The sequence below is a fragment of the Butyricicoccus sp. AM78-15b2TA genome, from assembly GCF_027665985.1.
Classification (GTDB): Bacteria; Bacillota; Clostridia; order Oscillospirales; family Butyricicoccaceae; genus Agathobaculum; species Agathobaculum butyriciproducens.
Genome location: NZ_JAQEHY010000001.1, coordinates 234,463 through 292,133 on the forward strand (window position 1 = coordinate 234,463; position 57,671 = coordinate 292,133).

The window sequence follows — 57,671 nt, forward strand, 5'->3', positions numbered from 1 at the left end:
AATATTCGCTGCAGTTCATGATGGTGCTCGCCATCACAACGGTCGGCACCTCGTACCAGATGGCATGCGATAACGGCATCATCCGCGGCGGCGGCGACACCAAGTTCAGCGCCAAGATGAATATCATCAGCATGTGGCTTATCGTCGTGCCGTTCTCGGCAATGGCAGCTTTCTGGTGGAAGTTCCCGCCGGTTGTCGTGTTCTTCCTGCTCAAGTGGGATCAGCTGTATAAGATCATTCCCGTGGCTATCCGCCTGCACAGCTGGAAGTGGGTCAAGAAGGTTACGCGTCCGGATACCGCAGAAGGTTAAAATCGAATTTATCCTACCTCTCTCTTTGGAGCTCGCTATAAGGCGGGCTCCTTTTTTCTGCACCGAGTTTCCGGGGGCTACGAACCGCACAGGCGGTTCGCCCTGTCCGGGCGGGGGGATTTTCGCTTGCGAAGCGAACGGAACTGCGCTGACGCCGCGCTGGCGCACAAGAGGGTAGACACCTGCGGTTTCCACCCTCTTGTGAAACTCCCCTTTCCCTATTAGCACGGCGAAAATCGGAGAGCGGCGATCGCTGCGAAATAGGGGAACGGCAGTCGGGTTACCGCAGCGTGTCTTTCGCAACCTATTCGCAGTTCACAGATAGCGTACTGCTACACAGGCGGGCTACTCTGCGCACGGCGCGGCACACCAGTGCCGCGCAATTCGTTAGCGCGTTGTTATAGACAGAACCTGCGAAGATAAATGGTGCCGAACGCATAAATTCGTAGGTGCTGTACGTTGCAACGTGCAAAAGGGTTGCGCGACACGGTTATGTCGCGCCTGCGCAGATGAAATCACATGTGTAGCAGAACGGTATCTGACACTGCGAACAGGTTGCTCAAGAGGACGAACAACGAAGGCAGTCCGTCCGTAGTAGAGGAAAAATCCTCTGCCGTTCCCTATTTTCGGAGCGGTTGCCGGTCTCTGGTCTGCGCCAGACTATCTAACAAGGGAAAGGCAAGAGTTCAAAGAGGAAGGGAAACCGCAGGTGTCCCTTCCTTTTTGCCCCCGCGGCGGGCGCCGCACACTCCGCTGAGCGCAACTTTCCGCGATTTCGGTTGACAACTGCCCGCAAAAGTGGCATAATAGATACGCAATACAGAAAATGCGATGAGGAAACGAGTTTTCCATCCGCCGTTCTTCAGAGAGAGGACATTCGCTGCAAGTCCTTGTCCGGTGCGGAAAACAGCCACTTCCGAGCAGTCTGCAACTGAAACAGACCGTCCGATCCCCGATACCGGATTACTGAGATGAATATGGCATACCCATATTCAAATCAAGGTGGTACCGTGGAAGCATGCTTTCGCCCTTGAAGTCCGGGCGGAGGCTTTTTTCATTTTCTGTTTTATTTCCGTAAATTCTTTTTTGGAGGAATCAATTTATATGCAGTACAGAGGACTCAACGAGCTGCGCGAGATGTACCTCAGTTTCTTTGAAACCAAGGGTCATCTCCGCCTGCCGAGCTTTTCGCTCATCCCGCAGAACGATCCGTCGCTTCTGCTCATCAACTCCGGCATGGCGCCGATGAAGCCGTTCTTCACCGGCGAGCAGGAGCCGCCGCGCCACCGCGTTACCACCTGCCAGAAGTGCATCCGCACCGGTGATATCGAGAACGTTGGCAAGACCGCCCGTCACGGCACCTTCTTCGAGATGCTGGGCAACTTCTCCTTTGGCGACTACTTCAAGCGCGAGGCCATTCACTGGAGCTGGGAATTCCTGACCAGTCCGGAGTGGGTCGGCATTGACCCGGATCGCCTGTATCCGTCCATCTATGTGGATGATGACGAGGCATTCGAGATCTGGAACAAGGAGGTCGGCATTGCACCGGAGCGTATCTTCCGCTTCGGCAAGGAGGACAACTTCTGGGAGCATGGCTCCGGTCCGTGCGGCCCGTGCTCTGAGATCTACTACGACCGCGGCCCCGAGTACGGCTGCGGCAAGCCCGGCTGCACCGTCGGCTGCGACTGTGACCGCTACATGGAGGTATGGAACAACGTATTCTCCCAGTTCGACAACGACGGTCACGGCAACTACTCTGAGCTGAAGCAGAAGAACATCGACACCGGCATGGGTCTGGAGCGTCTGGCGTGCGTGGTACAGGGCGTTGGCTCCCTGTTCGACGTTGACACTGTGCGCAACATCACCAACAAGGTTTCCGAGATCGCCGGCAAGCACTACGGCGACAGCGATAAGACCGATGTTTCCCTGCGCGTTATCACCGACCACATCCGCTCCACCGTTATGATGATCTGCGACGGCGTTATCCCGTCCAACGAGGGCCGCGGCTACGTTCTGCGCCGCCTGCTGCGCCGCGCTGTTCGTCACGGCAAGCTGCTCGGCATTGACAAGCCGTTTATGTCCGACGTTGCTTCCACCGTTATCAACGAGTCCGGCGGCGCATATCCGGAGCTGGTTGAGAAGCAGAAATATATCCACAAGGTTATCGAGAACGAGGAAGCCAGCTTCAACAAGACCATCGACAGCGGTCTGGCTATCCTGAATGATAAGATCGCCGCTTCCGACGGCAAGGAACTGCCCGCTGCGGACGCATTCCAGCTGTATGACACCTACGGCTTCCCGATCGACCTGACCCTTGAGGTACTCGAGGAGCAGGGCATGACCACCAGCCGTGAGGAGTTCGACCGCCTGATGAACGAGCAGCGCGAGCGTGCCCGTGAAGACCGCAAGAAGATGGGTGACCTCGGCTGGCAGAGCGAGGATCTGGGTCTTGACAAGTCCATCAAGACCGCATTTGATGGCTACACCACCCTCGAGGAGTCCGCAAAGATCCTTGCTATCGTAAACGAGGGCGAGGTTTCCGGCGCAGCTGCCAAGGGCGAGAAGATCACTGTTGTGCTCGACCGCACCCCGTTCTACGCAGAGATGGGCGGTCAGATCGGTGACCACGGCGTTATCACCGGCAAGAACGGCACTATGACCGTTTCCGACGTGCAGAAGACCAAGGACGGCAAGTACATGCACATCGGCGTCGTTACCGAGGGCGAGCTGTCCGTTGAGGATGAGGTTACGGCTTCTGTTGATGCGGCTTACCGCCAGGCAATCTGCCGTGCACACACCTCCACCCACCTGCTGCAGAAGGCGCTCCGCGCCGTACTGGGCGACCACGTTGAGCAGGCAGGCTCCTACACCGCAAACGATCATATCCGCTTCGACTTCACCCACTTTGCAGCGCTGACCGCCGAGGAGCTGGCCAAGGTCGAGGATATGGTAAACGATGCGATTCTGGCTGGCAGCCCGGTTATCACCGAGGAAATGAGCATTGACGATGCCAAGAAGAAGGGCGCTATGGCGCTGTTCGGCGAGAAGTACGGCCAGACCGTCCGCGTGGTACAGGCCGGTGACTCCATCGAGCTGTGCGGCGGTACGCATCTGGACAACACCGCGAAGGCCGGTTCGCTCAAGATCATCGGCGAGGCCTCTGTTGCAGCAGGCGTGCGCCGTATCGAGGCCGTTACCGGCAAGGCTGTTCTCAAGCTGATGAACGACCGTCAGGCGGTTCTGAACGAGGCTGCTGCCGTACTCAAGACCAACCCGAACGAGCTGTCTGCCAAGATTGAGCAGCAGGTAAACGATATGCGTGCCCTCAACAAGAAGCTCGAGAAGATGGGCGCAAAGGTCGCTGCAATGCAGATGGTTGACCTGTTCAACGTATCCCGCAACATCAAGGGCGTAGACGTGGTTGCCACCAAGCTGGATGACGCATCTGCCGACATGCTCCGCACCATGGGCGATGACATCAAGAGCAAGAAGGAGAACATGGTTGCTGTTCTCTCCGCAGTCAACGGCGACAAGGTAAGCCTGCTTTGTGTCTGCGGCGCTGAAGCTGTTAAGAAGGGCGCACACGCCGGCAAGATCATCAAGGAAGTTGCCAAGATCGTTGGCGGCGGCGGCGGCGGCCGTCCGGACAGCGCAACCGCAGGCGGCAAGAATCCGGCAAAGCTGGAGGAAGCACTCGAGGCTGTCAACAACATCGTTGAAGCAATGCTGTAATAAACTTTAGGGGCAAGCCGCGGGAACGCTCTCGCGGCACTCCCCTTTCAGAAAGGAGCGATCATTCCATGGAAGATTGTCTGTTCTGTAAAATCATCGCGGGCGATATCCCGTCGAGCAAGGTGTACGAGGATGACCTCTGCTACGCCTTCAACGACATTGACCCGCAGGCTCCCACGCATTTTCTCGTGATCCCGAAGCAGCACATCAAGTCTGTGGCCGCCGTTGATGCGTCCAACAGCGCGGTTGTGGCGCACTGCTTTGAGGTTATCGCGAAGATTGCCAAGGAGCGCGGCATGGACAGCTTCCGCGTGGTCTCCAACATCGGAGAGCAGGCGGGTCAGAGCGTGTTCCATCTACATTTCCACGTCCTTTCCGGACGGGATATGACCTGGCCGCCGGGCTAAACCTTCTTCTAAGGGGGACGCTGTCCCCCTTAGATACCCACAAAGTTCCGTAGAAACTTTGTGGGATATCCCCCTCTCGTCTGCACGGCAGACGAGACCGTGCAACGGGGCACGGGCAGTGGAGAAACAGTCCGGCAAAGCTGGACTGTTTCAGGGAATTGAATCGGCGTACTGCGGTACGCCGCTGCCTGCGCTTGCGCGAACGGCAGAAAAAAGGCACACCGTTTGGTGTGCCTTTTTGTATACGTTGGTTTATGCTTTGCTTTTTCCTTAAATAATGATGCCGTTGCAATGGTCGATCTCATGCTGGATAATCTGTGCGGTCCAGCCGGTGAAGGTTTTCAGTCTTGTCTGGAACTTTTCGTTCTGGTACTGCACCTTGATGGATTGCCAGCGGCGCGTTTTGCGCGTGCCGGTCAGCGACAAACAGCCCTCCTCGGCCTCATAGCCGCCGGACTGCTTGACGATTTGCGGGTTGAACATCACCATGTACGTTCCCTCGTTATCGAACGCGATGATGCGCTTGTTCACGCCGATCATGTTCGCCGCCATGCCGACACAGCCGTCCTTATGCGCTTCGAGCGTTTCCAGCAGGTCGGTTGCGGTTTGGATATCGTCCGGCGTGGCCTGCTCGGCCTTCTGCGCTAAAAATTTCTCGTCTTTGCAGATTTCCTGAATCATATTGTGCTCCTTATTTATGTTTGCGTTCCCAGTCGGCCATAACGGCCAGCTGCTCCGGTGTGTGGAACCAGTGCTCGCCTTGCGGCACGATGATCAGCTCCGCACCGGATTGTGCCGTGTAAGTGCGGATAGTCGCCAAGTCAGTCATGCTGTCATTTTCGCCGTAGAGAATGTACTGCGGGCAGTACCAGTCCTTTGCCGGATGCGCACGCACCCAGCAAAGGTAGTCCCACGAGATCATATCCCCTTCCCTTGCGGGATACATGCCGCGCTCGCGCAGGATTTGCTCGGTAATGCCTGCCGCGCATATTCTGTCGCAGATCAAGCGCTCCATATCCACGATGGGCGACACGAACAGCGCTTTTTCCGGTGCGGCAAACGCCAGCCGCGCAAAATACGCCCCGATGCTGGTCGCGCGCACGTTTGTCGCGCGCCAGTGTGCTCTTGCGTAAGCCATCACGCGGGTGAGTTCGGGTGCGGCTGTCCATGGTGCAAATTCCTCATCCCGGTTTTGGCGTGTGCCGTGATTCGGCAGGTCGATGGACAAAACCTGTGCGTCCGGAGCCACGATTTCGGCAAACGGCAGGGCTTCTTCCTTGCAGCCGAATTGTCCGTGAACGAACAGCCACAGCGTGTCCGACGGCTCGCCGTACAGCACCGCCGGTGTGTTTTCGATGAAGAATTGTTCGGTTTTCATGCGTTACCCTCGTCTGCCAGCCAGTTCAGCGCGCACCATGTGTGCAGTGCTGCGCCGCGCGGCAGGATATCCTCGTTGAACACGACCCTTTCGTTGTGCATCGGCTCACCGAACGCAGGATTTTCCTGCTTGGTGCCTGCACCGATGAGCAGGTATGCGCACGGTAAATCGTAGGTGTAGGACGCAAAATCCTCCGAGCCCATGCCGCCCTCGTCCATCCGATAGACCAGCTTTTCACCGAACAGCGCCCCGGCAAGGTCTGCCATACGATTGGTCAGCGCAACGTCATTCCTGAGCGGCGGCGCGGACACAATCTCTTCCGTGACGGCTGTGCCGCGGAACGCTTGTGCGGTACACTGTGCGATTTCCCCGATACGGGTGAAGATCTGCGCAGACAGGTCGCGGTCAAAGCTGCGGATGGTACCCTCGAGCACCGCAGTCTGCGGGATAATGTTGGGCGCCTCACCGCCGGTCATGCGGCCGATGGTCACGACAGCAGGCGTTTTTGCGCCGATCTCGCGGCTGATGATCTCCTGCAGCGACAGGTAAATGTGGCTTGCGATATTGAGCGGGTCCACGCCCTTTTCCGGCATTGCGCCGTGGCATCCAACGCCGTTTACCGTGATGCGGAACAGCGTGCAGCCCGCCATAAACGTGCCGCGTCCGCACAGAACCAGTCCGGACGGCGTGCCCGAATTGACGTGCAGCGCAAAGCCTGCCTGCGGTGCCGGGTCTTTCAGCACGCCCGCCGAGAGCATGGCCTTCGCGCCGGTAAAGCCCTCCTCGTCCGGCTGAAACACCAGCTTGACCGTGCCGTTCAGCTCACCTTGGTACTCGCGCAGCAGCTTTGCCGCACCGAGCAGCATCGCCGCGTGCATGTCGTGGCCGCAGACGTGCATGCAGCCGTTCGCGGATGCGAAATCCAGTCCGGTCTGCTCGGTCACGCACAACGCGTCCATGTCGGCGCGCAGGAGCAGACAGCGGCCAGTCTCGGTGCCGGTTATCTCTGCGACGACACCGCCTGCCAGCTCGCGCGGCCGATAGCCCATCTCAAGCAGGCGTTTTTTGACGCAGGCTACAGTGTTCGGCAGGTCGGTGCCGACCTCGGGTGCAGCGTGCAGCGTCCGCCGGTCGCGGACAATATCCTCGCGGATGCGCTCTGCCGATGCAAGCACCTGCTCCGCCGTTATGGTTAAGGTTTGTGACATGATTTTTCCTCCCTTGTCGGTGTTTCTATGGCAATACCGCATAATTGGACAGAAGCGATTGTGGTATGCCTTAAGTATACCATAAATTGCAGAAAAAAACCGCTCTGTTTTTATTTGGCGCAGCCATTTCCCGTATTTGCCTTGACGAAACGCGCTGTAAATTGTATCATATAGGTATATCATTGTGTCCACATGGCAACTTGGCGGCAGCGTGACAGGCTGAGGAGAAATCCGCCGATGTCATCCAGATGCAACGCAAACAAAGGGAGTATGTAGGTATGAAAAAAATTCTAAACAGCCTGCCGTTCAAGCTGCTGCTTGGCGTTGCGGTGGGCATCGTGCTCGGTCTGGTGGCGAACGAGGCCGTGATGAACGTGGTCGTGACGATCAAGCAGGTGCTCGGTCAGATCATCACGTTCTGTGTGCCGCTGATCGTTATCGGCTTTATTGCGCCGTCCATCACCAAGCTGGGCCACAACGCATCCAGAATGCTGGGCATTGCGCTCATTATCGCATATGTGTCGTCGGTCGGCGCGGCGCTGATGAGCACGGCAGCCGGTTACGCACTCATTCCACACCTGTCGATCGTATCGCAGGTTGACGGCCTGCGCGAACTGCCCGAGGTACTGTTCCAGCTGGAGATTCCGGCGGTCATGAACGTGATGAGCGCACTGGCGCTGTCGCTGATGGTCGGTCTGGCTATCACCTGGACCAAATCCAAGATGATGGAGTCCCTGCTTGACGAGGTGCAGAATATTGTCCTCGCCATCGTCACCAAGATCATCATCCCGATTCTGCCGTTCTTTATCGCGTCCACCTTCTGCGGTCTGGCGTATGAGGGCACGATCACCAAGCAGTTTCCGGTGTTCATCAAGGTCATCATCATCGTTATGATCGGTCATTATATCTGGATGGCGCTGCTCTATGGAGTTGCGGGCGCATACTCGGGCAAGAACCCGATCGAAGTGGTGAAGCACTACGGTCCGGCGTACATCACTGCGGTCGGCACGATGTCCTCTGCAGCGACTTTGGCAGTTGCTCTGCGCTGCGCAAAGAAATCCACGGTGCTGCGCAAGGACATGGTTAATTTCGGTATTCCGCTGTTCGCCAACATCCATCTGTGCGGCTCGGTGCTGACTGAGGTTTTCTTCGTCATGACAATCTCGCAGATTCTGTACGGCAAGATTCCGTCTGTCGGAACCATGATCCTGTTCTGCGTGCTGCTCGGCATTTTCGCCATCGGCGCACCCGGCGTGCCGGGCGGTACGGTTATGGCTTCGCTCGGTCTGATCACCGGCATCCTGCTGTTTGACGGCACCGGCACCGCGCTTATGCTGACCATCTTTGCCCTGCAGGACAGCTTCGGCACCGCCTGCAATGTCACCGGTGACGGCGCGCTGACGCTTATTCTGACCGGCTACGCGAATAAGCATCATATCGCGGAGGAAAAGCGTGAGGTTGAGGCAGCAGAAGTTCAGTAATCAAATATGAGAAAAGGAGCCTGCTTTTGCGGGCTTCTTTTTTGTATCGGGAGAAAGCAGGTGCTATGATGGGAAAAGTGCGGTGTATCGCGTACGGTGCAGCGTATGCGATGGCTGTTTCGACTGCACCGAAAGCAAGCGCTGCAAAGCAAATTTTCTGCAAGAATTTTCACAAAACGCTTGACTTTTCCCTCCGGATTTGGTATCCTATTTAGGCAAGGTTTGATAGACCGTTGCAAATCCGGGTGTAGCGCAGCTGGTAGCGTGCTTGACTGGGGGTCAAGAGGCCGCAGGTTCAAGTCCTGTCACTCGGACCATGTAAAACCGCTTATTCGTAATGAATAGGCGGTTTTTTGTTGCTTTTGTGGCGTTTATGAATCTCGCAGACTGCATTAAAATCCAAGCCGAAACAAAACGGATGCCTCTCCAAGCACAGAGAAGCATCCGTTTTTTGCAATTTCAATTATTTAACAGAAAACTATAACCGCAGCACACAGCAAATCACGAAGCGACGATCACACGGATTTTTCCGCCGTTTTCCGCTGTTTTATTGGCGTATACGCGGAAGCTCGTGTAGTTGGATTTCGCCGTCTGCAGCGAAACAAACCGGTTCTGCTCCGAGACGTAAACGCCGATGTTCTCTGCCAGCTCGTAATAGCCGTCCTTGGTGCGGACACCGGAGGAACCGTCAAATGCCGACGACTTTACCGTGTCAATCAATGTCAGCTTGAGCGTATCCAGCGAGGTATTGACGATGCTTTCATCGGTTGAATACCCTCTGGGGACTGCAATCGGTACACCGCCCAGACCGCGCGGCAACGTGAGTACACGGAATGTGCTTTCCTCCTGCTTTGCACCGTCCCAATATTTCATAGAAACAAAACATGTATCAATAAATCTATTAGGATTATCTTTCTTATACCGTTCTTTTTGGTCAGAAGAACATTTAGACCACTCAATCCATTCTCCATCAATTTCCACCAATTCGTCGCTCTTAGGTGCACTATTTTTCCGCTTGCCATAGCCAATACCATAAATCCAGCTTTCTCCGGTCACATCGCCGAGGACGATATTGGTCACCGTTCCTGCATTATCCTGCACGGTATACTTAATCTGCGAAGCCGGAACCGAGGTCAGGTCAATATCGCTGACGTTGATTGCATTCAGCGGTGCGCCGGAGAGCACCTCCTCATACACGCGCACCTTGGAGGAAACGGCGTTACCGCCCAGCTTGCCCTCCGCAACAGACCAGTTTCCGGCGGTCTTTCCGGAAAGCGTGCGGCGAATCAGGTCTGCCCCCTCACCGGACTGGCTGACCGTAACAAGGCGACCCATCACATCGGTTTTTACGTCCTTGGCGATTGGAATATCCCGCAGGGTCAGACCGTTTGTCAGCGTGACCGTGGCCTTTTTCCCGTCAATTTTGGTGACAATGCCCTGCATCTCCGCGCTGACGTCCTTTTTCGGGTACGCAGCCGCAACATTGCCGTCCGCGTCAAACAGCAGCGTGATGTAATCGTTCAGCTTCATATCCTTGAACGTTGCCGCCGCCTCGGAGGAAACCGAGAATTTCTGTCCCAGAATATCCACCTGAGAGGGATGGCTGTACGTTGTCGAGTCGGTCTGATATTTGCCGCTCAGCCTGGTATCCGAAACGATCGCCTGACGGTTTGCGGCATCGAGCGTCACAACATCGTACTTTTTCAGCTTGCTCGCGTCGATCTTCGCACCGTTTTTGATGATCGTATACTCTGCCGGAATCCGGCGCGAGGTCGCCAGACCGTAAACAAACGAGTGTGCGGCGCCTGCTGTCGTTTTCGGCAGGACTGCCATCAGCTGCAGCACGCCGTACTCGTTGTAGTACAGGGTCAGCGTGTCGCCGGACTGCAGGTTCGCCCATACATTTTCATACTCGCCCATGGCATAATCGCGGCTGATATACAGCTTGGTTTTACGGTCCGGACGCAGTGTTCCGTTCGTGGTAACGATACGATCCGCTTCCGCATTGACAACCTCATAAGTTTCGGTCTTGTTGCCGTTCGGAATCACACCGACCGCAACCTTGCTGCTGCCCTTGCCGATAACGATCGTGCCGTACACGCCGATCATGCTGCTGTCCAGCGTACCGGCGGTCTTACGGGGAGATTCCGCATCCACAACACCGTCCTCATAGAACAATGCCGCATCTGCAGCAAGGCCGCTGTGTGTTTTTCCGGTCTCAAGCAGAATGCAGTCCTTGACCGTCGAGGACGCGACCTTGTCAAGCAGTGTGCTGCCCTCTTCTCCCTTTTTATCCGTATTCAGAGCGTTCAGCAGAAGCACCGCCGCATCTCCGCGCTTGACTGCGGCACGCGCATCCGCAATCGTGACACCGTCCGTCAGACCGATAGCCTGTGCCTGCGCGATATAGTCCGCAGGCCAGAACGGACCGACGTCCTCCTCTTTATAGCCCAGCATACGCAGCAGCATGGTGCAGACCTCGCCGTAGCTGACAATCTTATCCGGGCCGAAGCTGCCGTCCGCATAGCCGCGGATGATGGACTTTTCCTTCAGCTCCGGATGGCGTACTGCCGCGTTGATATACGGCGCTGCCCAGTGCGAATGCTTAACATCCGGAAAAATCGTGTAGCTGGCATACGGACTTACATCCGTCACACCCATGGCGGTAACCGCCAGCTTGCAGAACTGCGCCCGCGTCAGCGCCTTGCCCGGCGCGAAGCTGCCGCCGCCTACGCCCTGCATGATACCCAGTGCATCCAGAACGGCGGCCGTCTGCGATACCCTGCTGTCTGAAATATCGGTAAACACCGCCGAAGCCGGTGCAACCATAATCAAGCCTGCCAGACACAGGCTGACAAATCTTTTTTTCATTTTCCTACCTGTCCTTTCCTTTTACTGCGTCCGCAGCGCATCTACCGGCTGCAGATTCGAGGCTTTATTGGCGGGATACAGTCCGAAGATGATACCCAGCAGCGCAGAAAACAGAAATGCACCGATGACCAGTCCCGCAGAGGGCAGTACGGTGAACTGCTCCACGGTCGGCATGTAGCTGTTCTGCGTTTTCGCAAGCAGCAGATTGCCCAGCACCGCCGAAAGAAAGCAGCCGAGCACAATGCCGATCACACCGCCGCAGCACGAGACCACCGAGGCTTCTACCAGAAACTGCCCGATAATATCCCGCTTGCGGGCACCGATTGCCATGCGGATACCGATCTCGCGGGTGCGCTCGGTGACAGACACCAGCATGATATTCATGATGCCGATACCGCCGACGAGCAGCGAGATTCCGGCGACACCGCCGCCGAGCAGCGCAAGCATGTTGTTGGAGGACTCGCTCTGCTCCTGCCACTGGCTGTCCGACGAAGCAGAAAAGTATCCGTTTCCCGCCTCGCAGCGTCCCTGCATAAAGCCCGGCAGAAGCTCGTCTGTCAGCTCGGTAATCGCTTCCTTGTCCGCCGCCTTCACGATATACTGGCGGTCTGCCATGCCGTATACACTCATCATCGTGCTCTGCAGCGTGTACGGCATCACAATCATCTGATCGTCTGTATTCAGCTTACCGTCATACTTGCCGGCATACACGCCGATGACCTCAAAGCCCTTGCCGCCGATCTGCAGCTTCTGCCCGATTGGACTCATCGCCCCGAAGAAATACTTGCGCAGTGTTTCTCCGATCACACAGACGCGGGCGCGCGTGCGGCAGTCCGCAGCGGAAATATCCCGTCCGGCGGAGATCGCATGACTTGTCACCTCGCCGTAATGCTCGTTGCCGAAGTACATATAGGTGTAGCCGCTGTTGCTGTCGTTGTTATCCAGCCTTTTGGCCCGGTACTGGATGCCGCTGTTCTGCCAGTCGTAATACTGGCTCTGCGGCGACCATGCAGCGATTTTGTCGGACAGATCATTCGTTATATAGTCCTCAAACTCCTGCCAATCGCGGTTTTTGGCACCGTATCCGTAGATGTTGATGCGGTTGACGCCCATCGCCTCATACTGCAGACGCTGCAGCTTGCTCGTGCCCTGAATCGACGCCACGATAGCGATAACCGATGCCACACCGATGATGATGCCCAGCATGGTCAGAATCGAGCGAACCTTGTTGTTCAGAATGGACTTGAACGCCATGCGAACCGTCTGCATCCAATTCATACGGCCCCTCCTTTCGTGTCCGAAATGATCCTGCCGTCCTGTATCGTCACGATACGTTTTGCCATCTGTGCAAGATGGTTGTCATGCGTGATGAGGATGATGGAGGTTCCCTGCTCATTGAGTGCAGTCAGCTTGCGCATAATATCCAGACCGGAAGCAGAATCCAGATTGCCGGTCGGCTCGTCCGCCATGATGATCGGCGGTTTGGCTGCTACCGCACGCGCGATCGCAACACGCTGCTGCTGTCCGCCGGACATCTCGCCCGGACGGTGATCCATGCGCTTTTCCAGACCGACCGAGACTAACGCCTCCTGCGCCAGACGGCGGCGTTCCTCCCGCGGCATACCGCGGTAGATGAGCGGCAGCTCGACGTTTTCGAGCGCCGTCAGCGCCGGAATCAGATTAAAGCCCTGAAAGATAAACCCGATCTCCCGGTTGCGGATACCGGACAATACGGACGGCTTCATATCGCTGACCAGCTGCCCGTTTAGATGATAAGAGCCGTAGGTCGGAATATCCAGACAGCCGAGAATGTTCATCAGCGTGGACTTGCCCGAGCCGGACTGTCCCAGAATGCACAGGAACTCCCCCCATTGCACCTGCAGCGAGATGTCATCCAGTGCACGCACTTCGTTTTCTCTTCCTTCGTTGTAAATCTTGCTCATGCGCTGAACGTCAATTAACAATTCAGCGCGGCGCTCCGTGTCAGGAGTCTGCGCCTTTCTTTCCCACATAAGCGCGCCCTCCTTAACCGACGGACATACCGGCGGACATGCCGTCACCCGACATTTCGGCATACAGATCGCTCGGACCGGCGAGGAATACCTCGGTGCCCTCTTCCAGACCGCCGAGGATTTCCGTGTTGGTCGAATCGGCAATGCCGGTCTCGACCGGTACAAGCTGATAGTCTTCCGGAATGCCTTCAGTACCCTCGGGAATCGGCAGGGTTTCCTCAAACGGAATCTCGTTTCCGTTCTCGTCCGTCAGCGGCTTGGCGAATACAGCTGTGCCGCTGTCCGTGTTGACGATAGCCGACGACGGTACCATCAGGCAGCCGTAGGACGAGGCCGTCGTGATTTTATATTCGATCGACATACCGCTGTAAATTTTCTGTCCCTCCAGCGGATCCACCGAAATGACCGCCTTGAAGGTCGGCATGCTGCCCTGCCCGTTACTGGAGTTCTGTGTCGGCTCCAGCGCAACCGACTGCACCTCGCCGGTCAGCGAAATCTCGGAGCCGTCCGACGCGTACATCGTCATAGTCGCCTGCTGTCCCTGCTGCACCGAGCCGATATCCATCGAGGAGACCTCGGCGTTGACGACAATATCATTCAAATCAGCAACCACAACGAGCGTCTCCGAGCCGGTCGCCTCCTGTCCTTCAACGGCGTTCAGGCTGACAACAACGCCGTCTATCGGAGAGGTAACGGTCGAGTTCTGAATCTTCTGCTGCAGTTCGGCAATGTGTGCCCGCTTTTCGTCTGCAACCGTCTTTGCGCTGGCAACCGTGCGGTTTGCCGCCGCAATACCATTCTGCGCGGCTGAAATCTCATCCTTAGAAGCGTCACTCGACAGGGACATGATAAGCGCACCGCCGTTGTAGGTGCTGTAGCTTGTGCCGTTCAGCTTAATGATCTCGCCGCTTATCTGTGCGGTGACGGCTTCCTCGCGGCTGTATTCCAGTGTACCTGCGTTCGCCGGATAGATCGCACCGAGGCGTCCGGCATTGATCGTCGCTGTGGCTGTCATGCCCTTTGTCAGCGAACCGGGGTTATTCACCGTAATGCCGACGCGGATAACGCGCACACCTTCACTCGAAATCTGCTGCGCTGTCTCGACCGACGATACCGTACCGCTCACCTCGCTCATCGCAGAAGCGATGGATACCGTGGCCGCCTGTCCGGTGCGAATGCTGCGGGCATATTCTGCGCTAAACGCCAGCGTCAGCTTCATCTGACGGTCATTTACCATGTAGCCGATGACCTGTCCCTCGCTCACCTGCTCACCGACACGGAAGGACACATCCTTGTTGTCCGAATCCTTCGTCGGAATCAGTTTGCCGGTAAACGGCGCCGTGATGTGCAGACGGCTCAGTTTTCTCTGCGCCGCGCTCAAGTCGGACTGTGCCTTGGAGACCTCCAGCTGCGCGTCCGAGACACCGCGTTCCGCCTCGGTCAGCTCCTTCTGTGCATCCGCAAGCTCCTTGCGGGTTTCGGTCGGGTCGATCACCAGCAGTGGATCGCCGGTGTGCACCTCGTCGCCCTCGGCAACCAGCACCTGTGTTACCTTGCCCTTAACCTCCCGGCCAAGCTCCTCACGTTTTTTTGCAGCAGTAACGCCGCTTCCCTCTATGTAGGTCTCCAGATCGCCGCAGCTGACCGCAGCCGTGGTTTGCGTCACATTCTCCGTGCCCGCATCGCGGGATTTCACCACAGCCCAGATACCGCCGCCAAGCAGCAGCGCAACTGCCGCCGCCGTAATGCCGATACGCGCACCCTTGCTCAGTCTGCGCTTTTTGCGATTCATTTTGTCTGCGTATTTGTTGCGCTTGGGCGACGCCTCGGCTGCAGGCTCTGCCGCGATTTCATCCTGTACCGCAGGCACCGCCTGCGTCTGCTCTAAAGGCGATTCTTCCTGTTTTTTGTGTCTGCCGAATACCTTCTTTTCGTTTTGACTCATACTATGATGTCCTTTCTGTTCTCTATCCATTATTGATAAAGCGGCATAGCCGCCTTATTTCCACGTAAATCTGTGCTTGCAAAAGGTTAAGCATCCTAATTTGAGTGAATATGACTTTTTCAGCGACACCTCCACTGTCGCTTCCGATCGCTGTCAGACTTTCTCGGAATTCGTTCCCGTGTCCGCATATTGCACATTTGTGCATCGGACATGTATCACCATCATATTAGCATATTGCACAAATCCTTGCAAGACGTGTTTGCTTACAATTTAGTGAAAAACACATCCGGACGGCTGGGTGACGGGCGGAAACGACAAGTTAGAATAAACTAACCCATCTGCAGTATATACCGTAACTAATAAGGCTGTATATGTCTGTGCTTTCCTTTATTATATGAATAGAGCAGGTTTTATGCACTGTACGAAGGCAAATTTTCAACGCTTGTTTTCCTGCGCTGGCAAAACGCGTTTGCTTATCATATTTTCTGGCTTCCGTCACAGCATTTGCATCTCATATTTCGACCTTTGGTGCGCAACCTACTATCAGCAAAACCCAATACACCAAACCGAATCGAAAAGGAGCGAACAAACATGACTAACACGAAAAATGGTTCTAATCAGGGCATGGTACCGGAAGCACGCGCGGCAATGGATCGCTTCAAAATGGAGGCAGCTGCCGAGGTCGGCGTAAACCTTAAGCAGGGCTATAACGGCGATCTGACCAGCCGTCAGGCCGGCTCCGTAGGCGGTCAGATGGTGAAGAAGATGATCGAATCCTACGAGCAGAATATGGCAAACCAGGGCTAAACGCTTCTCTTTCCTGCGAAAAAAGGGACACAGAATCATTCCGTGTCCCTTTACTTATGCTTTCTCTGCCTGTCTGCGGAACAGCTCATCAAGTGTTCTGCCGCACTTGTCTTTCCATTTCGTCCAGCCGTTTGCGCTTACGCCCAAAACGAAACAGGCCGCCGCACTGGGCGAGGAAAACGACATGGATTTACTCAGATAATGCTTGTTATCCTGATAAACAATATCGTTTTCCGATACAAGTCAATTTCTATCCATCCGAACAGTGCAAAGCCGCCGCTTCACAAGGAAACGGCGGCTTTTTACTCTTGCTCAGGACTCTCTCCCGTCCGTGAAAATACGCTCTGCGTCAGACGCGCTTGCGCACGCGAGCAGCTTGTCAGCCAGTTCCCTGCATTCGTCGTAGGAGTGCTTTGCAAGGTCTGCCTTTGCTGCCAGCATTGCGGATGCCGACATGGACAGATTGGTCACGCCGAGACCGCACAGCACCGGCGCCATGCCGGCCGTGCCTGCCATCTCGCCGCATACGCCGACTTCGATACCGTTCTCGTTCGCTGCTTTGGCCGTCATGGCGATCAGGCGCAGCACGCCCGGATGCAGCGGACGGTACAGGTAGGAAATCTTCTCGTTGATGCGGTCGACCGCGCAGGAATACTGAATCAGGTCATTCGTGCCGATCGAGAAGAAGTCAACCTCCTTCGCCAGCACATCTGCGCAGACAGCCGCCACCGGAATCTCGACCATAATGCCGACCTTGACGTTCGGGTTGAAGGGTACGCCTTCCGCGGTCAGCATGTCCTTCGCCTGCTCGAGCACCTGCTTTGCATCACGCACCTCATCCACCGACGAAATCATCGGGAACATGATACGCAGATCGCCGTACTGCGCGGCACGCAGCAGCGCGCGAAGCTGAATCAGAAACAGCTCCGGCTGATTCAAGCAAATGCGGATCGCGCGGTAGCCGAGGAACGGATTCTGTTCCTGCTCCAGCGCCAGTGCAGGCACTTCCTTGTCGCCGCCGATGTCCAGCGTGCGGATGATAACCGGCTTGCCCTGCATGATCTCACACGCCTTCTTGTAGGCGGCGAACTGTTCTTCCTCGCTCGGCAGGTCAGTACGATCCATGAACAGAAACTCCGAGCGGAACAGGCCAACGCCTTCACCGCCAAGCTCCGCTACGCGGACTGCGTCATCCGGCGTACCGATGTTGCCCTCGATAATGACACGGCGGCCGTCCGAGGTCGCGCCCTCCTTATCCTTGTACTGCGCGAGCATGGCACGATGCGCCGCATCTGCCTTCTGACGCTCGGCAAAGTCGGCAAGCGTCTGCTCATCCGGCTGCGCCACGACTTCGCCTGCCGCGCCGTCGATCAGCAGCAGGTCGCCGTCCGCGATCTCATCCGCCTTCTCGCCGGCACCGACAATCGCCGGAATGCCCATCGAACGCGCCATGATCGCCGAATGGCTCGTGCGGCCGCCGATCTTCGTGATAAAACCGGCAACCGGCTTGCCGCCGATCTTCGCCGTATCGGACGGTGTAAGGTCGTTCGCCACAATAATGCACGGCTCAGTGATCGTGTCAATCGCGTTGTCCGCAATGCCCTTCAGATTCTTAATGACCCGCTGAGAAATATCACCGATGTCTGCTGCACGCGCCTGCATATATTCGTCGTCGAGCGCGCGGAACATCGCCTGAAAGTTCTCGCAGTTGACAAAGCACGCGTACTCCGCGCAAACCTTCTCATCCGTTACAATGTTTGTCATACCCTCGACAAAATCAGGGTCGTCGAGCATCATCAGATGCGCATCAAAAATTTCCGCCTCAGCCGCACCGATATTCTTTTCCGCATCGTCACGCAGCACTTCGATCTGCTGCTTGGCTTTTTCCACTGCGTCGAGAACGCGCTTGCATTCGGCTTCCGCATCGGCAACGGTCTCCTTAACGACCGAAAGATCTTCTTCCTTGATAACGAGAGCCTTTGCCTTCGCCAGACCCTCCGAAACGCCGATAGCCTTGAATTTAACCATGGGTTTTCCTCCGTTTTTACGATTGTATTTTTATACAAATTTCGCAACCAAACCTATATTATATTGTACAACATCCCTATACTTTCGTCAAGCAAATAAAGTTTTTTCTGCAAACCGACATTTATTTTTTAAAAACGAGTGCCGCACTCGGGATTTGTCTGCTATAATAGAGGCATTCCACACTACTTCTACTGGAGGAAGGATAATTATGGCTAATCGCTGCACTCGTATTCCCGAGATCATGTTTCCGCGTGAAGGCGTGGATCTGTCCAAGTGGGCAGTCATCGCCTGCGACCAGTACACCTCTCAGCCGGACTACTGGGCCGAGACTGATAAGACCGTCGGTGACGCACCCTCTACCCTGCGTCTGACCCTGCCGGAGGTTTATCTGGAGGACGCGGACGTTGCTGCCCGCACGGAGAAAATCCATCAGACCATGCAGCAGTATGTGCAGGACGGCACGCTGCGCACCCTGCCCGCCGGCGTCGTTCTGACCGAGCGCTGGTCCGGCGGCTCCTGCCCGCGCCGCGGCATCGTGCTGTCGGTCGATCTGGAAGCGTATGAATACACGCCCGGTTCCGCATCCCTCATCCGCCCGACCGAAAAGACGGTTGTCGAGCGTATTCCGCCCCGTCTCAAGGTTCGTCAGGGCGCATGCCTGGAGCTGCCGCACATCATGATCCTGATCGACGATCCCGACCGTCAGATCATCGAGCCGCTGTTCGAGCAGACCGCCTCTTATGACAAGCTGTACGATACCGACCTGATGCAGAACGGCGGCCATATCACCGGCTGGTTCCTGCCGAACGGTCCGGAGACCGAGGTCATCGAGGCCAAGCTCGAAGTACTCTGCGACCGCGAGACCTTCAACAAGAAGTACGGCTGCACGGATGCACAGGCGCTGCTGCCGTATGCAGTAGGCGACGGCAACCACTCCATGGCCACCGCAAAGGCGTACTGGGAAGAGGTCAAGAAGGACCTGACTGCCGAGGAGCAGGAGAACCATCCGGCACGTTTTGCACTCGTTGAGGTTGTCAACATCCATGACGAGAGCCTGATCATCGAGCCGATCCACCGTGCTCTGTTCGGCGTAGACGCAGATGAGCTGCTCGGCGCACTGACCGACTTCTACAACGGCGAGGGCTGCAAGGCTTACGTTGCCGATGAGGCTCCCAAGAGTGAAAACGTGCACTTCTTCCCGTTCTGCTCGGCGAACAAGTCGGGCGTGTTCGTTGTCGAGAACCCGAAGTGGGCCATTCCGATCGCTACCATCCAGACCGGTCTGGACGCTTATCTTGAGACCCACACCTCCGCGAAGATCGACTACATCCACGGCACGGACGTTGTTGTTTCGCTGGCGGAAAAGCCGGGCAACCTCGGCTTCATCCTGCCGGACATCGCCAAGAACGACCTGTTCCGCGGCGTCGTTTTCGACGGCGTTCTGCCGCGCAAGACCTTCTCCATGGGTGAGGCGCACGAGAAGCGCTACTACATGGAGGCCAAGACCATCGTAAAGTAAAGGCAACACCGCACAATTAAAGCGGCGGCTCCTTGTGCAGGCTCCGGTCGCACTGCCGCGGTGCTTTGCGGAAATTTTGTGTCCTGACTTTGGCTTCGGTTCCTTGCGCGAGTTCCGTCCGCGCTGCCGAAGTTTCACGGTAATACATCAAGTATTACCGCAAAACTGTGCCTCGTCAGTACGCAAAATTTACTCGCAAATCACTCTTGTTCAATTATGCGGTATTACCTAAAGTTACGCCTTTTCAGAGGACGCAGCCGATGCGGCTGCGTCCTTTTTCCATTCCAGAACTGCCGTGTTTCCTTCTGTGCGGCAAAGCACAAAGGCAGGTGCCAGCGCGAACGGCTTTTTCGGATCGAACGGACATTGCAGACGCAGTCCGGTCTCGGTCGGCTGAATCTGCACGTTTTCGCTGGATAAAAGCGCGTCCAGAACCGCATCTCCGGTGACAAGCGGCGGCTCGGGCGGCGCATTGCTCTGCGGCAAAGACTCCGGCGCAGACGCGAGATAGAACCGTTCGGGTTCGCCCTCGCAGCCAGTCTCATGCAGCATTTGCCGCGAGAGATGCCGGCGCAGGCGCAGACGGCCATGCTCCGGTGCAGGCAGACCGACCCGCAGGATGTTTCCGTTCACGACCGTATAGCAGCGCAGCAGTTCGTCTCCGCAGACAGCGCAGTCGAGATTGACCTGCACGCCGCAGGCGTCCGGGGTCCAGTCGATCGTGCCGATTGGGTTGTCGTTACAGAATACGTCTGCGCGCATGGGCGGTTCTCCTTTCTGTGCAAATTTGAATTTTACTACTTGCTAAAGCATATAGAATGGGAGCCAACCTTTGGCTGGGAGGTCCAAAAGGATAGACACCAAGGTTTGCCCGTAGGCCACTAAAACTTGTTCCCGCGCCGTGCGCGGATTAAATGAGTACTATCCTCTTGGGACTCCAGTTTCCTTTGCTTGTTAGTCTGGCGCCAATTTCCTATATGTGACCGCTGCGAAAAGGGGAACGGCAGTCGGGTTACCACAGCGTTTCTTTCGCAAAATATGCGCAGTTCACAGACAGCGTACTGCTACACATATCGGAAAGCCTACGCAGAGGGCGGCACGGCTATGCCGCCCAAAGATTACGCCTGCGATTGCAGTGTGGCACGCGCTGTCTGACGCAGAAGAGACCCTTGTCAGCGTGTAAGGGTAGGCCGACTGCCGTTCCCCTTTTCGAAGCGGTCGCCGGTCTCTGGTCTGCGTCAAGCTAAGAAACAAAGGGAAAAGGGAGTTAAGAGGGTAGTACTCATTTAATCCGCGCACGGCGCGGGAACAAGGTTTAGTGGCCTACGGGCAAACCTTGGTGTCTACCCTCTTGCCCTTGCTGCGGGGCGCGGCACCGTTCCTGCCGTCCGCAGACGGCAAATCCCAGTCTATACGCAAAAAGCGCATACCCCATAAAAGGATATGCGCTTTCTCCCGCCGTTATACGGCTTACCCCTGCACCGAGCCGAGTCCGAAACTGACCGCCAGTGCTTCATCGACGTGCCGCATGGCTTTTTCGTCGAGCGAGCCCATTTTCTCGCGCAGGCGGCGTTTGTCCAGCGTGCGGATCTGCTCGGTCAGGATGATGGAATCCTTGGTCAGTCCGTAGTTCGGCGCACCGACCGTGATATGCGTCGGCATTTTCGCCTTGTTGATCTGCGATGTAATAGCGGCGGCGATCACGGTCGGACTGTACCGATTACCGACGTTGTTCTGCACGATCAGCACCGGTCGGATGCCGCCCTGCTCACTGCCAACCACCGGACTGAGATCGGCATAGTAAATATCTCCGCGTTTGATGTTGCTATCCACTTTGGTTCACACTCCGATGAAATAGATTTACGGTGCTGCCTGATGGTTTTCCCGCAAACCTATTTTCCCCGTGTCACACAAAATTATAACTGTATAATGCAGAAAAGCGGAGAGAGAAAAATCTCCTCCGCTTCATCTTATGCACGCAATGTCAGTAAATTACCGATAGAAACGCGGCACACGCCGGCTGATGGCGCACAGCACCTCGTACGAGATGGTCCCCGCTGCGTCTGCTGCGTCCTCTGCCGTCCAGCCTTCCGGGCCGAACACGGTCACTTCGTCACCGCGATGTACGTCTACGCCCTCCGGAATACGCACCATGCACATATCCATGCAGATGCGGCCGAGCACGGGCGCTTTCACGCCGCCGAGCAGCACCTGCGCCTTGCCCGAGCCGGTACGCAGATAGCCGTCCGCATAACCCATTGAGATAACCGCCATATGGGTCGGCTCTGCCGTCTCGAAGGTGCGTCCATAGCTGATGGTCGTATTCGCCGGAATATCGCGCACCTGCACCACACGCGCCTTGACGGTCATGGCGGGTCTCAGATCGAGCACCGGCGGCACGGAGGCATCCGGGCGATAGCCGTACAGGATAATGCCCGCACGGGTCATCGTGCAGTGCATCTTCTCGTAGGTCTGGATAGCGCCGCTGTTCGCACAATGGCGCAGCGGCAGGTCAAGACCGGCCGCTTGCAGACCCTCGCACACATCCGAGAAGCGCTTGTACTGCAATTCCGTGTACGCCTCGCCGGAGGGCACGTCGGCAACCGCAAAATGCGTGAAAATGCCTTCGCTGATCAAGCCCGGCAGCTTGGAGCACGCAAGGATATCCTGCACGGTCTGCTCACACTCCCACGACGGGAAGCCGAGCCGCGTCATGCCGGTATCCAGCTTGTAGTGTACGGTGACCGGCTTGCCGGTGCGCTCTGCTGCCGCGCTGATGAGTTCTGCGGTCTCGCGGTCGTACACCGGCACGGTGATGCCGTACTGTGCCGCCGTGTCCATGTCCTTCTCGTCCACATAGCCAAGGATGAGGATGGGCGTTTCGATGCCTGCTTCTCGCAGCTCCACACCCTCTGGAATGGTCGCTACCGCAAAATACGGTGCGTCCATCTTCTCCAGCCGCTTAGCCACCTGCACGGCACCGTGACCGTATGCGTCCGCCTTAACGACACACAGGACCGGCGCCTGCGCCTGCTCGCAGATCACGCGATAATTATGCTCGATCGCACCGAGGTCGATCTCCGCCCAAGTGCGGTGTTGATTTACTTCCATTGTTTTCGTCACTCCAACAGAACCGTTTGGCTCCTGATTTACTGACAGGATTCCACCTGTATGGTCAGCACGCGCGCACCGTCCGCATACAGTTCGGCATAGACCGGCTGCAGATCGCTTTGCCGCAGCCACACCTGCTTTTCCACGCTGTCGTCTGCATTTTCATAGCGCAGCACGAGCAGGCTTTCGCCGTTCGTGCGCTCGCTCCACACCTGCGCAGGTACAGCATACCGCAGATCGTTCAGCAGGCAGAACCACGCGTCTGCCGGTGTCAGTCCGGTATGCCGAGGAGCAATATCATCCAGCTGCAAGTCGTTGTACTGCAGCGTGAACGCGCCGTTCTCCTCGCCCGAGATGCGCCCGCCGATACCGGCGACCGACTCCGGTGCGGTCAGCGTGAAGGAATCGCTGTCCTCTCTATTATAGACATAGTCGCTTTCAAATTCCAGTACAGATTCGTCCAAATCCGAGATTATTTTCAAATGCGCCGTACAGCTGTCCAGCGATGCGAAATGCGCACGCACATCCTCGGCACTCATTTCCGCCGAGCGGCCGCAGCCGCAGAGCAGAACAAGCGCCGCCAAACCACACAGCAGCCTGTTCAGATTACCACTCCTTTGACCGGTTTATCACCATGTTTTCGAGTTATATCGTTTCAGCAGAATCGGCAGCTGCGTCAGCATATCGCTCGGCGTCATACCGTATTCGCTCAGAGCGTTCGCCGCCAGATCTCCGGCTCTGCCGTGCAGCCACGCCGCCGTACATGCCGCCCGAACCGCGTCAATGCCCTGTCCGCACAGCGAAACCAGCATGCCTGCCAGAACATCCCCGCTGCCGCCTTTCGCCATACCGGGATTGCCCGAGGTATTGCGATGGCAGCCGCCGTCCGGCGTGAAAATGCGGGTGCGGTGTCCCTTGTAGAGCACAATGCACCGATAGTCCTGCGCGAACTGTGCCGCGTCTGCAGCGGTCGCGTCCGGCTTGCCGCTGAGCCGTGCGAACTCGCCCGCGTGCGGCGTGAGCACGACCGGCTTTGCCGTTCGCCGCAATATATCCTTATGCCCGGTAATTGAATTTATGCCGTCCGCATCGAGTACAATCTGGCAGGCAGCTTTTTCGAGCAGAGTACACACGATTTCGGTCAGCGTATCCGAACGGCCGAGTCCGCACCCGATGAGCAGCGCGTCCGCCTTTTCGGCAAGCGCAAGCAGCTTCGGCAGTGCGTCCATGGAAAACAGCCCGTTTTCATCCTGCGGCATGGGCCGCACGACCGGCTCATTCAGCTTGACCGCCAGCACCGGCCACGCACCCTGCGGAACTGCCAGCGTCACAACGCCGCTTCCCATGCGGACCGCGCCCTGTGCCGAAAAATATGCCGCGCCTGTATATCCTGCCGAGCCGCATACGCACAGAATGCGGCCGTAGTCGTTTTTATTTGTCTCCGGATTGCGCGAATGCAGTACACCGTCCGCGAAGTCCTGGTTTATCTCAATCATATCGTTTCCTTTCAAGTCGAAGCCGCTGCCGCGTTCGCCTGCGCGTGTACCGCGTCGATCGCGAGGACGACCGCCAGCGCAAGTGTTTCGTCTGCGGAATCGGCAATGTCCAGCTGGTAGCAATCACCCCAGGTGAACCACTCCTTGGAGATAGACACGATCTCGCGTCCGTTCTGCGTGATGCGGTACTCATGCGCCCAGAAATCACCCTCGATCGTCCAGTCGAGACCCTCGATTTCGTATTTTTCGTAGAAAAATGTAAGCCGCTTGACGATTTCCGCGCGTTCCACGCCGTCGATGTACACGAAAAACCGCGGCATCATACTGAACACCTTCTGCTGGATGAAGGCAGTCTCGTGTCCGGTCAAGTCGGTGACATACAGCTTCTTGCCCCACGAGAAAAACTCCCCCTCGACATGGTATTTGTCGGCGCCGGTTTCATCAAAAACGGTAAACCGATCCACCCAGGAGAATACCTTTTGTTTGATATATAATTTCATATTGATCCCACCTCTCTTTTCTTACAGAATAACACGGCGTGTGCTGACCGTCAAGCACGGACGTTCTGCCGCGCTGCCGCATAGGCTGACACGAGGAGGTGATACTTTGGCGATCAAGATTTTTATCGATCAGGGACACAATCCATCCGGTCCGAACACCGGCGCGGAAGGCAGCGGACTGCTCGAGCAGGATGTGACCTACGCGGTCGGCGTGTATCTGGCCGATCTTCTGCGGGCAGACCCGCGGTTTGAGGTGCGGCTGAGCCGCACCTCACCCGAGGAAATCCTCGGCACAAGCAATGCCACCAGTCTGGCCGAGCGCGTGCGGCTGGCGAATGAGTGGCCTGCAGATTACTTCATCAGCATCCACTGCAACGCGAACGTAAATCCCGCCGTCAACGGCACTGAGGTGTATGTTTATCAGGAAAATACGCAGGCGTACTGGCTGGCGCAGCATGTGCTCGCCGGCATTGTTGCGCGTGTCGGCACACGCGATAACGGCGTGCGCATCCGTCCGAGCCTGTATGTCCTGCGGCGGACACAGATGCCTTCGATTCTGGTCGAGCTGGCATACCTGACCAATACTTCCGATGCGATGAAGCTGGAGAACGATCCGTTCGGGTTTGCACAGGGCATTTATAACGGTCTGCTCAGTTATTTTGACTTTGAACCGTATTAAACAAAAAACGAGAGGTCTTTTGACCTCTCGTGAGGCTGTCGAAAAACTAACGTTTTCCGAGCAGCCTCTCGATCGGAACCACGCTTCCGATCGAATTTCGAAGAAAAACCGCGCCTTGCAGGCACATTTTTTCTTCCCTTGTATAAATTCCGAGGTACACGCCCCCGGAATTTATGAATTTGCTCCGCAAATTCTATTTTATGCGTGCTGCCGCACAAAGCACAAGAGTTGAAATGCTGCTTTTTCGACAGACTGACGAGAGGTCTTTTGACCTCTCGTTCTATCTTTCTTAACGCACTTTACTAACGTCGCAGCTTTTCGCGCGTTAGCGCGCATTTAATAGAATTTGCAGTGCAAATTCCAAAAAAGCGGGAGCATGTATCTCGCTTTTTTTGACTTCTGGAGGGAGAAAGTTTCCGTATGGGAACTTTCGGACGACTTTGGAACGGCCCACGGTCCGTTCCTCTTGTCGGCCAAACCGTGGTTTGGCGACAGCATCTTAAAATCCTCCGGTGACGCCCAATACTTGTCCTGTTATGAAAGACGACTTATCCGAGCACAGATACAGAATACTGTCCGCGACCTCGGCTGCCGCGCCGACTCTTCCGAGCGGTGTCTGATCGGCAAGCTCCTGCATGGTATCCGCACTGTGCATGGCGTTCATGTCGGTGTCGATCACGCCCGGCGCAATGCAGTTGACCCGGATATTGCTCGGGCCAAGCTCCTGCGCGAGCGACTTGCTCAGGCCGATGATCGCAGCCTTGCTCGCGGAATAATGGCTCTCGCAGGACGCGCCGCACTCTCCCCACATGGACGACACCGTAACGATGCTTCCCTTGTGGTTGTGCAGCATTTCAGGCAGCACGGCGCGAATCGTGCGCACCGTACCCATGAGATTGACATCCAGCATGCGCATCCAGTCCGCGTCGGTGATATTCTGGAACAGCTTCTGTTCGGCGATGCCTGCATTGCAGACCACGGCATCGATCGTGCCGAACCGTGCCTTCCCTTCCGCGACCGCGAGTTCCACGGCCGCGGTATCCTGCTGATCGGCCAAAAGCGCCAGTGCGCCGGTCTCCCCAGCGAGTCTGTCCGCCGCTTCCCTGCTTTTGCTGTAAGTAAACGCGGTATTCCATCCGTTTTTGGCAAACGTGCACACACAGGCGGCACCGATGCCGCGCGAGCCTCCGGTGATGAGAACAGTCTGCGCCATGTCAGATGGCAACCGTCTGCTGTGCCTCAAACAGGCACTGGTTCAGATCCTTGCTCTGTGCCAGACCCTCCTCAATGTCGATATCGGTAACAATGTTGTTATCCGAAACAACAACACGGTTGGTCTTGCCCTCCATCAGAGCGCGAACGGCAGCATAGCCCATGCGGGTCGCCATAACACGATCCATAGCAGACGGAGAGCCGCCGCGCTGGATATGGCCGAGGATGGTAACACGGGTATCGATGCCGGTAGCCTCGTGAATCTGGTCTGCAACGTCCTGTGCAGAGCCGTAGCCCTCTGCTACAATGATGATATGGTGGTTGCGGCCCTTGATACGGCCGATGCGCATTCTCTCTACGATCTCGGTGTCGAAATCCAGCTGACGCTCGGGCAGACAGATCGCGGTCGCGCCGACTGCACAGCCAACCTGCAATGCCAGATGACCTGCACGGCGGCCCATGACCTCTACGACCGAGCAACGCTCGTGGGACTGCATGGTATCGCGCAGCTTATCGATGCACTCGATCGCAGTATTGCAGGCGGTGTCAAAACCGATGGTGTAATCCGAGCAGCCGATATCATTATCAATGGTACCCGGAACGCCGATGCACGGAACTCCCTTGCGGGAAAGCGCCTGTGCACCGCGGAATGTACCGTCACCGCCGCAGCAGATCAGGCCGTCAATACCGAGGTAACGGCAGGTGTCAGCCGCCTTCTGCAGACCTTCCTCGGTCAGCATTTCCTTGCAGCGTGCGGTGTACAGCATGGTGCCGCCCTTGCGGATAATGCCGTCTACACTGCGGGCACCCATCTCGATGATGTCACCGTTGATGAGACCGCTGTAGCCGCGGCGAATGCCGAGAACGGAAATATCGTTTGCGCTTGCGCTGCGGACTACCGAGCGAATAAGTGCGTTCATGCCGGGTGCGTCGCCGCCGCTGGTAAGTACGCCGATTCTGCGAATTTGTTTATCCATGATAAAGCCTCCCTGTTGTCGGTTCTGTTTTCTTGCTTGGCGGCACGGTCGATGCCGCACTGACCTCTGTATTACAGTTCTGTTTCCCTCTGCGGAAACCGTCTCTCTCCCTACGGATAAACACAGTCTCCTATTGTATTATAACATCTTCCTCGCGCAAGAGAAAGCGTAATCTTGTTAAAAATGCAATATCCGGTTTGCACCAGTACCGGCGGGCAGCGAGCGTCTTTTTCTTCGTGTCCATCGGGTAGAGATAGACCGGCGTATCGCCGGGCTGCGTGCGCAAAACCTCTTTAATCTGCGTCCATTCATCGCCCTGCAGACTGGAAATACGCAAAAACAGCTTTTGCGGCGCCAGCTTCGCCGCCTGCGCATCGGTGTAGACCGATTTCTGCGTGCCCTTTTTCGGCTGCTGCAGGCTCTCCACTGCACTCTCGGTGAGCGGCTGCGCCTCGTTCAGCAGCACCTTGGGCGCCTCGTCCTCTCGGGCATCGATCTTACCGGTAAGCAGGACTGCGCTGTCCTCGGTGAGATATGCGCCGCACTGCTGCAGCGAACGCGGGAACACGACAAGCTCAATCGCCGCCGTGTCATCCTCTGCGGTGACATACGCCATCATCGAGCCGTTCCTGGTCGATTTCAGCCGCACCGCCGTGATAACACAGGCAAGCCGTACGGTCATGCCGTCCTTGTAGACCGGCCTGCTGCTCTCGCCCGTCAGATCGTCGATGATCTGCTTGACGGAGGCCGCCTGCGCCTTCTGCGTCAGGCTGCGGTACTCGTCCATCGGGTGACCGGAGAGGTACAGACCGGTGGTCTCCTTCTCCATCGCCAGCAGCTCCCGCTTGGGCACTTCCGGAATGTTCGGCATCGCAATCTGCGTGTCGCGCACCTCGTCGTTGCCCATGCCGAACAGGTCCATCTGACCCTCGATGTTCTTCTTGCGGTTCTGGGCAATGGCATCTACTACGGGATTGACGATTTTCAAAAGCTGACTGCGGTAGTAGTGCATGGAATCGAACGAGCCTGCCTTGATGAGACTTTCAAGGGCTCTGCGATTGAGTTCGCGGTCGTACATGCGCTCGCAGAAATCCTGGAACGAGGTAAACAGGCCGTTCGCCTCTCGCTCCTCGACAAGCTGCTTCATAAACGAGCGTCCCACACCCTTGACGGCTGCCAGACCGAAGCGGATATTCTCGCCCGCAACCGAAAACTCATCGTATGACTCGTTTACGTCCGGCGGAAGCACCGCGATACCCATATCACGCGCCGCCTGAATATACTCGGAGATCTTATCCGAAACATCCAGAACGCTCGTCAGCAGCGCCGCCAGATATTCTCTCGGGTAATGGCACTTGAGGTACGCCGTGCGGAACGACACGACCGCGTAGCAAACCGCGTGCGCCTTGTTGAACGCATAGTTTGCAAAATCCATGATCTCGTCAAACAGACTTGCCGCAACTGCTTCGGGCACGCCGCGCTTGATGGCGCCGTCAATGCCCAGCTCCTCGTTGCCGTAGATGAAGTTGACGCGCTCCTTTTCCAGCTCCTTCATCTTCTTTTTACTCATGGCGCGGCGCACCATATCTGCCTTGCCGAGCGAGTAACCCGCAAGGCTCTGGAACACCTGCATAACCTGTTCCTGATAGATCATACAGCCGTAGGTGACGCTTAAAATCGGCTCGAGCAGCGGATGCTTGTACGTTACCTTTTCCGGATGATGACGGCACTCGATGTAGCGCGGAATGGACTGCATCGGACCGGGGCGATACAGCGCAACGACTGCGGTAATATCCTCGATGGACTGCGGGCGCAGACCGGTAACGACGTTGGTAATGCCCGCCGATTCAAGCTGGAACACGCCCATGGTCGAGCCCTTGCCGAGCATCTCGTAAGTCGCGGGGTCGCTCATATCCACGTTCTCGATGGAAAAATCCGGCGTGTGACGGCGAATCAGCTTTTCCGCGTCCGCGATAACGGTCAGGTTGCGCAGGCCGAGGAAGTCCATCTTGAGCAGACCAAGTTCCTCGATGGTCACCATCGTAAACTGCGTTACCATCTGGTCGCCGTTGCGCGAAAGCGGAACGTAGGTGTCCACGGGGTTTTTGGTGATAACCACGCCTGCGGCATGCGTCGATGCATTGCGCGGCATGCCCTCGAGCGCACGCGCAGTATCGATCAGCTCGCGCACCTGCGGCTGCTCGTCATACATTTTCTTGAGTTCCGCGTTGATGGTCAGCGCCTTGTCGATCGTAATGTGCAGTTCGTTCGGCACCTGCTTGGCAACCGCGTCAACGTCGTTGTACGGGATGTTGAGCGCACGGCCGACGTCGCGGATGGCACCGCGGGCAGCCATCGTGCCGAATGTGACGATCTGCGCTACGCGGTCCTTGCCGTACTTGCGGGTAACGTACTCGATGACCTCCGGACGGCGAACATAGCAGAAGTCCACGTCGATATCCGGCATGGAGACACGCTCCGGATTCAAAAATCGCTCGAAGTACAGCGAATAGTGAATCGGGTCAAGGTCGGTGATAGCGAGGCAGTACGACACGATCGAGCCTGCTGCCGAGCCGCGTCCGGGTCCGACAGGAATGCCCTGACTTTTCGCGTAGCCGATAAAGTCGGACACAATGAGGAAGTAATCGACAAAGCCCATCTTGGCGATCATGTCGATCTCGTACTGCAGACGCTTGCGCACGGTGCCGTCGTCGTTCGGATAGCGTCTTGCGAAGCCTTCATCGCACAGCTTCTGCAGATATTCGAGCGAGGTGTAGCCGTCCGGCACATCGAATTCGGGCAGATGGTACTTTCCAAACTCGAACTCAACCTGACAGCGTTCTGCGATCTTTACCGTGTTGGCGAGTGCCTCCGGGTGCTCCGGAAACAGCGCCGCCATTTCGTCCGCATCCTTGATGTAGAACTCCTGCGTTTCAAACTTCATGCGGGTCGGGTCGTCCACGGTCTTGCCCATCTGAATGGACATCAGCACGTCCTGAATGCGCGCATCCGCCTTGGTGAGATAATGCGCGTCGTTCGTTGCCACCAGACCGATGTTCAGCTCCCTGGAAAGCTGGTACAGACCTTCATTGACTTTCTGCTGCAGCGGAATGCCGTGGTCCTGAATTTCAAGGTAGAAATGCTCCCGGTCAAAAATATCGAGGAACTGCTCGCAGAGGTCATACGCGCCGTCCATATCACCGTCCGCCAGCGCACGCGGAATCGCGCCCGCCAGACACGCAGACAGACAAATCAGACCTTCGCTGTGCGCGCGCAGCAGCTCCATGTCGATACGCGGCTTCATGTAAAAGCCCTCGGAGAAACCGCACGACACCATGTGGATGAGGTTGCGGTAGCCGGTCATGTTCTCGCACAGCAGGATGAGGTGCGTGTGCCACTCGCCGTTGATGTAGCTGCGGTCAAAGCGCGAATGCGGCGCCAGATACACCTCGCAGCCGATGACCGGATGGATCCCCTTCGCCTTGCAGGCGCGGTAAAAGTCGATCACGCCGTACATGACGCCATGGTCGGTCAGCGCGCAAGAGGTCTGCCCCAGCTCTGCCACACGGTCCACCAGCTTTTCGATACGGCAGGCGCCGTCCAGCAGGCTGTATTCGCTGTGGACATGCAGATGTGCAAATGGTACCAATTTAGTCCTCCTTTTCCGCAAGCTCGATGATCTTTTTCAGGCGGTGGCTCAATCCCGGTTTGGAGATGGGCGGGTCGAACCGCTGCGCCAGCTCGGACAGGCTGTCCGTCGGGTATTCCAGACGCAGGCGCACGGTCTCCCACAGGTTGCCCGGAAATGCGTCCTCCCCCCGGCTGTCGATCAGCGCCTGAATCGCCGCGATCTGCCGCGCCGATGCATCGGCGGCCTTCATCATGTTCGCGGTCTCGCAGTTGACCTGCCGGTTGATCGTGTTGCGCAGATTCTTCTCTACCTTCGCCTGCATCAGCTCCATCGCCGCGTGCGGCGCACCGATGCGCGTAAGGAAATCCTCCGCGCTTGCACCGTCCTTAAAGTACAGCAGATACGCGCTGCCGCGCCGTGCCTGCTTGGGCGATAAACCTAAATCAAGCATCAGGCTTGTCTCCTCACCCGACAGACTCTGGTGGGTGGTTTTCAGCTCGAGATGGCTTTTCTTGTCCGGTCCCGCGACCGTGCCGCCCATGAGGAAGGCGCCGCGCAGAAAGGACGCAATGCAGCAGTCCTCCTCGAGCAGATTGCGGTTGATGTGGTAGGTGATGTGGCTCTTGCAGTCGTAGCCGAGCGCGTCAAACACGCGTCCGATCTGCGCCGGTTCGGTGAGTACAAGCTGCTGCTTGCGGCCTGCCTTCTGTGGCTCACACTCAACAAAAAACGCGCGCTGCAGCAGCGCCTGCAAGCGGCGGACAACGGTCATGTTCTCCGCCGACAGCCGTATCTCCTTGTGCGAAAAAACCGAGGCATGGAGCAGTGCGCCGTAAATCTCGGCACGCGTGCAGCAGGTACGCTGCATGGATACCCGACACAGCTCGTTTTTGACCTCGGTTGAAAAAGACATATATTCTCTCCGTTCTGTACAGCACGCTTCGCCTGTCCGGAACGAAGCGGGTTTATCTCTGGTAATCGCGGTGCATGGTTACTACACCGTATTCCTGCCTGCGCAGGTGTTCGCTCAGCGCCTCGGTGATAGCGACCGAGCGGTGCTTGCCGCCGGTGCATCCGATGCTGATAATCAGATTCGCCTTGCCTTCCGCGATATAGCGCGGCAGCAGAAAGTCGATCATGCCCGTCAGGTAGCGCATCAGCACATCCGCCGTACCGCCGCGGAACACATAATCGCGCACCTCCGGATCGGTGCCGTTGCGCTCGCGCAAGCTCATTTCGTAATAGGGATTGGGCAGGAAACGCACATCAAACACAAGGTCGCTCTCGGGCGGAATGCCGTACTTGAAGCCAAACGACTGTACGATGACCTCAAACACCTCTCCGCTCTCGGTGCCGGAAAACATCGTCAGCAGACGTTCGCGCAGACCGGCAGCAGACAGTCCGGTGGTGTCCACCACAAAGTCGGCACGGTCGCGCAGACCGGACAGCATTTCGCGCTCCTTTTCAATGGCGGCTGTCATGGACATGCCCTTTTCCATCAGCGGATGCTTGCGGCGCGTTTCCTTGTAGCGGCGGATGAGCGTCGGCGTGTCCGTGTTGAGGAACAGGATGCGGTAATCGCAGCCCATGCTCTTGATCGAATCCAGCGAATCAAACAGCTGCTGGAAATCGCCGCCTGCACGCACATCGGTGACGAGCGCCACACGTTCATAGCGTTCGGTTGCCGCCAGACAGATCTCCGCGAAGCGCGGTATGAGGGAGATCGGCAGATTATCGACGCAGTAATAGCCTAAGTCCTCAAGCGTGGCGACCGCGCGGCTCTTGCCTGCGCCCGACATACCGGAAATGATCAAAAAATACATGTTACCTTTCCCCCTGCCCTGTGTTTCTGCTGTGATAACGCCGCCGAGCGGCGCTGCTGATTATTTTACGATGCGCACCTCGCACTCCAGCTCCACGCCGAACTGCTCGCGCACCCTGTTCTGCACCAGTTCGATCAGGCGCAGCATGTCATCGCATGTTGCACCGCCGCGGTTGATGAGAAATCCCGCGTGCTTTTCCGAAACCTGTGCCGCGCCGACGCTCGTGCCCTTGAGACCGGCCTGCTCGATAAGCTGGCCCGCAAAGTGTCCCACGGGACGCTTAAATGTCGAGCCTGCCGACGGGAAGTTGAGCGGCTGTTTGTCGCGTCTGCGCTGCGCGAAATCGTTCATCTTATCCAGAATCGCCGCCGAATCGCCGTTCTGCAGCTGCATGGTCGAACGGAGCACCGTCCAGTCCGGATGCTTGCGGAACACGCTCGTGCGGTAGTCAAAGCCGTGCTCATCGCCCTTGAGGGTACAAATGTTGCCTTCGCCGTCCACGAACTCGGTCTCCTGCACAATGCCGGCCATTGTGCCGTCATACGCACCCGCATTCATGTAAACAGCGCCGCCCAGACTGCCCGGAATGCCGCCGGCGAACTCGGCTCCGGTCAGACCGGAACGCTGTGCGCGGCGGGCAATGCGGCTGAGCAGCGCGCCCGCCTCGGCAGAGACGGTGTTATCCTCGTTTACGCGAACTTCATCCAGCTCGGATGTGCAGACAACCGCACCGCGGATGCCCGCATCGGCCACCAGCATGTTGGAGCCGTTGCCGAGCAGCAGGAACGGAATATTGCGCTCGCGCAGTACGGCAAGTGCCGTGGTCAGTTCCCTGCGGGTCTTCGGCTGCACGAACAGGTCCGCCGGTCCGCCGATGGCGAACGTAGTATGGCGGCGCATGAGTTCGTTTTCTGCAATATCTATTTCAGGTGCGGCCTCTCGCAATGCCGCGATGCAATCCTTAATATGCTCCATAAGGCGTTTAATCCTCCAAAAAATCTATATAAAAAGTTTAAGTGGTATACCCTCGGAATTCCTGCCGCGTCATGCGGCGGCGCATCGAAGGTCCGGCACCGGGAGCAGGCTCCAGTTTGTCCTGCCGTGCCGTTTTGGTTTTTGCTTTACTGTTTATTATAACAAATACAAATGGGATAAGCAATCAGTCCAAGCGGGTTTCCGCAGATTTTTTCGGTTAAAAATCGGATTTTTCTCTATTCGGCACCGGCTGACTGGGCCACGCGAACTGCGTCAGCGTGTTCGCCCTATCCGGGGCGGCTCCTTTTCTGCACCGGCTGAGCGGGGCACTCGAACCGCCGCAGGCGGGTTCGCCCCTAACGGGCGGGAGGTTTTTCGCTTGAAATCAAGCGAGGAGTTGCGCTCTGCGGAGCGCGGGGATTCGCCGCGCCCCGCGGCGGGGCAAGAGGGTAGACACCTACGGTTTCTACCCTCTTAACTCCCGTTTCCCTTTATTTCTTAGTCTGGCGCAGATTGCCGACATGTGACCGCTTCGAAATGGGGGGAACGGCAGTCGGGTTACTCTTGCGTTTGTTTCGCAAAATATTCGCAGTTCACAGACAGCGTACTGCTACACATACGGTTTACTCTACGCAGGCGCGACATAACAGTGTCGCGCAAATCCTTGGCACGTTGTAACGCACGGCACCTGCGAGGCTAAATTGCACCGAACACCTAATCCGCAGGTGCTGTCCGCAAACTCCAAACTTACGAGTTGCGCGGCACGGGTATGCCGCGCCTGCGAAGACTTTCCGGTCTGTGTAGCAGTAATGTATCTGACACTGCGAACAGGTTGAGAAAGACACGGAAGAAAAAATCCTCTGCCGTTCTGCATCAGAACGCAAAAAAAGAGGAACACTGCTGCCTCGCAGTGTCCCTCTTTGCACATATTACTGTTTTTTGTTTTCCTGATCTTTCTGCTGTGCCGCACGGCGGCGCTCTTTTGCGCTCACAGGAGGCATTGTCTCCTGCGCTTCAACGAACGCGTGTGTCTCCGGGTCGATGCGCTTATGCCCGCGATAGTCGTTCGTATCCACGGACAGGCCGCGCTTTTTCAGCAGATGATTGATCTTCTCGGTCAACACGCTGTACAGCACGGCAAACAGCGGCACGCCGATCACCATGCCTGCGAAGCCCATCACGCCGCCGAACAGCAGAATGGCGAACATGACCCAGAAGCTCGACAGTCCGGTGGCGTTGCCGAGGATTTTCGGTCCGAGGATATTGCCGTCAAACTGCTGCAGCAGCAGCACAAAAATGACGAAATACAGCGCCTGCACCGGACTGATGACCATGATCAGAATGGTGCTCGGAATCGCACCGATGAACGGCCCGAAAAACGGGATGATATTGGTCACGCCGATGATAACCGCAATCAGGAGCGCGTACGACGTCGGCATGGTCATCCAGCCGAACGAGATCATAAGACGCATGCCAATAAAGCACAGCACGCCGATGATCGACGAGTCCATCAGCTTGCCGGTGATGAAGCCGCCGAACACGCGGTGGATATGCGCCACACGAGCCATGATGGCATTCGCCTTTTCAACCGTGAAAAAGCTGTACGTCATCTTTTTCGCCTGTGCGCAGAAGGTGTCCTTGCTGTTGAGAATGTACAGCGCGATAATGACACCGATCAGCAGGTTCATCAGCACATTTACGGTCGTAACAACGCCGCTCATCATGCTGCCGAGCTGCGGCAGCAGGTCATTTTGCGCCCAGTTCATCATCTGTGCGGAGAACTGATCGTACAGGCGCATGAAGCTGTGCTCAAGTTCCGGGTTGTTGTGCAGCAGCGACGCTACCCAGCCGGATATCTCGTTCATATACAGGTCCATCGAGTCTACCAGCGAGGTGATACTCGTGACCAGCTGCGGCAGCACCATCCACAGCAGCACGCCTACAACCGCCAGACCGAAGGCCAGCGTCAGCGCACTGCACAATCCCTTGGCAAGCCGTGTGCCGTTTTTAAATTTACGCGACATCGGCGGCTGCAGATTGCGGTACAGCATGTTGAACACCGGCATGAGCAGGTACGCCATCACAAAGCCGTAGATGAACGGGCTGAGGATGCTGAAAAATTTCTTGATCATGCCCCAGATTATTGTCATGCGGAACAGCACGAACACGACCAGTACGCAGGCTACAATGACACCTAACGCAGTCAGCCCCCACTCGATATAGTGCGGCTGCAGGTCAAGCCGGGACTTTTTTTCCTGATTGGGATCTTCCAACAATAAACTCCTTCCTGTCAGCTGTCAGCGGATGAAAACGAAGATTGAATACGCTTAGTCCTCATCCTCATCAAAGAACACGCGCCACAGCAGGTACAGCCACGTTGCGGCAAACGCTGCAAAGATGATCGCGCGGAACTTCTTGAAAAATTTAGAGAAGCAGGTGCCCAGCCACAAACCGAACGACAGCAGGCAGGTCTCGTAGATGAAGAACTCGATGAGCGAGAAGCCGCGGATCTTTTCGGTCGTGGTGTTCATAAAGCGTCCTGCCTGATCGCAAGCGTTTCCTGCGGTGTGCAGCATCTGCTCGGCACGGCTGCGCAGTGCATCGCGGTCAATACTATCCAGATAGTTTTTCATAGCTTGTTCTCTCCCTTTCGTTTTACCGTATTACGCGGACGCGCTGTCCGCCTGTGCTCCCTGGGTTTGGGGTCCCCGGCGATGCTGCACGGCGTTTTCCCCATCGGGGAAATACGGCCGAGCCGCATGCCGATTTTTTCTGCCAGTGCGTCGGCGTCCGCGCTGCTCGTCCTGCGCAGAGCCGCCTGCAGGATCAGTCCCGCAGCCCGCGCATCCGATCCAGCCTCGTGGTGGTTCAGGTCGATGTGCAGCGCGGCGGATACCGTATCCAGTTTATGATTTTCCAGCTCAGGCCATACCCGCTTGGACAGCTTTACCGTGCATAAGTACCGGCATTCGGGCATTTTCAGTCCGTAATGCGCCAGACAGCTGCAAAGCACATTCGTATCGAACATAGCGTTGTGGCACACGATGACGCTGCCCTCCGCGATGTCAGCGAGCGGCTCCCACACCTCGGCGAACGACGGTGCGTCCGCGACCATCTTCTCCTTGATGTGGTTGACGCGGACATTGCCCCAGTGGAACTTGCCCACGCATTCCGGCGGACGGATAAGCGAGATTTTCTCATCCACCAGCTGATTATCCTCAAACACGCTTGCGCCGAGTGCGCACGCGCTCAGCGGCGAGGCGTTTCCGGTCTCGAAATCCAGTGCAAGATATCTCATTGCAGCGCCTCCCGTCCGGCCGCGTCTGCGCGTTCCTTCGCCGCGAGCAGCAGTCTGTACAGCGGCGCAAGCTGCCGCATGGTCTTCAGCATGAACGGAACAAACGTGCCGTCCAGCACCGGAGCAAAGTCCTCACTGTTTGTGTAATCCACGCCGATCTCCTTGCGGTTCAGCCAGTCCTGATATTCCGGCTTTGCGTCCGGGAATTTCGGGCGCTTGTACATCTCGCCCGCAAGGTGCACCTGCGGACAGTTGTTCACCGCACGAAAGGCGTCAAGGAACAGCCTGTCTTCTGCGAGGATCATTTCGCGCAGCGCTTCCATTTCGCCTCTGCCCCACGCGCCCCAGCAGCCGAAGGCCCAGTATTCGGGATGCAGTTCAAAGTAGTATGCGGGAACGGATTCGCGTTCCCGTCGTGCTCTGCGGAAGAACAGCCACATGTTCGCCCGGTAGAGCGTTTTATCCTTGGTATATCGGGTATCGCGCCGCACGCGGGATACCATGCGGGACGGCACGGTGACGAACTGCGGGTCGATTTTGACCATCTCCGGCGTCATTTCCGCGATCAGTTCGTGAAAGGGCCGGATGGATAACCGCTTGATCTCGTCCTTGTGTGCATCGTAAAATTCTTTGCTGTTTTGCAGGCGATTCAGTTGCAGAAGATCCACGCCTTCTGCGGAAAAACCGTGAAATGCCATTTGTGTTGTTAGCCACCTTTTTGTTTTTGACGATTGTAAATCGTCCTTGAAGGTATAGAATACCTAAGGCAATACCACATAATTGAACAAAAGCGATTTACGAGTAATTTTTGCGGACTGGCGAGGCGTGGTTTTGCGGTAATACTTTGTGTATTACCGTGAAATCACAACGAAGTCAGGGCACAAAATTTCCGTAAAGCGCCGCGGCAGCGCGACCGGAGCCTGCGCAAGGAGCCGCGGCAGCGCGACCGGAGCCTGCGCAAGGAGCCGCGGCAGCGCGACCGGAGCCTGCGCAAGGAGCCGCAGCTTTAATTGTGTTGTTGCCTTATTATATTTTAGCGCGTTTTTTCATTTTCTGCAACAGGAGTTTGACAGTTTTCCGTTCATAACACGTTAATCTCCCTGTGTATTTGTGCAATTTGTTGACCGTCGCTTGACAGAAAGGGTTGTTCCCTGCCGAAAATTCTGGTATACTGAAGATAAGTATATTGATAGAAAAAGGTGGAACGATCATGCTTACTGCTGCCAAAAAGGAATTTATCGAATTTATGATGAGTGCCGACGTACTGCGCTTCGGCGATTTTACAACCAAATCCGGCCGAAAGACCCCGTATTTCGTCAACACCGGCAACTACAAGACCGGTCTGCAGAACTCCCGTCTGGGTGAGTTTTACGCAGCTCTGGTCAAGGAGACCGTCGGTGATCAGTTCGACGCAATGTTCGGTCCGGCGTACAAGGGCATCCCGCTTGCTACCTCGGTTTCCGGTGCGCTGGCCCGCAATTACGGCATCGACAAGCCGTTCTTCTTCAACCGCAAGGAGGCAAAGGACCATGGCGAAGGCGGCAATATCGTCGGCTACAAGCCGCAGGACGGTGACCGCGTTATCATCATCGAGGACGTAATCACCGCAGGCACCGCTATCCGTGAGACCATGCCGGTGCTCAAGGGCTGCGCAGATGTGAAGGTTACCGATATGTTCATTTCGGTAAACCGCTGTGAGGTCGGCCAGAACCCGGGCAAGACCGCCGTTATGGAGGTCGGCGAGGAGTTCGGCATCAAGGTGCACGCGCTCGTTACCGTGCAGGATATCCGCGAGTATCTTGCGGATAAGGAGGAGTACGCACATCTCCTGCCGCTGATGGATGCTTATATGAAGCAGTATTGCGTATTTTAACTATCGCGGCACAATCGCATAAGAAAAAAAGAACGCTCGATGGAGCGTTCTTTTTGTTTGCCTTTTTTCCACTAAGCACCGCCCATTTCGGGCGGTGCTTTCATTTTATCTCACTTTTCCGCCTGCAAAGTCTGCAAAAACTTACGCATCCTGCGGCAAGCCTCGCGCAGATGGTTCATCGAGTACGAATACGAAATACGCACATGACCCTCACCGCTCTCACCAAAGGCGCTGCCCGGAATGACCGCGACCTCCTGCTCGTGCAGCAGTCTCTCGCAGAATTCGTCACTCGACAGGCCGGTAGACTCGATCGACGGGAACATATAGAACGCGCCCTGCGGCTCAAAGCACTCGAGGCCCATGCTCCGCAGCTCGCCGAGCAGGTAGCGGCGGCGCAGGTCATACTGCTCGCGCATGCGCTCGATATCGTCCTCGCCGGTGCGGATAGCCTCAATGCCCGCGAACTGCGCGGTCGTCGGCGCGGACATAATGCCGAACTGATGAATCTTGCAGATGTGGCGCATCAGCTCCTTCGGGCCCATTGCCCAGCCGAGACGCCAACCGGTCATCGCATAGGACTTGGAGAAACCGTCCACAACAATGGTGCGCTCCTTCATGCCGTCCAGCTCCGCAAAGCAGACGTGGCGATCCGGGCCGTAGGTCAGGCTGTTGTAAATCTCATCCGACAGCACGATGATATTCGTGTCCTTGATAACCGTCGCAATCGCCTGCAGCTCATCGCGCGTCATGATCGCGCCGGTCGGGTTGTTCGGGTACGGCAGGATGAGCAGCTTGGTGCGCGGCGTAATAGCAGCGCGCAGACTGTCCGCCGTCAGCTTGAACTGGTCCTCCGCGCGGGTCGGCAGCGGCACCGGAACACCGCCTGCCATCTGCGTCAGCGGCTTGTAGCATACAAAACTCGGCTCCGGAATGAGCACCTCGTCACCCACGTTGACAATCGCACGGATGGTGTTGTCGATCGCCTCGGAGCCGCCGACCGTCACAAGGATCTCCTTGTCCGCATCGTAGCACAGGCGGTACTTGCGGCGCACGAGCGCTGCAATCTGATTGCGCAGCTCGGCAAGACCCCAGTTGGAGGTGTAGAAGGTCTGTCCTTTTTCCAGAGACTGAATGCCAGCGCGGCGAATCTGCCACGGCGTTTCAAAATCCGGCTCGCCCACACCGAGCGAGATCGCGTGCGGCATTTTAGCCGCCAGTTCAAAAAAGCGGCGAATGCCGGAAGGCTGTACCTCTTTTACACGCGCAGAGAGAATCTGCTCGTAGTTCACCATGCCATGACCTCTCTCTTATCGCTGTCTGCCGGATCGAATTCCACACTGTTGTCCTTGTATTTTTTGAGAATGAAATGCGTACCGGTGGACAGCACGTTCTCCATCGGCGCCAGCTGCTCGGAGACAAAGCGGGCAACCTCGCGCATGGTGCGTCCCTTGATGATAACGGTCAGATCGAAGCCGCCGCTCATCAGATACACGCTCTCCACTTGATGGTGCGAATAGATCTGACGGGCGATCTCATCAAAGCCCATACCCTTCTGCGGGGTGATCTTGACCTCGATGAGTGCGGTTACGCTCTCCTTGGATGTTTTATCCCAATCGACCACGGTCTTGTAGCCGAGGATCGTCGAATTCTTCTCATACGCGTTGATCGCAGCAGCCACGTCCTCCTCGGTCTCACCGAGCATCGCGGCCAGCTGTGCCGGAGTCAGACGCGCGTCCTGCGCCAGCAGATCAAGCAGCTTTTCAGGGTTTTTCATAATAAATGACCTCCCTTTTTCGTTTTTCAAGAATTACTTTATTATAGCACTGCGGTGCAGTTCTGTCTACGCTTGGAGCAGAAATTTTGCGATTGCGGAATGGAGAATTAAAAGAAGTCCGAAAAATTTTCGGACTTCTTTTCATTACGCAAAAATCAACGAACCACAGCGCCCTGATCTGCAGAGGTGACCAAACGCGAATAGCGGTACAGCCAGCCGGACTTGACATTCGGCTCACGCGGAACGTACTTGGCACGGCGTGCCTCCAGCTCCTCGTCGGAAACATTGACATTTACCTTGCTGTTCGGAATATCAATGGAGATGATATCGCCTTCCTGCACCAGACCGATCTCGCCGCCGGAAGCAGCCTCCGGCGAAACGTGACCGATGGATGCGCCGCGGGACGCACCGGAGAAACGGCCGTCCGTGATGAGCGCAACCGTGGTATCCAGCTTCATGCCGGCCAGCGCAGAGGTCGGGTTGAGCATCTCGCGCATGCCCGGACCGCCCTTCGGGCCTTCGTAGCGGATGACAACAACGTCACCCGGCACGATCTTGCCGTTGTAGATGGCGGAAATTGCGTCCTCCTCGCAGTCGAACACGCGTGCCGGACCTTCGTGCACCATCATTTCCGGCGCAACTGCCGAACGCTTGACAACGCAGCCGTTCTTTGCGATGTTGCCCCACAGAACAGCGATGCCGCCGGTCTGCGAATACGGATTCTCGAGCGGACGAACTACCTCCGGATTCTTGTTGACAACGCCCTCGAGGTTCTCGCCGACCGTCTTGCCGGTGCAGGTGATGAGCGACAGGTCGAGGAAATCGCGCTTGGTCAGCTCCTTCATGATGGCCGGAACGCCGCCTGCCATGTAAAGCTGCTCAATGTGATGCGGGCCTGCCGGAGCCAGATGGCAGATGTTCGGCACCTTGCCGGACAGTTCGTTCAGGGTTTCAAGCTGCAGCGGAACGCCTGCTTCATTTGCGATTGCCAGCAGGTGCAGAACCGAGTTGGTCGAGCAGCCGATCGCCATCTCGCAGGTAAGCGCGTTGCGGAATGCTGCCGGCGTGAGGATGTCGCGCGGCTTGATGTCCTTCTCAATCAGCTCCATGATCTTCATGCCGGCGTGCTTTGCCAGATGAATACGGGCAGCCGAAACCGCCGGAGTCGTGCCGTTGCCCGGCAGCGCCATGCCGATGGCTTCAGACAGGCAGTTCATCGAGTTTGCGGTGTACATGCCTGCGCACGAGCCGCAGCCCGGGCAGGAATTGCACTCGGCCTCGTAGAACGTTGCCTCGTCCATCATGCCGGCCTTGTAAGCGCCGACCGCCTCGAAGGTCTTGGAAAGAGATACCTCTTCACCGCCGAAATGGCCTGCCAGCATCGGGCCGCCGGAAACCAGAATGGACGGAATATTCAAACGGGCAGCCGCCATCAGCATACCGGGAACGATCTTGTCGCAGTTCGGGATGAGCACCAGACCATCCAGCTGATGCGCCTGCGCCAGCGTCTCTACGCTGTCCGCGATCAGCTCACGGCTTGCCAGCGAATATTTCATGCCGATGTGGCCCATCGCGATGCCGTCGCATACGCCGATGGCCGGAACGAGCACCGGCGTACCGCCAGCCATGCGAACGCCCGCCTTAACCGCATCCGCGATCTTATCGAGGTTGATGTGGCCCGGAATGATCTCGGAATACGCCGAAACCACGCCGATGATCGGCTGCCTGATCTCCTCATCGGTCATACCGCAGGCACGCAGCAGCGAACGGTTCGGCATGCGCTCGGGTCCTGCGGTGATGTTATCACTTCTTCTCACAGGGAATTCCTCCTTTGAAAGCAGTCCAGCAGACTGCCTGATAGAAAAAACAGGCGGACGGGAAAATCCGTCCGCCCGTTCGGGGTAGCAAGTTCACACTTCTGCACCAGTTTTCCCTTCTGGGAACCGCAGCGGACGCTGCGGCATAAAATCGGTGCACGAAGTGTGCCGTAAAAAGTCAGGACATGCGCCTGACTTTTGGCTGTAGCCCTCTAACCTTATTCCGCCGCCGTGCGGCGATAAGATGAGAGCACACCCCGACCCAGCGCTCTTGGAGCGCGTCGTTCGGGTATCAACCCATGGTTTCTACGGAACCATGGGTTGTATATAGGGGGCTTATGAAGCCCCCTATAAAAGTAAGCACAAGCGTAGCTTTACTTACTTCTTCAGCCAGCTCATCATGCCGCGCAGCTTCTTGCCGGTCTCCTCAAGCTCGGTGTCTGCTTCCAGAGCACGGGTAGCGAGGAACTTGGCACGGCCGCCTGCACGGTTCTCCTGAATCCACTCGGATGCGAAGGTACCGTCCTGGATCTCGCGCAGGATCTTCTTCATCTCCTTGCGGGTCTCCTCGGTGATGATGCGCTTGCCGGTGCGGTAATCGCCGTACTCAGCGGTGTCGGAGATGGAGTAACGCATCTTAGCAAAGCCGCCCTCGTTGATCAGGTCAACGATCAGCTTCATCTCGTGAACGCACTCGAAGTAAGCGTTCTCCGGAGCGTAGCCAGCCTCAACCAGGGTCTCAAAGCCAGCCTTCATCAGCTCGCAAACGCCGCCGCAGAGGACAGCCTGCTCACCGAACAGGTCGGTCTCGGTCTCGGTCTTGAAGGTGGACTCGAGGATGCCGGCACGGCCGCCGCCGATACCGCAAGCGTATGCCAGAGCGATGTCCATAGCCTTGCCGGAAGCGTCCTGATATACGCAAGCCAGATCCGGAACACCCTGACCCTCCTCGTATGCACGACGAACGATGTGACCCGGGCCCTTCGGAGCAACCATGATAACGTCAACATCAGCCGGCGGAACGATCTGCTTGAAGTGGATGTTGAAGCCGTGCGCGAAAGCCAGTACGTTGCCCGGCTTCAGGTTCGGAGCGATAACGTCCTTGTAGATGTCAGCCTGCTTCTCATCCGGGGTCAGCATCATGATGATGTCGCCTGCTGCTGCTGCCTCAGCCGGAGTCATAACCTCCAGACCGTAGTCCTTCGCCTTCTTCTCGTGCTTGGAGCCCGGGCGCAGACCAACTACAACATGTACACCGGAATCCTTCAGGTTCATTGCGTGAGCATGACCCTGGGAACCAAAGCCGATGATTGCAACGGTCTTGCCGTCGAGCAGAGACAGGTTGCAGTCTGCGTCATAAAACATCTTTACCATTTTTATTTCCTCCTAAAAATTTATAAAGAGTCAATTATATGAATCAGCAGTCAGTAATCAGTGATTGCAAGGGGCTTCCTCCCCGGTTATGAAACATTTCTCCGGCGCGGCAGCGCTTTTCATTCCCAATTTCTAACTCCTAATTAACCAAGATTATTTTTCGATTGCCGTAACGCCCGAACGGCTCATCTCGAGGATCTTAAAGTTCGAGATGACGTCGAGGAAGGCATCGATGCGGCTCGGCACTTCGGACAGCTCGATGATCATTTCGCTCTCCTGCGTATCGACCACGCGCGCGCCGTACAGCTCGCACAGCTGGCGAATATCGCTGCGGACACTTACGTCCGGCGTATGCAGCTTGACGAACACCAGCTCACTGCAGCAGGAGCTGTCCTCCTCGAGGTGGACAACGTGCATGACTTCCTCGAGCTTCGCGAGCTGTTTCATGATCTGCTCAAGCACCATACGGTCGCCCTGCACGATGATAGACATGCAGGAAACCTTCGGATCAGTCGTGGCCGAAACAGTCAGCGAGTCGATGTTGTAGCCGCGGCGGCCAAACAGGCTGGATACGCGTGCCAGAACACCGGCGTTGTTCTGTACGGTGACAGAAAGGATATACTTTTCCATGATTTCTCCTTCCTTATTCCGTTACAAGATCGTCAACCGTGCCGCCTGCCGGAATCATCGGCAGGACGCGCTCGTCCTTGTCGATCTGTGCATCGATCAGCACAGGACCGGTTCGCTTCACCGCTTCCCGCAGCGCGTCGCGCAGCTCGGCGATATTGGTAACACGGACGCCGCGTGCGCCGAAGGCATCGGCCAGTTTGACGTAATCTGTCTTGCGGTGCGGGTCGGTCTGCGAGTAACGGCTGCCATAGAACATTGTCTGCCACTGACGCACGTTGCCGAGCACGCGGTTATTCATAATGATCGTGATCACCGGCAGGTTATAGGAAACCGCGGTGCAGAGCTCGTTAAGGTTCATGTGGAACGAGCCGTCGCCCGTGATGTGGACAACCGTTCTGTCCGGGAAGGCCACCTGCGCGCCGATTGCCGCGCCGTAGCCGAAGCCCATCGTACCCAGGCCGCCGGACGTCAGGAACTGACGAACGTGCTTGCGGCCGTTGTACTGTGCACTCCAAAGCTGGTGCTGACCAACGTCGGTTGCGATGATGGTGTCCTCCGGGGTCTCCTCCGCAACCGTGCGGAGCAGCTGGTGCGGATGGATAACGCTCTCGTCGTCCTTCGGCACATAGTCGAGCTTTGTCTGCCACTCGGCAATCTGCGCGCGCCATGCGTCGTGCTTTGCCTCCTTGATATACGGCATAACCTTTTCGAGGAAGGTCTCCGCATCGGAAACAATGGCATAGTCAACGCCAATGTTCTTATTGATCTCCGCGTTGTCAATGTCAACATGGATAACCTTCGCCGACGGTGCAAAACGCTTGGTGTTGGTCGCAACGCGGTCGGAGAAGCGGGCACCGATGCAGACCAGCAGGTCGCAGCGCTCAACCGCCCATGCGGCGGAAACCGTGCCGTGCATACCGATCATGCCGAGACTGAGCGGCTCGGTATCCGGGATGCAGCCGATGGCCATCATGGTGTGCGCCGACGGAATATCCGCCTTGCGCTGCAGCTGCAGCAGCATGTCGCCTGCGTCAGCGGTTTCAACACCGCCGCCGTAGTAGATCACCGGACGCTCGGAGGCGGCGATCATATCCGCTACGGTCTGCAGCTCCTCGTCCGAAATCTCGTAGGTCTCGTTGATCTCGACCTTGCCCTTCGGGATAAACTCGCACTGTGCCGAGGTGATATCCTTCGGGATGTCGATCAGCACCGGACCCGGACGTCCGGAAGCGGCAATGCGGAACGCATCGCGCACGGTGTCAGCGAGTTCGTCAACATCACGGACAACGAAATTGTGCTTGGTGATTGGCATGGTGATACCGGCAATGTAAACCTCCTGAAAGGAGTCGCGGCCGATGAGGCTGGTGCCGACGTTGCCGGTGATGGCAACCATCGGGATGGAATCCATATACGCGGTAGCAATACCGGTTACGAGGTTGGTCGCACCCGGTCCGCTCGTTGCCAGGCAGACGCCTACCTTGCCGGTCACACGGGCGTAGCCGTCCGCTGCGTGTGCCGCGCCCTGTTCGTGCGCGGTCAGGATATGTCGAATGCGGTCGCTGTTTTTGTAAAGTGCGTCATAGATGTTCAAAACCGCACCGCCGGGATAACCGAAAATGGTATCAACTCCCTGCTCTACAAGTGCGTCGATCAGAATCTCTGCGCCGTTCTTTACCATTGCGAATCCGCCTCCTTTCTCTCATTTCAACATAACATACATACTTATGCAGCAGCCGGATAACGATTGCCGCAAGATACCGTATAAACAAAAAAGCCCTTGTCTCACAAAGAGACAAAGACCAAAAACTCTGCGGTACCACTCTTTTTGCCACACTGCCCTATTCGGCGGCATGACCACTCACCCGATCATTTAACGCAGATCATGCGGGATAGCTTACACTGAACCCTGTTTCATTTCATTTCAGCAATCCGGCTCCCGGAGGACTTTCGCACTTTCCGTTTCCCACTGTCTTACACCAGCCGACAGCTCTCTATCATGGGTCCGGGACGCTACTTTTCCGTTCGCAGCCTGTATCTTTTTGAATGTTGTTTATATTATAAAGGCGTTTCCTCAGAATGTCAACGTCTTTCCGACTGCAAATATGCGAAAACTGTCGTGCATATTTCTTTGTTTTTTCGCCATACTACACAATGCCAAACATATACAGTTTTTACTCCGGTAAACTGTGCGATTTTCATAAGCGAAGGAGGTGCGGGCGTATGGCAGTGCCGCTGCTGCGCACGCTGATTTTATACTGCGCGGTCATCTGCGCCGTGCGGCTGATGGGTAAACGGCAGATCGGCGAGCTGGACCCGTCCGAGCTGGTCGTTACCATTCTGGTATCCGATCTGGCGGCTGTGCCCATGCAGGATTTAGGGATTCCGCTGCTCTCCGGTCTGGTGCCGATCGCCACGCTCGTGGTGCTCGAGATTTTTCTCAGCTTCGCCGCACTCAAAAGCCGCAGATTCCGGCGGCTGCTGAACGGTCAGCCGGCCATCATCATCCGCAAGGGACAGCTCGATATTGACAAGCTGCGGCAAATGCGGCTGACGACCGACGAGGTGATAGAGACACTCCGCAAGCAGAATGTTGCAGCCGTGTCCGATGTGAAATACGGCGTCATCGAGCCGGACGGCACGCTGACGGTTATTCTCAAGCAGCCGCAGCAGCCGGTCACGGCGGAAATGCTCGGCATTACGCCCAAGGATACCGGTCTGCCGCTCGTTGTCGTGTCGGACGGCAAGATGGTTCCGCGCTCGCTCGAGCTGCTGCACCTCTCCCCTGCGGATATCGAGCGGCGGCTGAAAAACCAGAGTATCGCGGTCGAGGATGTGTTCCTGATGACGCTCGACGACTGCGGCAACACGTTCCTGCAGAAAAAGGAGGGCCGTGTATGAAGCGATTGCTGACGGCTGCCGTGCTGTGTACCGTGCTCATCCTCGGCAGTGTGTGGAGCGTAAGAGCCGTGGATAACACGGCACAGGCGGTCGCCCTCGACGTAGAGAACGACCGTCTGAATGAAGCGCGGGAGACATGGGACGCAGCACAGACCCTGCTCGGCGCTCTGCTGCTGCACAGCGAGATTGATCAGGCTGACCGGCTGTTTGACCGTGTGCTTGCCGCGCAGCACAACGGCTTGACGGACGAATTTTCGCTTGATCGCGCAGAGCTGCTCGCTCAGCTGAGGCATTTGCCGGAGGTGCAGCGTCCGACGCTTAAAAATCTGTTTTAAGGCAACACCGCACAATTAAAGCTGCGGCGCTTTGCGGAAATTTTGTGTCCTGACTTTGGCTTCGGTTCCTTGCGCGAGTTCCGTCCGCGCTGCCGAAGTTTCACGGTAATACATCAAGTATTACCGCAAAACTGCGCCTCGTCAGTACGCAAAATTTGCTCGCAAATCGCTCTTGTTCAATTATGCGGTATTCCCTTAACGGTATTCACGCACCTGCACGGACAGGCCGTCCGGATCGTAAACGTAGAAATAGCGCGCGTCCGGCTCCGGCTGACGGATATCGGACGGATTCATGCCGTGCAGGACGGCACGCTCATGCGCGCTGGCGATATCCTCCGTACCGAAGCAGAGGAACATGCCGGACGCCTTGACGGTCTTGCCCTCCGGCATGCCGATCAGCTCCAGCTGGGTTTCGCCGGAGGCGTTCTGCAGGTAGGCAATGCTGCCGCCGTTCGCGGAGAACTGCGTGTGGATCTTGAGCTCGGTGAGCGTCTGGTAAAAATGCAGCGACTTCTCGAAATCGCGCACACGGAGCGCTAAATGGTGGATGTGCATAGCAGGCACCTCGTTTCGTTGTTTTGTTTTATTGTACAAAGCAGAGTCAGCCTGTGTCAATAGGGAAATTCCGGAGATTACCGCTACACATACGGGCTACTCTGCGCAGGCGCGACACAAGGTGAATTGCCCGTAGGGCAAGAGAAGGTCCCCTGGGGGATAACAGTGTCGCGCGATTTTTTCCCGTTATACCGGAAGGCGCCTGCGAATTTAGGCGTTTGGTGCAATTTATCCTCGTAGGTGCTGTCTATAATAACGCGCTCACGAATTGCGCAACACGGGTATGTTGCGCCTGCTTAGATGAAATCGCATGTGTAGCAGTAATGTATCTGACCCTGCGAACAGTTTGCGAAAGACACGGAAGAAAAAATCCTCTGCCGTTCCCTTTTTCGAAGCGGTCACATGTCGGCAATCTGCGCCAAACCCTCTAAGGGAAAGGGGAGATTCACAAGAGGGTAGAAACCTTGGTGTCTACCCTCTTGTGCGCCCGCGCGGCGTCAGCGCACTCCCCGCTGAGGTTCAGCGGAAAACTCTCCGCCCGTTAGGAGCGAACACGCTCACGCAGTTCGCGCGCCCCGGTCAGCCGATGCAGGAAAAAGAGCCGCCCCGTCGGAGCGAACCCGCCTGCGGCAGTTCGTGTTCCCCAGTCATCCGGTGCAGGAAAAAGGAGCCGTCCGGACGGCTCCCATCTCCCCGGGCAAGCAGTAAAATTCCCTCTTGACATTCCGCAATCACCGACTACAATATTACTTAGGAAACGAAGTAATTAAACGAGGTGATTTCATGGATACCGGGCGGCTTATCAACAAGCTATCTAACTGCCTGCGCCGCCGGTCGGCGGAAACGCAAAAGCGCATTCATATCAGCGGCACCAAAGGTCAGATTCTCAACTATATTTTGATAGAAAGTCAAAAACACCCGCTCGTACAGCGCGACGTCGAGCAGGAATTCGGCCTGAGGCCTTCCACCGCAACCGAAATGCTGCAGGCCCTGCAGGCTGCCGATCTCATCCGCCGCGAACCCGATCCCGCGGACGCACGGCGCAAATGCATTGTCTGCACTGAAAAAGCCGAAGCCTTCCGTCCTGCCTGCCTGCAGGAGATTACGGAAACCGAAGCCATGCTGCTCCGCGGCATCTCGCCCGAGGAGCGGGACACATTTATGCGGATCGGGCTGAAAATGCTTTCAAATTTTGAAAAAAACGATTAGCCATTACCGCAGGGCGGGCTGCCCTGCCGCTTCGATGAAAACAATCGTTAAATTTCCAAAGGAAGGAACGTGTACAACTTGGACAACGATACTCTCCTCGGCAAAGCGCCGATACCTCGTGCAGTAGCCGCAATGGCGATTCCGAGCGTCATCAGCAGCCTTGTCACCGTGGTGTACAACATGGCGGACACCTTTTTCGTCGGACAGACCGGCGATGCCCTGCAGGTAGCCGCCGTCAGCCTGACCAACCCGATCTTCATCCTGCTGATGGCGTTCGCCAACATGTTCGGCATGGGCGGCAGTGCGATGATCTCGGTCGCGCTCGGCGAGAACAATCACCAAAGCGTGAAGAAAATCTCCTCGTTCATTTCATGGGCGAGCTTGGTCGTCGGCGCAGCATTTGCCGCCGTGCTGCTGTGCTTCACCGCATCCATCCTGCATCTGTTCGGCGCGGACGCAAGCACATTTGAGTTTGCCCGCGGCTACACGGTTTACATCGCGTTCGGCGCACCGTTCGTCATCTGGTCGGCCGCCGCCAGCTTCGTTGTGCGCGCGGAAGGCGCAAGCAAGGAGGCCATGATTGGCAGCATGATCGGCACGATTGCGAACATCGTACTCGACCCGGTTTTCGTCTCCGGTCTGGGACAGGGCGCAGCAGGCGCAGCCATTGCAACCACCATCGGCAATATGCTTGCAGCGCTGTACTACCTGTGGTATTTTCTCAAAAAGTCGCGGCGGTTTTCGCTTGCGCCGAAGGACGCGCTCTGCGGCGCGCACATTGCCGTGCGCGTGTGCTCAGCCGGTTTCCCGACCGCCATTTTCTCCGCGCTGATGTGTGTTTCAACCATTGTGCTCAACCTGATTCTGGTCGCCTACGGCAACGCGCCCGTTGCGGCGATCGGCATCGTGTTCAAAGCGAATATGTTCATCACCTTCCTGCAAATGGGCCTTGCAAACGGTGTACAGCCGATTTTCGGTTACAGCTACGGTGCGGGTGATATCAAGCGTTTTGCCGATACCGAGCGTTTTACCAAGTTGTGCTGCTTTGTTGTCGGATTGGCGGCAACCGCGCTCTATTTCTTCCTGCGCGAGCCGATCATCGGCCTGTTCGTGGACGACAGCGGCGTTATTACATACGGCGTGCAGATGCTGATCGCCTACATGCTGTCCGGCCCGTTCATCGGCTTTCTGTTCGTCAATATGAATTGTATGCAGTCGGTCGGACGCGCCCTTCCTGCTACCGTGCTGTCCGTGCTCCGACAGGGTCTGCTGCTCATTCCCCTGCTGTATCTGCTGAATGCGGTTTTCGGTCTGAATGGCGCAGTTCTCGGACAGTCCATCACGGATTATGTCACTATTGCGCTGTCGTGCGTGGTTTGGAGAAGGATTCGGCACGGATTGGAACAGCGTACCTAATAGAAAACCATACAACAAAAGAGGTCTGCAATGCAGACCTCTTTTCAGTTTGTCAAAAAAATATTATTTTAATTTTTACGCTTCGTGCGGCAGCACGCATAAAATAGAATTTGCGAAGCAAATTCATAAAAAGTCGGGGCGTGTACCTGACTTTTTATACAAGGGAAGAAAAAATGTGCCCGTCAGGGCGCGGTTTTTCTTCAGTATTCGCTCGAAAGCGTGGTTTCGAGCGAGAGGCTGCTCGGAAAACGATAGTTTTTCGACAGCCTCAAAAAGAGGTCTGCCCCGCAGACCTCTTTTCCCTATTCACTTCGCCAGCATAAAGTGTGCCAACACGGCGATACCGAGGATAATCCGATACCAGCCGAACACCTTGAAATCGTGCTTCTTGACAAAGCTCATCAGGAAACGGATGATGAGCAGCGAGGACACGAACGCGGTGATTGTACCGATACCGAGGATCATCAGCTCGGTGGATGTAAACGCAAAGCCGAACTTGAGAATCTTGAGCAGGCTTGCGCCGAACATGACCGGAATGGCCAGAAAGAACGTAAACTCCGCAGCCACGGTACGCGACACGCCGAGCAACAGTGCGCCGACGATGGTCGCGCCGGAGCGCGAGGTGCCCGGGAACACAGCCGCGATCAGCTGAAACATACCGATCATAAACACGGTCGGGTAAGTAAGCTCCGTGAGTGCATTGATGCGCGCCGGCTTTCCCTTGTGCGCGTTCTCCACCAGAATGAATGCTGCGCCGAACACGATCAGCGCGATGGAAACCGTCTGGTAATTGTAGAACAGTTCTTCAAACAGGTCGTTCCACTTGAGACCGACGATCGCCGCCGGAACACAAGCTACCAGAATTTTGATCCACAGCTTGACGGTATCCATATTCAGCACGATGGATGCGCCGCCATGACGACCCTTTCGCCGTTCAAACGGGAAAATCTGTCCCCAGAACAGGACAACGACCGCGAGTATCGCACCGAGCTGAATAACCACCTCGAACATGCTGTAAAACGCTTCCGACACATCCAGCTTTACAAACTCATTGAGCAGAATCATGTGTCCGGTACTGCTGATCGGCAGCCACTCGGTGATACCCTCTACAATGCCAAACAGAAATGCTTTGAGCAATTCTATCACAGGGTTTTCCTCCTTATTTTCTTATGTTATTTTTATACCTTACCACAACTTATGCCATCCCGCAAGCAAACAAGCGGAAATGTCATAAAAAAGTTATACTTTGCAGCAGGCTGACTTGCCATTCCGAGTGTACCGTGGTATATTATAAATGTATAGTTATGATTGACAGAAAGGTGTTTTCATGGAATATATCACCCACTCACCCGAGGAGACCGAAGCACTCGGCGCAGAATACGCCAAAAGCCTCAAGGCAGGCGACGTTGTTGCGTTCTCCGGCGACCTCGGTACCGGCAAGACCGCATTCACGCGCGGCGTGCTGCACGGACTCGGCTACAGGGGCCGCGTCACCAGCCCGACCTTTGCCATTGCAAACGAATACGAAACGCCGACGGTCAAGGTCGCGCACTTCGACCTGTACCGCATTCTCGACAGTGAAGCACTGTTCGAGATCGGCTTTGACGAATATCTCGACGGCAGCCGCATTGTGCTCATCGAATGGAGCGAAAACGCCGCGGACGTTCTGCCGGAAACCTACAAAACCGTCCACATTGCCTACGGCGATGCGGACAACGACCGCCGCATTACGATTGGAGAAGTGACTGTATGAAAATTCTTGCACTGGAATCCTCGGCGGTCAGCGCATCTGTCGCGCTCACCGAGGACGAAAAACTGGTGGCGCAGTCCTTCCAGAACTGCGGCCTGACACACTCGCGCACGCTGCTGCCGATGGCGGAAAACCTGCTGGCAAACTGCGGCGTATCGCTCGCTGACGTGGACGCGATCGCTGTCGCGCACGGCCCCGGCTCGTTTACCGGTGTGCGTATCGGTGTAGCCACGGTCAAGGGTCTGGCACTCGGCGCGGACAAGCCGTGCATCGGCGTCTCCACGCTCGAGGCGATGGCTTGGGGCGCCCGCGCACTCGGCAGCGACCTGTGCTGCGTGATGGATGCGCGTGCGGGTCAGGTCTACAACGCGCTTTTCACCGTGGAGGACGGCAAGGTACGCCGTCTGTGCGATGACCGTGCGATCAAGCTGACCGAGCTTGCCGAAGAAATCGGAGAAGCGCCGTATTTTCTGGTTGGAGATGGCGCGGATCTGTGTTATAATACTATCAAAGAGAACTGCACCGGTCTGCGGCTCGCACCCGTCGAGCTGCGGTTTGCGACCGGATTTGGTGTTGCCGCCGCCGCACTCCCCCTGTTCCGCGAGGGCAAAGCCTGCTCCCCCCAGGAGTTGGACGCCTTCTATCTGCGTCGTCCGCAGGCAGAGCGTGAGCGCATGGCACGTCTGGCACAGACCAAATAGCAGACATCACCGCACAATGAAAGCTGCGGCTTCTTGCGCAGGCTCCGGTCGCGCTGCCGCGGCGCTTTGCGGAAATTCTGTGCCCTGACTTCGTTCCGATTTCACTGTAATACACAAAGTATTACCGCAAAACCGCGCCTTGTCAGTGCGCAAAACCCACTCGCAAATCGCTCTTGTTCAATTATGCGATATTGCCTGAAGCAAAAAAGTTTTAGGATAAAGGAGATTTTTATTATGGCAACCGTACATGAAATGGACCACCCGCTTATCAAGCACAAGCTGGCGCTGATGCGCGACAAGACCACCGGCGTTAAGGAGTTCCGCGAGGCTGCTGCTGAGATTGCAATGCTGATGTGCTACGAGGCTACCCGCGATCTGCCGCTCAAGGAGATCACCATCGAGACTCCGGTCTCTGATGCGCGCGTACAGGTTATTTCCGGCAAGAAGATTGCGCTCGTGCCGATCCTGCGTGCAGGTCTGGGCATGGTTGAGGGCATTCTGGAGATGATTCCGGCAGCTAAGGTCGGCCACATCGGTCTGTACCGCAACCCGGAAACCCTGCAGCCGATCGAGTATTACTGCAAGCTGCCGAATGACATCGAGGATCGCGACGTACTGCTGCTCGACCCGATGCTGGCTACCGGCGGTTCCGCTATCGCTGCGATCGACGGCCTCAAGCGCCGCGGCGTAAAGCACATTAAGCTGATGAACCTCATCGCTGCTCCGGAAGGCGTTGCCGCTGTTCAGAAGGCACATCCGGACGTTGAGATCTTCGTTGCCGGTATCGACGAGAAGCTGAACGACCACGGCTATATCGTTCCGGGTCTTGGTGACGCCGGCGACCGTATCTTCGGCACCAAGTAAGCAATATACCGCTGAATTTTCGGTATCTGCAGTACAATTTCACACCGACCGTTCCTGCAGAGGAGGGTGAACCGTATGACATTTGATGGTATCCGGCGTTTATCCCCGTATTGGAGCCTTGCCCTTTGCTACGGCGTCGTGACGGCGGTCGGGCTGATCCCCGGTCTGCTGTATGGCAATGAATTTGCCTACTGGCTGCTCGGCTTCTGGCTGATCCTGCCGGTTTCGGCGCTGCTGTGTACGTTCCGGGCGGCATACCGCGCCCTGCCGCGATACGGTCTGATGCCCGTGTTCGTCGGCCTGTGGGCGATTGTTCTGCCGTTTGCCACGTTCCGCTCGACCGAGATGCAAAGCCTGTTTTACGGGCTTGTTCCCTCGCTGGTCGGCTTAACGTTGGGCGTACTGGTGCGCAAATTTGTATTCTGGTATCAAAACAGATAGAGACACTTTTAAGGACACTTTTGCGGTGCGGCTTATAGCAATCCGAATAGATAATGCGACAAAAGTAGCGCATACAGCGCGTGAATAGCAAGGAGATTTTACGCAGCTATGCTGACGCATAGCAAGTGAAAGCGACGCTGCTATGCGCGTGCTGTATGCGCGCACTTGTTGCAGTATTTGTTTGGATTGCTATAAAAGCCGCACCGTTTTGTTGGGAGAAAATTGAACCTATGCAATTTTACGAACTAAACTCCAGCCGCATGGACTACCGCGAGCTGAGCGCGGACGACCTCGACCTGCTGACGCCGCTCCTGCGCAGTGAGGAAACCATGCAGACGCTCGGCGGCGCACTCTCCTACGAGCAGACACTGGACTGGCTGGTGGATACGCTGCGCCGCTATCAGACCGAAGGCTGCGGCTGGCTGCTCGCACTTGATAAGCCGACCAGCGTTCCCGCGGCTCTGTGCGGCCTGACTTACGAGCAGGTCGGCGCGGAACGCGTGCTGACCGCGAACTGCATCGTCCGACATGAGCTGCGCGGCATCGGCGTCGGCCGCGAGTGCATCGCCGCGTGCCTGCTGTACGCGTTCGAATCCATGCATGCCGACGAGGTCAGCGCCTTCGTGCAGAAGGATGATCTCGCAGGACTGCATACTGCCGTTGCCTGCCGTATGCAGCCGACCGAAAAGGTCAGCCATACCGCCTTCGGCAAGACCGCACCGTGTGTACGGTGCGTTGTCCGGAATCCGCACCTCGCGGAGAAGGCAGAATCAGAAAATGAACTGTCGAAAGATGAAAAGAGCACCGAAACGTGAGTTTCGGTGCTCTTTTGTTATCATTTTGTACGATACGCATTGTTTAGAAAAAGAAATGGGAGCACACTGTGCTCCCCTGCGGTAGAAAGAACCCTCTGCCGTTCCCCTTTTCGAAGCGGTCGCCTGTCTCCGGTCTGCGCCAGATTAGGAATAAAGGAAACGAGATTCACAAGGTTTAAAACCTTGGTGTCCATCCTTGTGCGCCCGCGCGGCGTCAGCGCAGATTCCGCTCGCTTCGCAAGCGACCAGCCTCACCGATACTGCTCCGCCCAGACAGCCTCATTCGCCTCCAGAGACTTCGGCACATCCAACACCCGCTGGTTCGCGCTGCCGCGAAACCGCAGCTCGATGTTCTTCTCCGCCATGATAAACGGCCCGTCTACCAGTAAATCCAGTTGCCCGAGCAGCTTTTTCACAAACGGATCGCTCAGCTCCAACAGCTGCTCAAACGTGTAGCCCGAGTACGCCATCAGGTGCTTGCCCTTGCGCTTCAGCTCCACCGCAAGATAATACAGCGGCTCCGCCTTACAAAACGGCTCGCCACCCGAGAACGTCACACCCTTGATGAACGGATTGCGGCACATATCCTTCAGCAGCGTGTCCAGCTCAATATCCTGCCCGCCCTCAAAGTCGTGCGTCTGCGGATTGTGGCAGCCCGGACAGCCATGCGGACAGCCCTGTACAAACAGCGTATAGCGGAAGCCGGGGCCGTCCACAATGGACTCCCCGACTGTACCTGCAATGCGAATTTTACCTTCCATCAGGCGGTGTGCTCCTGACGCATGGAGCAGCAGCTCGGAACACTGTGCTTTACGCGGTCGTGCTCCTCCGCGCGCTTGCCGTTGTTGAAGCGGTCGAGCGTACCTACCAGATAACCCGTAATGCGGCGGATACGTTCAAATCCTACACCTTCACCAATCATCGGCTCCTGTGCAGCAATATTCTTAGTTTCCATGATAGAATTCTCCCTTCCCTGTCACTTTTTGACGATTTTCAATGTATTCGGCTGACGGTCGGCTTCTTCGGCAGGGTCGCCGTGATAGCCGATCGTGGTGCTGTTGTAATTTTTATACAATCCCAGCTTCTGCAGCTTGGACAGCGGAACGCCTTCGCCCTCTCGGCGGCCGCAGCGCGGACATACTTCACCGATAATGCCGGTATAGCCACAGACCGGATCGCGGTCGATCGGGTGGTTGATCGCACCGTAGCCGATACCGGCTTCCTTCATCGCCCGAACGACAGCCTCAAACGCTTCGAGGTTCTGCGTCGGGTCGCCGTCCAGCTCAATGTAGCTGATGTGGCCGCCGTTGGTCAGCTCGTGATACGGCGCCTCGCGGGCGATCTTCTCAAATGCCGAAATCGGATAGTAAACCGGCACATGGAAGGAGTTGGTGTAGTAATCACGGTCGGTAACGCCCGGAATCTTGCCGTATTTCTCACGGTCGATCTTGACAAATCGGCCGGACAGACCCTCTGCCGGGGTAGCGATCAGCGAGAAGTTGAGGTGGTATTTCTCGGTTGCCTCGTCCATGCGCTGACGCATGTGACCAACGATTTCAAGACCAAGGTTCTGCGCCTCGTCGCTCTCGCCGTGGTGTACGCCGATGAGCGCCTTGAGGCACTCTGCCAGACCGATAAAGCCGAGCGTCAGCGTTCCGTGCTTAAGCACCTCGCCAACCTCGTCATCCGGACCCAGCTTTTCGGAATCCATCCATACGCCCTCACCCATCAGGAACGGGTAGTTGCGCACGCGCTTGCCGCACTGGATGCGGAAACGGTCGAGCAGCTGGTCGATTACGAGGTCGATCTTGCGGTCGA

At 56.6% G+C, this 57,671-nt stretch carries 52 protein-coding genes, 1 tRNA gene, 1 pseudogene and 1 other annotated feature (2 of these 55 only partly in view); of the genes and pseudogenes, 18 read left to right on the forward strand and 36 right to left on the reverse strand.

What is annotated here, in order from left to right; genetic code table 11:
* The 3 genes from PGS25_RS01320 to PGS25_RS01330 all read left to right on the forward strand — a co-directional run.
* Nucleotides 1-311: the final stretch of an MATE family efflux transporter gene (locus tag PGS25_RS01320; protein WP_270417411.1), read on the forward strand. Its footprint begins 1,057 nt before the window's first position; only the last 311 of its 1,368 coding nucleotides appear in the window; the start codon falls outside the window, past its left edge; it ends in the stop codon at nt 309-311.
* 1,104 nt (nt 312-1,415) lie between these two features.
* Nucleotides 1,416-4,043 (forward strand): alanine--tRNA ligase, encoded by a 2,628-nt coding sequence (gene alaS, locus PGS25_RS01325; RefSeq protein ID WP_270417412.1) that lies wholly within the window; start codon nt 1,416-1,418, stop codon nt 4,041-4,043.
* A gap of 68 nt (nt 4,044-4,111) precedes the next feature.
* Nucleotides 4,112-4,450 carry a histidine triad nucleotide-binding protein gene (locus PGS25_RS01330; RefSeq protein ID WP_118358512.1) on the forward strand — a complete coding sequence of 113 codons (339 nt, stop codon included), beginning with the start codon at nt 4,112-4,114 and terminating at the stop codon, nt 4,448-4,450.
* 270 nt (nt 4,451-4,720) lie between these two features.
* Here PGS25_RS01330 and PGS25_RS01335 read toward each other — a convergent pair whose 3' ends face one another.
* The 3 genes from PGS25_RS01335 to PGS25_RS01345 are packed head-to-tail and all read right to left on the reverse strand — an operon-like array spanning nt 4,721 to nt 7,036.
* Nucleotides 4,721-5,131 carry a peptide deformylase gene (locus tag PGS25_RS01335; protein ID WP_117751176.1) on the reverse strand — a complete coding sequence of 137 codons (411 nt, stop codon included), beginning with the start codon at nt 5,129-5,131 and terminating at the stop codon, nt 4,721-4,723.
* A 10-nt stretch (nt 5,132-5,141) separates the two neighbouring features.
* Nucleotides 5,142-5,828, reverse strand: a complete 687-nt coding sequence (locus tag PGS25_RS01340) for an alpha/beta hydrolase (protein WP_270417414.1) — start codon at nt 5,826-5,828, stop codon at nt 5,142-5,144.
* Entirely contained in the window at nt 5,825-7,036 is a 1,212-nt protein-coding gene (locus PGS25_RS01345; protein WP_270417415.1) for a M20 metallopeptidase family protein, read from the reverse strand. The genes PGS25_RS01340 and PGS25_RS01345 overlap by 4 nt, the downstream gene beginning before the upstream one ends.
* Before the next feature lie 278 nt (nt 7,037-7,314).
* Here PGS25_RS01345 and PGS25_RS01350 point away from each other — a divergent pair, with 278 nt between their 5' ends.
* Nucleotides 7,315-8,517 (forward strand): dicarboxylate/amino acid:cation symporter, encoded by a 1,203-nt coding sequence (locus PGS25_RS01350; RefSeq protein ID WP_118358504.1) that lies wholly within the window; start codon nt 7,315-7,317, stop codon nt 8,515-8,517.
* A 241-nt stretch (nt 8,518-8,758) separates the two neighbouring features.
* Nucleotides 8,759-8,834, forward strand: a tRNA-Pro gene (locus PGS25_RS01355).
* A 184-nt stretch (nt 8,835-9,018) separates the two neighbouring features.
* Here the strand turns inward: PGS25_RS01355 and PGS25_RS01360 are convergent.
* Genes PGS25_RS01360 through PGS25_RS01375 form a run of 4 tightly spaced genes read right to left on the reverse strand, consistent with a single transcriptional unit; the run spans nt 9,019 to nt 15,345 of the window.
* Nucleotides 9,019-11,388 (reverse strand): S-layer homology domain-containing protein, encoded by a 2,370-nt coding sequence (locus PGS25_RS01360; protein WP_270417417.1) that lies wholly within the window; start codon nt 11,386-11,388, stop codon nt 9,019-9,021.
* 21 nt (nt 11,389-11,409) lie between these two features.
* Nucleotides 11,410-12,666 (reverse strand): ABC transporter permease, encoded by a 1,257-nt coding sequence (locus PGS25_RS01365; protein WP_270417418.1) that lies wholly within the window; start codon nt 12,664-12,666, stop codon nt 11,410-11,412.
* On the reverse strand, nt 12,663-13,400 hold the full coding sequence (locus tag PGS25_RS01370) for an ABC transporter ATP-binding protein (protein ID WP_188885816.1): 738 nt from the start codon (nt 13,398-13,400) through the stop codon (nt 12,663-12,665). The genes PGS25_RS01365 and PGS25_RS01370 overlap by 4 nt, the downstream gene beginning before the upstream one ends.
* Before the next feature lie 13 nt (nt 13,401-13,413).
* Nucleotides 13,414-15,345 (reverse strand): HlyD family efflux transporter periplasmic adaptor subunit, encoded by a 1,932-nt coding sequence (locus PGS25_RS01375; protein ID WP_270417419.1) that lies wholly within the window; start codon nt 15,343-15,345, stop codon nt 13,414-13,416.
* A gap of 591 nt (nt 15,346-15,936) precedes the next feature.
* Here PGS25_RS01375 and PGS25_RS01380 point away from each other — a divergent pair.
* A complete protein-coding gene (locus PGS25_RS01380; RefSeq protein WP_116705097.1) occupies nt 15,937-16,152 on the forward strand; it encodes an alpha/beta-type small acid-soluble spore protein in 216 nt (71 codons plus the stop codon).
* 54 nt (nt 16,153-16,206) lie between these two features.
* Here the strand turns inward: PGS25_RS01380 and PGS25_RS01385 are convergent, their stop codons facing one another.
* Both PGS25_RS01385 and ptsP read right to left on the reverse strand, forming a co-directional pair.
* Nucleotides 16,207-16,377, reverse strand: coding sequence for a DUF4357 domain-containing protein (locus PGS25_RS01385; protein ID WP_270417533.1), 171 nt, complete (start codon nt 16,375-16,377; stop codon nt 16,207-16,209).
* An 87-nt stretch (nt 16,378-16,464) separates the two neighbouring features.
* Nucleotides 16,465-18,180 (reverse strand): phosphoenolpyruvate--protein phosphotransferase, encoded by a 1,716-nt coding sequence (gene ptsP, locus PGS25_RS01390; RefSeq protein ID WP_270417420.1) that lies wholly within the window; start codon nt 18,178-18,180, stop codon nt 16,465-16,467.
* Between the two features lie 208 nt (nt 18,181-18,388).
* Here ptsP and PGS25_RS01395 point away from each other — a divergent pair, with 208 nt between their 5' ends.
* A complete protein-coding gene (locus PGS25_RS01395) occupies nt 18,389-19,699 on the forward strand; it encodes a DUF1015 domain-containing protein (protein WP_270417421.1) in 1,311 nt (436 codons plus the stop codon).
* Nucleotides 19,700-19,933: 234 nt separating this feature from the next.
* Here PGS25_RS01395 and PGS25_RS01400 read toward each other — a convergent pair whose 3' ends face one another.
* From PGS25_RS01400 to PGS25_RS01425, 6 genes are all read right to left on the reverse strand, one after another.
* Nucleotides 19,934-20,461 carry a hypothetical protein gene (locus tag PGS25_RS01400; RefSeq protein WP_270417422.1) on the reverse strand — a complete coding sequence of 176 codons (528 nt, stop codon included), beginning with the start codon at nt 20,459-20,461 and terminating at the stop codon, nt 19,934-19,936.
* A gap of 708 nt (nt 20,462-21,169) precedes the next feature.
* Nucleotides 21,170-21,532 (reverse strand): type II toxin-antitoxin system PemK/MazF family toxin, encoded by a 363-nt coding sequence (locus PGS25_RS01405; RefSeq protein WP_110437051.1) that lies wholly within the window; start codon nt 21,530-21,532, stop codon nt 21,170-21,172.
* Nucleotides 21,533-21,691: 159 nt separating this feature from the next.
* Nucleotides 21,692-22,810, reverse strand: a complete 1,119-nt coding sequence (gene alr, locus PGS25_RS01410) for an alanine racemase (protein ID WP_270417423.1) — start codon at nt 22,808-22,810, stop codon at nt 21,692-21,694.
* Between the two features lie 38 nt (nt 22,811-22,848).
* Nucleotides 22,849-23,394: a hypothetical protein gene (locus PGS25_RS01415; RefSeq protein ID WP_270417424.1), complete on the reverse strand. Its 546-nt coding sequence runs from the start codon at nt 23,392-23,394 to the stop codon at nt 22,849-22,851.
* 45 nt (nt 23,395-23,439) lie between these two features.
* A complete protein-coding gene (locus PGS25_RS01420) occupies nt 23,440-24,306 on the reverse strand; it encodes an NAD(P)H-hydrate dehydratase (protein ID WP_270417425.1) in 867 nt (288 codons plus the stop codon).
* Nucleotides 24,307-24,317: 11 nt separating this feature from the next.
* Nucleotides 24,318-24,806, reverse strand: coding sequence for an LURP-one-related/scramblase family protein (locus PGS25_RS01425; protein ID WP_117487840.1), 489 nt, complete (start codon nt 24,804-24,806; stop codon nt 24,318-24,320).
* 106 nt (nt 24,807-24,912) lie between these two features.
* Between PGS25_RS01425 and PGS25_RS01430 the strand changes: the two genes are divergently transcribed.
* Nucleotides 24,913-25,485, forward strand: a complete 573-nt coding sequence (locus PGS25_RS01430; protein ID WP_270417426.1) for an N-acetylmuramoyl-L-alanine amidase family protein — start codon at nt 24,913-24,915, stop codon at nt 25,483-25,485.
* Between the two features lie 499 nt (nt 25,486-25,984).
* Here PGS25_RS01430 and PGS25_RS01435 read toward each other — a convergent pair whose 3' ends face one another.
* The 10 genes from PGS25_RS01435 to PGS25_RS01480 form a co-directional block, all read right to left on the reverse strand.
* The gene (locus PGS25_RS01435; RefSeq protein WP_270417427.1) at nt 25,985-26,698 is read right to left on the reverse strand and encodes an SDR family NAD(P)-dependent oxidoreductase; all 714 of its coding nucleotides are present in this window, start codon (nt 26,696-26,698) and stop codon (nt 25,985-25,987) included.
* A 1-nt stretch (nt 26,699) separates the two neighbouring features.
* Entirely contained in the window at nt 26,700-27,674 is a 975-nt protein-coding gene (gene pfkA / locus PGS25_RS01440; RefSeq protein ID WP_117487844.1) for a 6-phosphofructokinase, read from the reverse strand.
* A gap of 130 nt (nt 27,675-27,804) precedes the next feature.
* The gene (locus tag PGS25_RS01445; RefSeq protein WP_270417429.1) at nt 27,805-31,323 is read right to left on the reverse strand and encodes a DNA polymerase III subunit alpha; all 3,519 of its coding nucleotides are present in this window, start codon (nt 31,321-31,323) and stop codon (nt 27,805-27,807) included.
* 1 nt (nt 31,324) lies between these two features.
* Entirely contained in the window at nt 31,325-32,218 is an 894-nt protein-coding gene (whiA, locus tag PGS25_RS01450) for a DNA-binding protein WhiA (RefSeq protein ID WP_118564269.1), read from the reverse strand.
* Between the two features lie 52 nt (nt 32,219-32,270).
* Entirely contained in the window at nt 32,271-33,128 is an 858-nt protein-coding gene (gene rapZ, locus PGS25_RS01455; protein ID WP_118729577.1) for an RNase adapter RapZ, read from the reverse strand.
* 60 nt (nt 33,129-33,188) lie between these two features.
* Nucleotides 33,189-34,103: a UDP-N-acetylmuramate dehydrogenase gene (murB, locus tag PGS25_RS01460; RefSeq protein WP_118285262.1), complete on the reverse strand. Its 915-nt coding sequence runs from the start codon at nt 34,101-34,103 to the stop codon at nt 33,189-33,191.
* Nucleotides 34,104-35,032: 929 nt separating this feature from the next.
* Nucleotides 35,033-36,376: an AI-2E family transporter gene (locus tag PGS25_RS01465; RefSeq protein WP_270417431.1), complete on the reverse strand. Its 1,344-nt coding sequence runs from the start codon at nt 36,374-36,376 to the stop codon at nt 35,033-35,035.
* A 54-nt stretch (nt 36,377-36,430) separates the two neighbouring features.
* Complete coding sequence (locus PGS25_RS01470; protein ID WP_116705103.1) at nt 36,431-36,736, reverse strand: hypothetical protein; 306 nt, start codon at nt 36,734-36,736, stop codon at nt 36,431-36,433.
* Nucleotides 36,733-37,401: a 3'-5' exonuclease gene (locus tag PGS25_RS01475; protein WP_270417432.1), complete on the reverse strand. Its 669-nt coding sequence runs from the start codon at nt 37,399-37,401 to the stop codon at nt 36,733-36,735. The genes PGS25_RS01470 and PGS25_RS01475 overlap by 4 nt, the downstream gene beginning before the upstream one ends.
* Nucleotides 37,398-38,099: a DUF2461 domain-containing protein gene (locus PGS25_RS01480; protein ID WP_270417433.1), complete on the reverse strand. Its 702-nt coding sequence runs from the start codon at nt 38,097-38,099 to the stop codon at nt 37,398-37,400. The genes PGS25_RS01475 and PGS25_RS01480 overlap by 4 nt, the downstream gene beginning before the upstream one ends.
* Before the next feature lie 512 nt (nt 38,100-38,611).
* Between PGS25_RS01480 and pyrE the strand changes: the two genes are divergently transcribed.
* Entirely contained in the window at nt 38,612-39,274 is a 663-nt protein-coding gene (pyrE, locus tag PGS25_RS01485) for an orotate phosphoribosyltransferase (protein ID WP_117751125.1), read from the forward strand.
* A gap of 110 nt (nt 39,275-39,384) precedes the next feature.
* Here the strand turns inward: pyrE and PGS25_RS01490 are convergent, their stop codons facing one another.
* From PGS25_RS01490 to ilvB, 6 genes are all read right to left on the reverse strand, one after another.
* Nucleotides 39,385-40,566 (reverse strand): pyridoxal phosphate-dependent aminotransferase, encoded by a 1,182-nt coding sequence (locus PGS25_RS01490; RefSeq protein WP_116705107.1) that lies wholly within the window; start codon nt 40,564-40,566, stop codon nt 39,385-39,387.
* On the reverse strand, nt 40,560-41,048 hold the full coding sequence (locus tag PGS25_RS01495; RefSeq protein ID WP_118361494.1) for an Lrp/AsnC family transcriptional regulator: 489 nt from the start codon (nt 41,046-41,048) through the stop codon (nt 40,560-40,562). Before PGS25_RS01495 ends, PGS25_RS01490 begins: the two co-directional genes overlap by 7 nt.
* 155 nt (nt 41,049-41,203) lie before the next feature.
* A complete protein-coding gene (gene ilvD, locus PGS25_RS01500; protein WP_270417434.1) occupies nt 41,204-42,865 on the reverse strand; it encodes a dihydroxy-acid dehydratase in 1,662 nt (553 codons plus the stop codon).
* A 378-nt stretch (nt 42,866-43,243) separates the two neighbouring features.
* Entirely contained in the window at nt 43,244-44,239 is a 996-nt protein-coding gene (gene ilvC / locus PGS25_RS01505; protein ID WP_118361496.1) for a ketol-acid reductoisomerase, read from the reverse strand.
* A 153-nt stretch (nt 44,240-44,392) separates the two neighbouring features.
* Nucleotides 44,393-44,869 carry an acetolactate synthase small subunit gene (gene ilvN, locus PGS25_RS01510; protein ID WP_270417435.1) on the reverse strand — a complete coding sequence of 159 codons (477 nt, stop codon included), beginning with the start codon at nt 44,867-44,869 and terminating at the stop codon, nt 44,393-44,395.
* A 13-nt stretch (nt 44,870-44,882) separates the two neighbouring features.
* Nucleotides 44,883-46,547 carry a biosynthetic-type acetolactate synthase large subunit gene (gene ilvB, locus PGS25_RS01515; RefSeq protein ID WP_270417436.1) on the reverse strand — a complete coding sequence of 555 codons (1,665 nt, stop codon included), beginning with the start codon at nt 46,545-46,547 and terminating at the stop codon, nt 44,883-44,885.
* Between the two features lie 107 nt (nt 46,548-46,654).
* Nucleotides 46,655-46,904 (reverse strand) — a binding site (T-box leader).
* Between the two features lie 185 nt (nt 46,905-47,089).
* Here ilvB and PGS25_RS01520 point away from each other — a divergent pair.
* A complete protein-coding gene (locus tag PGS25_RS01520) occupies nt 47,090-47,767 on the forward strand; it encodes a DUF421 domain-containing protein (RefSeq protein ID WP_158575105.1) in 678 nt (225 codons plus the stop codon).
* Nucleotides 47,764-48,102, forward strand: coding sequence for a DUF4363 family protein (locus PGS25_RS01525; RefSeq protein WP_270417437.1), 339 nt, complete (start codon nt 47,764-47,766; stop codon nt 48,100-48,102). The genes PGS25_RS01520 and PGS25_RS01525 overlap by 4 nt, the downstream gene beginning before the upstream one ends.
* Before the next feature lie 195 nt (nt 48,103-48,297).
* Here PGS25_RS01525 and PGS25_RS01530 read toward each other — a convergent pair whose 3' ends face one another.
* A complete protein-coding gene (locus PGS25_RS01530; protein ID WP_270417438.1) occupies nt 48,298-48,657 on the reverse strand; it encodes a VOC family protein in 360 nt (119 codons plus the stop codon).
* 783 nt (nt 48,658-49,440) lie between these two features.
* On the opposite strand from PGS25_RS01530, the gene PGS25_RS01535 reads away from it, so the two are divergent.
* Together PGS25_RS01535 and PGS25_RS01540 are read left to right on the forward strand one after the other, a co-directional pair.
* Nucleotides 49,441-49,866, forward strand: coding sequence for a MarR family winged helix-turn-helix transcriptional regulator (locus PGS25_RS01535; RefSeq protein ID WP_118361509.1), 426 nt, complete (start codon nt 49,441-49,443; stop codon nt 49,864-49,866).
* Between the two features lie 78 nt (nt 49,867-49,944).
* Complete coding sequence (locus tag PGS25_RS01540; protein WP_270417439.1) at nt 49,945-51,282, forward strand: MATE family efflux transporter; 1,338 nt, start codon at nt 49,945-49,947, stop codon at nt 51,280-51,282.
* Nucleotides 51,283-51,588: 306 nt separating this feature from the next.
* Here the strand turns inward: PGS25_RS01540 and PGS25_RS01545 are convergent, their stop codons facing one another.
* Nucleotides 51,589-52,428: an undecaprenyl-diphosphate phosphatase gene (locus PGS25_RS01545; RefSeq protein WP_119215131.1), complete on the reverse strand. Its 840-nt coding sequence runs from the start codon at nt 52,426-52,428 to the stop codon at nt 51,589-51,591.
* 181 nt (nt 52,429-52,609) lie between these two features.
* Between PGS25_RS01545 and tsaE the strand changes: the two genes are divergently transcribed.
* The 5 genes from tsaE (at nt 52,610) to PGS25_RS01570 (ending at nt 55,853) form a co-directional block, all read left to right on the forward strand.
* Nucleotides 52,610-53,035, forward strand: coding sequence for a tRNA (adenosine(37)-N6)-threonylcarbamoyltransferase complex ATPase subunit type 1 TsaE (gene tsaE, locus PGS25_RS01550; RefSeq protein ID WP_270417440.1), 426 nt, complete (start codon nt 52,610-52,612; stop codon nt 53,033-53,035).
* A complete protein-coding gene (gene tsaB / locus PGS25_RS01555; RefSeq protein ID WP_270417441.1) occupies nt 53,032-53,733 on the forward strand; it encodes a tRNA (adenosine(37)-N6)-threonylcarbamoyltransferase complex dimerization subunit type 1 TsaB in 702 nt (233 codons plus the stop codon). Before tsaE ends, tsaB begins: the two co-directional genes overlap by 4 nt.
* A gap of 234 nt (nt 53,734-53,967) precedes the next feature.
* On the forward strand, nt 53,968-54,597 hold the full coding sequence (upp, locus tag PGS25_RS01560) for a uracil phosphoribosyltransferase (protein ID WP_118361519.1): 630 nt from the start codon (nt 53,968-53,970) through the stop codon (nt 54,595-54,597).
* Nucleotides 54,598-54,672: 75 nt separating this feature from the next.
* Nucleotides 54,673-55,038 (forward strand): hypothetical protein, encoded by a 366-nt coding sequence (locus tag PGS25_RS01565; RefSeq protein WP_270417442.1) that lies wholly within the window; start codon nt 54,673-54,675, stop codon nt 55,036-55,038.
* Nucleotides 55,039-55,268: 230 nt separating this feature from the next.
* Nucleotides 55,269-55,853: a GNAT family N-acetyltransferase gene (locus PGS25_RS01570; protein WP_270417443.1), complete on the forward strand. Its 585-nt coding sequence runs from the start codon at nt 55,269-55,271 to the stop codon at nt 55,851-55,853.
* A gap of 251 nt (nt 55,854-56,104) precedes the next feature.
* Here the strand turns inward: PGS25_RS01570 and nrdG are convergent, their stop codons facing one another.
* The 3 genes and pseudogenes from nrdG to PGS25_RS01585 form a co-directional block, all read right to left on the reverse strand.
* Entirely contained in the window at nt 56,105-56,614 is a 510-nt protein-coding gene (nrdG, locus tag PGS25_RS01575) for an anaerobic ribonucleoside-triphosphate reductase activating protein (RefSeq protein ID WP_117487896.1), read from the reverse strand.
* A pseudogene (nrdD, locus tag PGS25_RS01580) lies at nt 56,614-56,754 on the reverse strand (anaerobic ribonucleoside-triphosphate reductase); the annotation flags it as partial. The pseudogene nrdD and the gene nrdG, both read right to left, overlap by 1 nt.
* A 75-nt stretch (nt 56,755-56,829) precedes the next feature.
* Nucleotides 56,830-57,671, reverse strand: partial view of an anaerobic ribonucleoside triphosphate reductase gene (locus PGS25_RS01585; protein WP_117488118.1) — the final stretch only. It continues 1,492 nt past the right edge of the window; the window shows 842 of its 2,334 coding nt (coding positions 1,493-2,334); its start codon lies off the right edge, out of view — the gene reads right to left on this strand; its stop codon occupies nt 56,830-56,832.

What these genes read in the sequence shown, in the direction of transcription:
- ilvN (WP_270417435.1), bottom strand. Translation starts at nt 44,869, where the DNA reads ATGGAAAAGTATATCCTTTCTGTCACCGTACAGAACAACGCCGGTGTT.
- PGS25_RS01420 (WP_270417425.1), bottom strand. Translation starts at nt 24,306, where the DNA reads ATGATTGAGATAAACCAGGACTTCGCGGACGGTGTACTGCATTCGCGC.
- PGS25_RS01480 (WP_270417433.1), bottom strand. Translation starts at nt 38,099, where the DNA reads ATGGCATTTCACGGTTTTTCCGCAGAAGGCGTGGATCTTCTGCAACTG.
- ilvC (WP_118361496.1), bottom strand. Translation starts at nt 44,239, where the DNA reads ATGGTAAAGATGTTTTATGACGCAGACTGCAACCTGTCTCTGCTCGAC.
- murB (WP_118285262.1), bottom strand. Translation starts at nt 34,103, where the DNA reads ATGGAGCATATTAAGGATTGCATCGCGGCATTGCGAGAGGCCGCACCT.
- PGS25_RS01350 (WP_118358504.1), top strand. Translation starts at nt 7,315, where the DNA reads ATGAAAAAAATTCTAAACAGCCTGCCGTTCAAGCTGCTGCTTGGCGTT.
- pyrE (WP_117751125.1), top strand. Translation starts at nt 38,612, where the DNA reads ATGCTTACTGCTGCCAAAAAGGAATTTATCGAATTTATGATGAGTGCC.
- ilvB (WP_270417436.1), bottom strand. Translation starts at nt 46,547, where the DNA reads ATGGTAAAGAACGGCGCAGAGATTCTGATCGACGCACTTGTAGAGCAG.
- PGS25_RS01565 (WP_270417442.1), top strand. Translation starts at nt 54,673, where the DNA reads ATGACATTTGATGGTATCCGGCGTTTATCCCCGTATTGGAGCCTTGCC.
- PGS25_RS01360 (WP_270417417.1), bottom strand. Translation starts at nt 11,388, where the DNA reads ATGAAAAAAAGATTTGTCAGCCTGTGTCTGGCAGGCTTGATTATGGTT.
- PGS25_RS01335 (WP_117751176.1), bottom strand. Translation starts at nt 5,131, where the DNA reads ATGATTCAGGAAATCTGCAAAGACGAGAAATTTTTAGCGCAGAAGGCC.
- whiA (WP_118564269.1), bottom strand. Translation starts at nt 32,218, where the DNA reads ATGTCTTTTTCAACCGAGGTCAAAAACGAGCTGTGTCGGGTATCCATG.
- alaS (WP_270417412.1), top strand. Translation starts at nt 1,416, where the DNA reads ATGCAGTACAGAGGACTCAACGAGCTGCGCGAGATGTACCTCAGTTTC.
- ptsP (WP_270417420.1), bottom strand. Translation starts at nt 18,180, where the DNA reads ATGGTTAAATTCAAGGCTATCGGCGTTTCGGAGGGTCTGGCGAAGGCA.
- PGS25_RS01470 (WP_116705103.1), bottom strand. Translation starts at nt 36,736, where the DNA reads ATGAAAAACTATCTGGATAGTATTGACCGCGATGCACTGCGCAGCCGT.
- PGS25_RS01330 (WP_118358512.1), top strand. Translation starts at nt 4,112, where the DNA reads ATGGAAGATTGTCTGTTCTGTAAAATCATCGCGGGCGATATCCCGTCG.
- PGS25_RS01530 (WP_270417438.1), bottom strand. Translation starts at nt 48,657, where the DNA reads ATGCACATCCACCATTTAGCGCTCCGTGTGCGCGATTTCGAGAAGTCG.
- PGS25_RS01435 (WP_270417427.1), bottom strand. Translation starts at nt 26,698, where the DNA reads ATGGCGCAGACTGTTCTCATCACCGGAGGCTCGCGCGGCATCGGTGCC.
- PGS25_RS01395 (WP_270417421.1), top strand. Translation starts at nt 18,389, where the DNA reads ATGGCTAATCGCTGCACTCGTATTCCCGAGATCATGTTTCCGCGTGAA.
- tsaE (WP_270417440.1), top strand. Translation starts at nt 52,610, where the DNA reads ATGGAATATATCACCCACTCACCCGAGGAGACCGAAGCACTCGGCGCA.
- PGS25_RS01535 (WP_118361509.1), top strand. Translation starts at nt 49,441, where the DNA reads ATGGATACCGGGCGGCTTATCAACAAGCTATCTAACTGCCTGCGCCGC.
- alr (WP_270417423.1), bottom strand. Translation starts at nt 22,810, where the DNA reads ATGGAAGTAAATCAACACCGCACTTGGGCGGAGATCGACCTCGGTGCG.
- PGS25_RS01495 (WP_118361494.1), bottom strand. Translation starts at nt 41,048, where the DNA reads ATGAAAAACCCTGAAAAGCTGCTTGATCTGCTGGCGCAGGACGCGCGT.
- PGS25_RS01345 (WP_270417415.1), bottom strand. Translation starts at nt 7,036, where the DNA reads ATGTCACAAACCTTAACCATAACGGCGGAGCAGGTGCTTGCATCGGCA.
- PGS25_RS01520 (WP_158575105.1), top strand. Translation starts at nt 47,090, where the DNA reads ATGGCAGTGCCGCTGCTGCGCACGCTGATTTTATACTGCGCGGTCATC.
- tsaB (WP_270417441.1), top strand. Translation starts at nt 53,032, where the DNA reads ATGAAAATTCTTGCACTGGAATCCTCGGCGGTCAGCGCATCTGTCGCG.
- PGS25_RS01475 (WP_270417432.1), bottom strand. Translation starts at nt 37,401, where the DNA reads ATGAGATATCTTGCACTGGATTTCGAGACCGGAAACGCCTCGCCGCTG.
- PGS25_RS01425 (WP_117487840.1), bottom strand. Translation starts at nt 24,806, where the DNA reads ATGAAATTATATATCAAACAAAAGGTATTCTCCTGGGTGGATCGGTTT.
- PGS25_RS01525 (WP_270417437.1), top strand. Translation starts at nt 47,764, where the DNA reads ATGAAGCGATTGCTGACGGCTGCCGTGCTGTGTACCGTGCTCATCCTC.
- rapZ (WP_118729577.1), bottom strand. Translation starts at nt 33,128, where the DNA reads ATGTATTTTTTGATCATTTCCGGTATGTCGGGCGCAGGCAAGAGCCGC.
- PGS25_RS01365 (WP_270417418.1), bottom strand. Translation starts at nt 12,666, where the DNA reads ATGAATTGGATGCAGACGGTTCGCATGGCGTTCAAGTCCATTCTGAAC.
- PGS25_RS01400 (WP_270417422.1), bottom strand. Translation starts at nt 20,461, where the DNA reads ATGCGCGCAGACGTATTCTGTAACGACAACCCAATCGGCACGATCGAC.
- nrdG (WP_117487896.1), bottom strand. Translation starts at nt 56,614, where the DNA reads ATGGAAGGTAAAATTCGCATTGCAGGTACAGTCGGGGAGTCCATTGTG.
- pfkA (WP_117487844.1), bottom strand. Translation starts at nt 27,674, where the DNA reads ATGGATAAACAAATTCGCAGAATCGGCGTACTTACCAGCGGCGGCGAC.
- PGS25_RS01375 (WP_270417419.1), bottom strand. Translation starts at nt 15,345, where the DNA reads ATGAGTCAAAACGAAAAGAAGGTATTCGGCAGACACAAAAAACAGGAA.
- upp (WP_118361519.1), top strand. Translation starts at nt 53,968, where the DNA reads ATGGCAACCGTACATGAAATGGACCACCCGCTTATCAAGCACAAGCTG.
- PGS25_RS01340 (WP_270417414.1), bottom strand. Translation starts at nt 5,828, where the DNA reads ATGAAAACCGAACAATTCTTCATCGAAAACACACCGGCGGTGCTGTAC.
- PGS25_RS01490 (WP_116705107.1), bottom strand. Translation starts at nt 40,566, where the DNA reads ATGGTGAACTACGAGCAGATTCTCTCTGCGCGTGTAAAAGAGGTACAG.
- PGS25_RS01370 (WP_188885816.1), bottom strand. Translation starts at nt 13,400, where the DNA reads ATGTGGGAAAGAAAGGCGCAGACTCCTGACACGGAGCGCCGCGCTGAA.
- PGS25_RS01570 (WP_270417443.1), top strand. Translation starts at nt 55,269, where the DNA reads ATGCAATTTTACGAACTAAACTCCAGCCGCATGGACTACCGCGAGCTG.
- PGS25_RS01380 (WP_116705097.1), top strand. Translation starts at nt 15,937, where the DNA reads ATGACTAACACGAAAAATGGTTCTAATCAGGGCATGGTACCGGAAGCA.